Genomic DNA, 57,671 nt, shown 5'->3' on the forward strand with positions numbered 1-57,671 from the left:
CTGGTTTGAGTCAAGAGGAATTACAAAGCCTAAACAATCTCTGTCAACAAATGGGTTGGGGATTTACCTACAGTAACGTGCAGTGTCACATTAAACCCCAAGGTCAAGATAAAGCTGTTGGATTGTTGCAGGTGTTGCGCGAATACTTCCCCGATTACTCACCGGAACAAATTGTCACTGTAGGCGATAGTCCCAATGATGAAAGTTTATTCGATCGCCATTATTTTCCGATTTCTGTAGGAGTGGCAAATGTGCGGGAATATCTCGATAAATTGCAATATCAACCTGCTTATATTACCACTGCTGCCGAAGGTGAAGGATTTTGCGAGTTATCTAGTTATATTTTGCAAAGCTTGAACACCCGAAATTAGGGATAATCACACTTGCTCTACAATAATCTTGTAGCATTTACGAACCCATAGACGATGGACGCAGTGAACCACTACAACTGCGCTTAGTGATTGAAGGAAAGCTAATTGGGTTTTATCGAGAAGATACGGGGGAAAAATTACTGATTCCCAATGAACTGGCAAAGGCTTTAGGACAGGAAGTTTTAGCAAGACAGCAAGCAGAAGAACTGCTAGAACAGGAACGTGAACGCGCAGAACAGGAACGTGAACGCGCAGAACAGGCAGAATTACAGATAGAACAGTTAAAGGCAAAGTTGCGTTCGCCCTTGGCGTTGGCGCAGCCATCGCTCAACATAGATCCTGATACTATTCAGTAATATCCAAGGTGTAATCAGGTTGAATAGGTGTAATGCGATCGCTGGCAATTTTTGTTATCAAAACTTTACTTTAAGATTAAGTTCTGCAACTTTGATACAAAACTCATGCTCTTGATGACCGACTTTTGATCTAACCTGCTATCTCATTATTAATTACGAATTAATAACTACGAATTATTCGGTCAAATTTATTACTTTAGACATATTACAATAGACAAATGTCTACCCAATACTTTTCGGTTAAACCCAATAATCTCTTTTTTGGTCTGGGGAAAGGTTAAAGAGCAATGGGGAAAGGGAAATTCAAACCCTTTCCCTTTCCCCTTTCCCCCAAAACCCGAAAAGTATTGAATGTCTACCGCATTTCAATACTTGTAAGTCTCAATAGCACTGATTTGATTGAGAAGGCTATTTTATACAGTCATTCACAAGCAAAACTGATGCAACGGATAAATCAAACGCTAGTCTTATAAGCCACCCAGAGACGCGAAGAGACTAACAGATACTTCAAATAAAACAGGCTAGCGTTTTATTTCCAAATTCTACTAGAAAGTTCAAAACCAATGTAGAGTCAAGAATTTACCTTTAAATATTGAGGTATAAAATCATGCAAGAAATTGAGAGATTCTTTGGTAACTTGTTCAGTGGCATAATTAACCGCTTTAAATATTCTGTAATGGATGCTACTGAGCGCAAAATTAAACAAACCGTCGATCAACAGGTTGAACAACATCGAGAAAGATCCAAGCCCAAGGATGAAGAAGACCGCCAATAGAGAAATCTTTTGGTCGGGAATTGAAATTAGTGAATGGTTAATAAGGATGTATAAATAATAACCGATAATAATCAGTCGGTTAAATATTTAGGTGTACCTAACTTTGACTAAAAACCCGTAACTTTGAGTTTTTGTATTGAGTATTTGTTCTTGCAGATAAGCGTAGCGATCGCTATTGAAAGCTGTCAAAATAGCTAGCTTTTCATCACTAAAGCATAGCGCTTCCTCGTTATTGAGTAGGTAGCGCTATTTTCTCATCCCAGCAGGAAATTTATGCTGCTTTAATTTTAATCTTAGGAAAAACAACAAGTGTTGAGCGTAGGCAGAGTCGAATGCAGGTATGGCTATACTTCATTCTTTACTCAGTAAATTGGATTCCTAGTTGTAAAATTTACACAAAAAAAATACTTATTTACTGTGTAATTTCATTTACATGATATAGCAAATTAAATACTGTCGAAGAACTCACTTTATACTGACTACACTGGTATTCATTAATAACAATCCTCTAGCAAGTTTAAGAGTTAGGAAAGATGACTTATGTATTATCAAATTTGGAACTTTTTTCTTCAAGAAGAGAAATATATTTATTGGAAAGAGAGAATAAAACTTCACACAAATTTTAACAAAGTTACATGGCAAAAGATTATTGATTTTTTGTCATTAGTAGAGCAAACTTTTCCATTGAAACGTCAATTAGCCGAAACTGATAGCCTGGAGCCATTTCTCAAGTTAGCAACAGAAAATGGTTACAGTCTGACGGCAGAAGAACTTGCGTGGTTTTTAATCACCAGGAAACAGATTTGGGATCTTTTTGATTTAGCACAAAAAATACCCTCTCTTAAAGAACAATTACTACTAGCTAAAAGTCCACAGGATTTTATCAACATAGCTGCGGACAATGGTTATTACTTTTCTGTAGAAGAGTTAGCTTGGCTGTTAACTGAAATCAAATCATCTTCTGAATTGGTATCGATTAACAATAGCGTTGGCGAGATTTTGACGGTATCAAGCTACGGCAGAATTGAAACAGGATATTGGATTTGGCTGGCAGAACTCTGGGGAATTGTGCCACCCTTCTGTCATCGAGATAAACCGAGTACTTTCTTATCTCAAAATGTCAACAATCCTTTTTTACCCGATCGCTGTTTCTTGCCAAAGAGCTATTTTAATCAACGCCTGATGTTAGTTCATAACTGATAATTAATAATTGTGAATTACGAATTATTACAGTGAAGCATCCTAGATTGAAGATATATCTTCTATTTAGGATGCTTCACAATAAAAAATTGTTGCAGATACAACAATTATCAACAAGATGTGATATTTAGACTAAAGTTATTAGCCAGCAGAAACTCTCAAACTACTGGGTTTGTGAAGATCGCCTTGCAAAACCACACCGCGATGATTCGCATGGAGATGACGCAAAATCTTGTAGATGGCCTCAACTTGCTCTGATACACCTGCCTTTTCGGCGAGTTCTTCCAGAGAAAGAGGAGTTTTTTCTTTTTGTAGCACTGCTACTACTCGTGTTTGCAAGTCAAGAATACTTGCGGCAGCTTTTTTACCAGCTTCTACCCCTGGTTGATGGTAAGCGTTGACGTTCACCAAACTAGCGTATAAACCAACAGCACGTTCATACAAAGCAATTAATGCCCCTACAGTTCGGGGATTAACTTGGGGAATAGAGACTGTAATGGAATCGCGCTGATTTTCATAAAGCGCTTGTCGGGTTCCTTGAAGAAAACCGGAAAGATAATCGCCTGATGTAACTCCGGGATCTATTTCTGCCGACGGTCCTTGACGATCTTCTAAAACTTCGATGAAGGTAGCAAAGAAATTCGGCACACCTTCGCGCAACTGTTGGACGTAAGCATGTTGATCTGTTGAGCCTTTATTACCATAAACGGCGATGCCTTGATAGACAGTTTTGCCATCTAAGTCTTTTTCCTTACCCAAGGATTCCATCACCAGCTGTTGCAAATAGCGACTGAATAAAAATAAGCTGTCCTTGTAAGGTAGAACAACCATATCTTTTTCACCTCGTCCATTGCCAGCAAAGTACCAAGACAAAGCAAGCAAGGCTGCTGGGTTATTTTTTAGATTTGGGACGCGGGTAGCGTCATCCATTTCTTTTGCGCCTTGTAGCATGGCACGAACATCAATGCCTTGTAATACTGCTGGTACTAGACCCACAGCAGACATTTCCGAAGTGCGTCCGCCTACCCAGTCATACATAGGAAATCTGGCCAGCCAGCCTTCATCTTTGGCTATTTTATCGAGATTGCTATCAGGACTGGTAATAGCCACCGCATATTGGGCAAAGTCCAAATTATCTGCGGCGTAGGCTTTTTTAACTTCAATCATGCCGTTCCGAGGTTCCGGTGTTCCCCCAGATTTGGAGATTACCAATACCAAAGTACTAGCAAGATTGTTTCGGAGATGATTGATAACGCGATCGATACCTGCCGGATCGCTGTTATCAATGAAGTGAAGTTTCAGAGGTGGAAAATCAGGGGCGAGGGCTTCACCAACGAATTGGGGACCGAGGGCGGAACCACCAATGCCAATGGAGATAATATCCGTGAAGCGGCTTGCTTTTGGAGGATGAATAGCACCTGTTTGGACTTTTTCTGCAAAGGCTTCGATTTGTTCTAGAGTTTGGACAATTTCTTGTGTAAGTTCTGGAGTTGGCGCTAAATCAGGATTTCGCAGCCAGTAATGTCCAACCATGCGGTTTTCGTCAGGATTGGCGATCGCTCCCTTTTCGAGTTGAGCCATATCCGCAAACGCCTTGTCAAACTTCGGCTGCAACGAATCCACGAAGGCATCATCGAACCGCATCCGACTCACATCTAAGTACAGTCCCAATCCCTCGTGGAAATATAACCAGTTTTGGTATCGTTGCCAAAGTGCCCTAGCATCCATAGGGAAATCTCAAATAAAGTGTTTTTCAAAAACCAGTTTAATGTAAGGTTATAGCGATCCCTGCCTAGCCTTATACAGTTTACAGTTTTAGGTGTTCGGTTAACTCTTCAGCTTAAACATCTGGCATAGGGATGACACGCAAAAATTTCACAATTTGACCTCTAATTTCTATACCAATCAGATAATCATCTAGGGTAAAGCGGTGAAAAATCCCCTCACCATCAAGCTGTCGTAGTTCTTTTAGTCCACTCAATTGCCAGTTTTGGGCAAACTCGATAAAGACAAAATCATACACCCGCTCGTAAGCAGCAGGTTCTAAGTTTTTTAGGTCTAGCAAAAAAGACCTTGCATAGCGCACTTCCAGACTCACTAGAGTTACCTTCAAAAATAGTGCTGAGTACTGTTAGCGGTGGTGGGGCATTTAGCCCGTGCTGAGTGAAGAGGCAGTACTAAGGACTCAAGACTCGGCACTACTGAAAGGAGATCAAAAGCGCTGCTGAATCAGAAAAACATTAATAGTCGTACTGCTTCATCATGAGTTAAGATGTCCCACGGCTGTTGCGATCGCTTGACTTTTTGTATAGCATTTAGCATATAAAAATCAAAATGTAAAGCTTCGAGAACGTCCCAAATACTTTGCAAATCGTCATCGGCTAACTGCTCGATTAAGTGATGCATTCTAAGTCGCAGCAAATTCATACGTATTCCCTACCAACAAACACCAACAATAAATAGTATTCCCAAAAAATTAACTACGCTTAACGACAAAGCAGCACTATGTTCAAGCTACGCTAAAATTTATTCGCCCAGAAAGGCGGATGAAGGAGATAAGGGGACAAGGGAGACAAGGGAGACAAGGAGATAAACAAAACTCCTAACTCCTAACTCTTAACTCCTAACTCCTAACTCTTAACTCCTAACCTTAACTCAGATCTTGCACCTGGAAATATGAATGTCAAAACCAGAACTACGTGCAAGATGAGTAAGGCGTTCAATATTAAATAAAAGAAGATACACAACTATATGAGGGGATTTTATCTGGCTGTGTTCAGGTAATGGCTGTCCTTGTGCCTCTAAGAATAATGCCAACATCGCTTCCAAGTTATCTTTCTGGTACTGCGTCGGCATCAATTCTTTGAGGGTGTAAACTAGTTTTTGGGCGTGGGCAAGCATTTTTCTTGCTTTATAACATTTCGATATTTCACGCCTTTTCTCTCATGTTTTGATAGAAAGATGCAATCATATCCATATTTGAGGTCAAACAATCTCTGTATTTCGGCATCTTGCATTCTCTGCATTAATCCTTACTTTTAAGTCATTTTTGAAACAAAAGTTATTTAGCTTGTTCTATTCTGCTGTTGTTACATTTAAACGCTGGCTTACCTGTTCTGTACGGACAACTACGGTTGGTGCAAGATTTGAGTAAACTCTTACTATTTGAATTGACAAAAGCTGAAATTAGAATAGCCTTTAATCTTACCACAAAATATTTATGCAAGAGTTCTAATATGCCTATGCCAAATCTTCTTGATTCGCTTATCATCCTTTGATGGGATTGAACTGAGATCCTTGTATTTTCGGAAATTAAAGCTAGAAATACTTGCCTGACTTAGATTTGATAATTTGCTACTTCCTTGTATGCAACACCATTTTAGGTAACGCAAAATCAAGCTTTCTGAGTCCCTATTTCCGTTTTTGTACAAATCCCGGCTCAATCCCTATATGTACTATAAGCTCATTATTTCTTCTGCGTTCCTTAGTTGAGCTATTCAACTGAGGGTATGTCAATTGTTACAAATATTTACTATTCTGCCTTGGTGACAGCTTCCGTAATAGTACCCTTATAAATTATGATATTTGAGACATAATTAGATGCTCTCAAATACCAATACTCTAGTATTTGTTATTTATTTTTTAGTCATTCTAAAACCTGCAAAACTAGCCTCAACAAACTTTATGAAGATAAAATTTTCTCTACCTACTGCATTAACATTGATCGTTGCAAGTGCATTGTTGACACCATGTATTGCAGCAGCTAAAACTCCTATGACTGTTAAAATGACCTACTATACTCCTGAGTCAAATACATCAAAGACAGGTCGTCCGCTTGGAAGTATGTATAGTTCGAATCCAATAAACATAGACACTAGTCTACTTAATCAATTGGATGCTAATCAAAGGACTTTTTTCTTAATACATGGATGGAACTCTAGCCCGACTAGCTCTGATGGAAATCTCCAGAATACGGGTAATGACTTACAGGCATTATATCCAAGAGCAAACATAATCTATGTAGATTGGAGTACGATTGCCGACTATTATGACTATACAGAAGTCGCAAGCATGGTCACATGGGTAGCGGATAAATTGTCATCTTCAATTAATCAACAAGGAATTGATACAACCAAAACTACCTTTGTAGGACATAGCCTGGGCGCACACATATCAGGCTTTACTAGCGCACAATTACAAACACAATATACAAAAAAAGTCAAAGAAGTTGTTGGACTAGATCCAGCGGCACCGTTTTCGCAAAATTTTGATGCAACAGGAACCGGTCAGCACAATAGTCTTTCCTCCGGATTATCCAAAGGGCAAGCCCAAAGGGTCGTAGCAATACATTCGAGTAATTCTGCCTGTTCGGGGCAAGGAAATTATAACCTGATTGGCGATATGGATATATACCTCCGTGGAGGTAGTGGCGATCAGGTGTACGGAGGAAATTGTTTTATGCCTGAGGATCATGGCTTAGCAATATGGACATATCAGTATATGGCGGAACGTCAACTTACGAAGTCAACGTCAATATCTTCACGTACTCTTCAAAACGATGACTATAGGTATGCAAAAGGCTTTGCTTTTGACTTTTGGACGGGAGCAACTTACCCAACTGGAAGCTACACTGATACCATGCAATTTTTTAATCTCGATGATTCAAATTTTACGGGAACATATACTCTCGATGTTAGTGCACAGTTTCATAAAAAGTCCTATCCTATTGGAGGTTTTTATTTCCCTAATAAATCAGGGTGGTATTACTCTAATGGACAGAATCATTATTGTCAAAGTGCTAATAATCCAGATCAAGAACCGGGTTCTTTTAATGGAAATGTATTAGGCGGTTATTATTCAATGACCTACGATGGTCTTTGTGGCCCTAACTACAAAGACTTGAGTAATGCAGGATTGAATCAAGCTGGTGTTTATAAATTTAATAATAACGGTTTGGTTTTCTATTACAATAATGCAAAACATTATTGTATGTATGATTCTTGGAAGAATTTTTCGGATTTAAATGGGGGTAATACAAGTTTCAAAACCGTGTATGGTGATATATCTGAATTTGCAATAACTAATGATACGGTTTGTGGTGGTTGAGAATAGAGCAGCATCATATCCTTGAATTGCAATCCTCAAGGGGTGGCAATCACTCCTTGAGTTTTTAGATAATCTATAGGGTTTAAATCAAACCATTGACGAGATTTTATAAATTGAACATTACAATAGACTTGTCCGAAAATGCCAAAGCCAGACTGTTCAAAGCTTTGAGGCAAAACTTTGAGATTTTGCTAAAAACGCAGTTACAAGGGTTTGCTTGCGGGGGGACAAAATCCTCTGAAATAGAGATAGGGCAATGAGTGTAGCAATTTATGGTAAAAGAAAAAGAGCTCAAATCTTGCACCTGTAAATAGAGATGTCAAAACCAGAACTACGTACAAGATGAGCAAGTCGTTCAATATTGAGTAAAAGAAGATACACAACTATATGAGGAAAAATAGACTCAAGGGCAGCTTGTGCCGCTTGTCCCCAATCAGGTGGTGAGCCTGGCGAAATATGCAGATAAGTCCAATGGGCGATGAGGTAAGCAGTGAGTGAAAGGATAAGCCAGCAATACATACCCAGTAGAGTTCCTTGGCCAAAACGGTGCAAACCAAAACGATGCTTTGCAGTTTTAAACCAGCCCTCAATCTGCCATCGACGCTTACCCCACCCTTCGGGTTCGGCAGTCGCTCATGGGGGAAACCCCCAAGACCGCGCTGCCTCACCACCTGAGAGTAGAAGCTTTAATCGGGCGAGTAGACAAGACAAAGCGTTTTTCAAGTTTGCCATTATGGCGTTTTAAGTAATACCAAGAAACGGTAACAGGAACTTTAAACCAAACAGATAAACCTGTTGTCCTTGTTTATGTAATCGTCTTAAAGGTCTACCATCGGCTAACTTACGGCTAATAGCGACACCTGTAACAGCATGATATTTCAGACGACGTACAGCCTCAAGAAATTCGATACTACCAAAGGCTGTATCAGCTAAAATAATAGTCTCAAAACGTTCAGTTAAGATTTTTGGTAAACGTTGAACAAGTTTCAGTCCAAGCTGTCCTGGGGAAGGCGTTCCCTTACCTCTCCAAACCCGGAAATTCCAAGGAATGCGGCATCTTCCAATTACCAAATAAACTACGACCAGATGCAGACCACGTTTACCATTATAAGTTCTGATTAAATCACTAAACTCTTGAAATTTACCCCGTTTCTCTAAAGTTGTTAAGTCAAGAATTACTTGTAAAAATGGTTTTCTTCCCTGACCAGATGATGCTAATACCTTGAGAACTGTTTGTAATGCGGTGGAGCGAACAACACGAATCATTTCCCTGGTTGACCAAGGATTGATATTCAAAAATCGGCTAATTGCACTTGGAGATTTTGTTTGACTATATTCAGGTAGTGGTTGTCCTTGTGCTTCCAAAAATAATGCCAGCATTGCTTCTAAGTTATCTTTTTGGTATTGCGTCGGCATCAATTCTTTGAGGGTGTAAACTAGTTCTTGGGCGTGGGCAAGCATTTTCTTAGTGCTTTTTATCGATCTACATTTCACGCCTTTTCTCTCATGTTTTAAGCTTCAAAAGCAAACTTGATGATTTCATGTTGGTCATCTCTTTGCTCATGACGCTCAAAGCATCATCCCAGCATTTTGTCATTCCTGTGGCTGAATACGTAGAAATTATATTTTCTTATGTCTATTTAACTACTACTTTAGTTTCCTTAAGCTTCTCGTGCTACTGTAATATTTTTCGCTGTTTATCCACTTTTTGCGTGTTTACCCAGCAAGGTGCAAGAAGTGAGTTAACTCCTAACTCAGCACTCACCACTCCTAACGCCTAATGCCCAATAACTATTAAACATGGTTGAATATCTCATTTTCTTAGCAATTTCCACAGCAACCTTTGCCCTATTCGCTCTCGGTCTGAATTTACAGTGGGGCTTTACTGGATTAATTAACTTTGGTCATATTGCTTTCATGACGCTGGGAGCATACACAACTGTGTTGTTAAGCTTAAAGAGTGTCCCCCTACTAATATCGGTGTTAGCTGGGGCAATTGTTGCCGCCTTACTGGGTTTAATAATTGGTTTTGCGACTCTGCGCTTACGGGAAGATTATTTAGCAATTGTCACCATCGGTACTGGAGAACTAATTCGTTTAGTGGTGAATAATCAAGAATTACCTGTGGGTGATACCTGGATTTCTGGGGCGTTTGGTGTGCAAAGTTATCCCATCCCGCTATCCACAGAACCAAATTTGTTTTTCAGATTAGTGATGATTGGGTTGTTAACGTTATTAGCTGCTGTAACTTTTTTTACATTATGGCGATGGATTCGCATTACCCAAATATCTCGGACTACTGATTTAGACAAAAAGATAACTAGCAAAGAAGAATTTGCTTCGCGCTTGGGTGTGGGAATTGTATTAGGAATTTTGGCGGCAGCAATTTATATTTCTGGGGTAATTGGACTGTATGATTACAACCCAAAAGCGGGTTTAATGCTGGTGTTGCTGTTGATTTTAGCGTTTGTATTTTGGCGGTTAGAAATTTTGGTGCGATCGCCTTGGGGTAGAATTCTCAAAGCCATCCGCGAAGATGAGGAAATTCCCAAAGCACTGGGAAAAAATGTCTTTTGGTATAAATTACAGTCTCTCATCCTTGGCGGGGCGATCGCTGGCATTGCTGGGGCTTTCTTTGCTTGGCAACTGGGCGCTATTTATCCAGATAATTTTCAACCCCAGTTGACTTTTGATACTTGGATCATGGTGATTGTCGGTGGTTCTGGTAATAATGTCGGCACAATCTTAGGGGCAGTAATTTTCTTCGCTTACGATGCACTAACGCGAGAAGTTTTGCCGAGAATCGTTCCCCTTGATGAAGCACGTTTGGGTGCATTTCGCATCATGGTAATCGGATTAATTTTAATGGTACTGATGATTTGGCGTCCTCAAGGTATTCTAGGGAAAAAGGAGGAACTTACCCTTGGTAAATAACCAATCATCGCCACTTCCCCTTTTGGTAGCCACTGGACTTTCTAAAAGCTTTGGTGGTATCAAAGCAGTTAATGAAGCAAAAATCGAAGTTGCCAAAGGTAGCATCACGGGTTTGATTGGCCCTAATGGTGCTGGTAAAACCACTTTATTTAATTTACTCTCGAACTTTATTCGCCCAGATAAAGGACGAGTAATTTTTGATGGCGAACCAATTCACAATTTGCAACCATATCAAATCGCCCAGCAGGGAGTAATCCGCACTTTTCAGGTTGCACGGACTCTTTCGCGGTTGTCGGTGTTAGAAAATATGTTGCTGGCGGCGCAAAAACAAACTGGTGAAAACTTTTGGCAAGTGCAGTTACAACCGCACGTTGTCGCTAAGGAAGAAAAGCAACTGCAAGAGCGAGCAATGTTCCTGTTACAATCAGTGGGCTTGGAAAAAAAAGCACACGATTATGCTGGTTGTTTGTCTGGCGGACAACGCAAGCTATTAGAAATGGGACGGGCGCTGATGACTAATCCCAAGTTGATTTTATTGGATGAACCAGCAGCTGGAGTGAATCCGAGATTAATTGATGATATTTGCGATCGCATTGTCACTTGGAATCGCCAAGATGGTATGACTTTTCTAATTATTGAACACAATATGGATGTGATTATGTCCTTATGCGATCGCGTTTGGGTGCTTGCTGAAGGACAGAATTTGGCTGACGGTACACCTACAGAAATTCAAACTAATCCCAAAGTTTTAGAGGCGTATTTGGGCAAATAACTTACTCCTGATTTGGATTAGAAGCTAAAATCCTTCACTTATGCTTGTAGAGACGCGCCATTTGAAGCGTCTCTACACCGTACAGAATTCTTTATATCTAGTTAATTTTTGTAATTCAAATGAGAAGTAACTTTTTTAGACGGCGCTAGCTCAGGGGGAAAATATATTGCATACTCTTCAGGTGTATAATAAAATTTTTGTGTTTCTAACTGCATAAATATACGACCTATGATTGTGCGGTCGCTTATTCATCTTTAATATCTATGTTGTGCGCCAATAAACCCCATCCTCTCGCTGCATTAACTTGCACGCAATGAATTCCCGTCGCAGGGTGGCGCAGTCAGGATGGTAGCGTTTGAGAATTTCATTTACAAGGCGTTCAGGGTAATTAACTCCTACCTCAAACTGACTTGCTAGCCACTTGAGAATCACTAACCGCTTTTTGCGACTAGCAGGAATTTCTTTGAGGGATTCACCCTCGAAATAGTTTTTCAACACTTTGCTTTCCCAAGCCTTGGTATCAACATCTTCAATCAAGGATGCTATTTTCTCAGGTGTGAAAATTTCCTTACTGATGCTTTGCAAAGCTTCGCTATCCAATTGATATAGATGGCTATTGCCTTCGGGACGCATTGTTACTAAATTTAGCTCTTTAAGTTTTGCTAAATGATGGGATACCGTCGGTTCCTTGAGTTGCAGTAGTACAGCCAATTCCTCGACGCTGCACTCCTGATTCGCTAGGATACCTACAATCTTCAATCGGCTATCATCCGCTAATGCCTTGAAAAAGCGCAGTAAGATGTTAAATTGCTCTGGTTGCATAACTAACTTCTAATTAGATAGATATCTAATTAGAAGTATATCTAATTTAAAAGCTCAGATCCCCGACTTCTTTAAGAAGTCAGGGATCTTACTTGTTATTTAATTTAACTAAACTGTTCCTCGGCATCGAGGTTAAACAGCATTTGCAGAGTTTGCATACAACGTCGTCTAGCTTCCACATCTTGTTGCGATCGCAATTGCACCATCGGGTCATGTAAAATTTTATTAACAATTCCTCGTGTTAAAGCTTCGATTATCTCTTGATGTTTTTCAGCGAATTCCGAACCCAATCTCGACAAAGCTTTTTCTAGTTCTTGTTCGCGGATAGTTTCGACTTTATTTCGCAAACAGCTAATAGTGGTAACAGTTTCAAGAGAGCGCCACCAAATATCAAAGGCTTCCACTTCTTCTTCTAAAAGTCGCTCGGCTTCTTGTGCAATCTTGCGACGGCTTTCGTAATTTTGAGCCACTACAGCCTTCAAATCATCTACATTAAATGCCTGTACATTTGCCAGTTCATTTACATCTGTATGAACGTTGCGCGGTACAGAAATATCAAATAACATCAAAGAGCGCTGAACTTCTAAAACCATTTCCAACTTAGCGCGATTGAGTATCGGCTCTGTTGCCGAAGTACTTGTAAACACTAAATCGCTATCGGCAATTACTCTCATCATTTCCGATAGCGGATGAATTTGAATCGGTTGTCCAGGGAACTGCTTTGCTAATTCTTGAGCGCGATCGCGAGAGCGATTTACAATACTAATTTCTACAGCACCTTTAGAAAGTAGATGTTGTACCAGTAACCGCGACATTTTACCAGCACCCAGAATTACCACTCGGCAAGCAGCTAAATTCGCTACTTTTATTTGTGCCAATTCCACAGCAGCCGAACTAATCGAGACAGCACCAGTACCAATACTAGTTTCAGTCCGAACCCGCTTCCCAGCTGTCAAAGCTTGTTTAAATAATCGATTCAAAATGGTTTTTATACCGTTATATTGCTGTCCTAGCTTGTGAGTAGTTTTCACCTGAGCCAGAATTTGACCTTCTCCGAGTACTAGACTATCTAAACCACCAGCAACTCGCATAACATGCATAACTGCATCATCATGCAGCAACATAAACAGATGTTGCCGCAGAGAAACCACAGGCAATTTGCTGTATTCTGCAAGAAACTGAGTGATTTCCCGGATACCTTGGTCTGCTTCACTGGTAACAATGTAGATTTCCAGGCGGTTACAAGTGCTAAGAATTGCAACTTCGTCAATATGAGGATAGCTGGCTAGTTGAGCGATCGCACTTTCAATTTGTGGTTCTGGAATGCTCAGTTTTTCCCGGACTTCGACTGGGGCTGTTTTATGACTTAACCCCACCACTGCTATATTCATTTGCTAAATCGTAGTTACTAGTTGGTAGTTGAAAATAAGGCATTGAGTCAGAATAGGGAATGGGGAATTCTTGTTTATTGGTTGGTAGCTTTTCCTAGCAACAAACAATAAATAATCACTAACTACTAACTACTAACTACTATAAGGATGAAGCATTTGGGTGACTATTTTTCATTCTTATCGAAAGATTTCTTGCCAAATGCTTCCCCCTATTTTTATCATTCCCCATTCCCTAAAAATTAGTTCAGTTGGAGAGTCTTGGGTTCGCCAAACATATGAATTGTATCAACAAATCGAGCAGTTTTCGACTGATTGGAAATTACCAAGCTTTGAGTTCTAGCTCCACCGTTGAAGAAACGTACACCTTGCATCAGATTACCACTGGTAATGCCGCTAGCTGCGAACAGTACAGTGTTGCCAGATGCCAGTTCATGAGCATCATAGACCTTATCGGGGTCATTGATATTCATAGACGTTAAACGCTCGATATTGGCTTCTCTGCTTTCTCCAATCAGACCTGTTTTGACGACTGCGGGATCGTAAATCAGTTGACCTTGGAAATGTCCACCTAAAGCACGCATTGCAGCTGCCGAGATGACACCTTCAGGAGCCGCACCGATACCCATTAGCGCGTGGATATTGGTTCCAGCAAAACCACAGCTTATAGCTGCACCCACATCACCATCTGAAATTAGGGCGACTCTCGCTCCGGCCTCACGGATTTCTTTAATTAAATCGTTGTGGCGTTCGCGTTTCATGACTACGATCACGAGTTCTTCAATAGAGCGCTCTAGACACTCAGCGAGAATCTTGAGGTTTTCCGTTGCTGACTTGTTGATGTCTACCTTGCCTTTAGCTGCGGGAGGTGCTGCTAACTTCTTCATGTAAAAGTCAGGAGCAGCAAATAATCCACCCTTTTCAGAAATTGCCAACACAGCCATTGAACCAGGTTGTCCATAAGCTACCAAGTTCGTACCTTCACAGGGGTCAACGGCGATGTCAATTTCGATTAATTCATCAGGGTTACAGAGAGCTTCGGCATTTGGTTGGGTACATATACCAACTTCTTCCCCGATGTATAACATAGGCGCGTCGTCGCGTTCGCCTTCCCCAATCACAATGCGACCCCGCATATAGATTTTATTCATCCGCTCCCGCATAGCTTCCACAGCTACCTGGTCAGCGATGTTTTTTTCGCCTTTACCCATCCACTTTGCAGATGCGATCGCTGCTTGCTCTACTACCTCAATAATCTCTAACCCAAGTGTATTTTCCACAGAGTCTGCCCTCTCAACTGCTTGAATTTGCGTTACTTTATCTGGCTATTTCAGTCTTTAAGTCTACCAAAGGGCGGTTACCAAATTTCCATTACAAATGTTAATCAAGTTTCAACTAAAAAATTATTGACACTATTCGCAATAATCAATAGAGATCTTATAGCGTTTCCTAAGTATTCCTAAGTAACTGAGGTACACCCGAATCTGTTTAACAAGGTTAGGGACATCCAAAAATTACATTACTCAATTTTTGCATCCAATAGGAGCAGGGCGACAAGGGGGACAAGGTAGACAAGGTAGCAATACCTCTCCCTTGTCTGCCCCCTCTCCCTTGTCTCTCCAAAGCGATTGATTATTTTTCTATTTGGAAGTCCCTTAGTAGCTTTGAAAACGTACCTCACCAGAATAGGAACCGCTATAGCCTCATTTTAGCCTAGTGCTTATGAGGATAAATACTTAAAATACTTGCAAAAATGTTAGTCTGTGTTTATCTGTGATTTTAAATATTGAAAAATTTAACGGTGTAATTTGAGCTAGTTCATATCAACCTAGAAAAACATCGAGAGGTTAATTGTATTTGCGGTAATCAACCTCAGCAATGATCTAGGCTATAGACAGACATAATTAAAACCTTGCTTAAGATTAAATATGCTGGACTTTCTTAATTCCCTGTTAAATCGACATCCAGAGCGAGTTAAAGCTAATGTTGAGATTTACACATGGCAAACTTGTCCTTACTGCATTCGTGCCAAGATCCTGCTGTGGTGGAAAGGTGTAAACTTTACTGAATATAAAATTGACGGCAACGAAGCAAGCAGAGCTAAAATGGCAAAACGTGCTAACGGACGCCGTACCGTACCACAAATTTTTATCAACAATCAACATATTGGTGGTTGCGACGATCTTTATCAACTAGATGCACAAAGCCAACTCGATCCGCTCTTAGCCCGAGATGCGATTAAGTCCCTCAGAGGAGCTTTATAAATTCTGCCGTTGTATCCAGATTCTCTCAATCCATCCTCAAAAACGGGGACTAACCTTCTCCACTCCTCCTTTTTAAGCAGGATTTAGGAATATCTAAAGTTTTGGATATCTTAGGCAATAATTTTAAAACATCTAGGAATTACGCAAGAACTCTGTAAAATTTTAATTCCTTTCCGTTCTTTACCGTTAGTTTTTCATTTTTTTGCGTCAGTCCTTTCTTGTCGAATAGGCTTTTCGCCCATACAAAAGCCTATCCATAAAATATATTAAATTATAAAGTTTTTATTAAGAATTTATACCTTCTCAGTCAGATCATGCCAGATGAATACTTAGACTATATTACACATAAAAAATGGATGAGTTATGCCCTAAAATTAGCACAAGCAGCAGGTGATGCAGGTGAAGTTCCTGTAGGTGCTGTTATCATCAATTCAACTGGTAATTTGCTTGCAGAAGGAGAAAACAGAAAAGAGCGCGACAAAGATCCCACAGCTCATGCGGAAATTCTGGCTCTGAAAACAGCTGCCAGAACTTTACAAAATTGGCATCTTAATGAATGTACCCTATACGTAACTCTCGAACCTTGCCCGATGTGTGCGGGTGCGATAGTTCAAGCACGTCTAGGATTACTTGTATATGGAGTGGACGATACAAAAACTGGCGCAATTCGCACAGTTATTAACATACCCAGTAGCCCGGCTTCTAATCACCGTTTACAGGTAATCGGAGGCATTCTAGAATCAGCTTGTCGTCAACAGTTACAGGCTTGGTTTACTACTAGGCGGTATCAGAGAAATTAACAGACAGAGGTAAAACTGTCCATCTACTACGACACAAATTACGCAAGAGAATCTACGGTGTAACTAATCAGGCTTTTCGTTAAATTTTATCCGTCAATCAGCTATTTCCGTCATGATGGAATTTTACTCTTTATTCGATACTTGCCAAGACACACCACCAAATCCTCAACGTATCACCTCAAGGGTTTCTCCTTGGTTAAGCCCTCTGGCATATTTATTAGGTCGTCACTGCCTATTACCATTATTCTTTGGGCAAATTAGAATAACCGGACAAAAAAATATCCCTACAACTGGACCTGTTATCTTCGCCCCTACCCATAGATCCCGCTGGGATGCATTGCTTATACCCTATGCCGTTGCTGATTGTATTACCGCAAAAGACTTGCGGTTCATGGTAACTATTGATGAATGTCAAGGATTCCAAGGCTGGTTTGTCCGACGCTTAGGAGGCTTTCCTGTAGATACTCGACAGCCATCAATTCGGACTCTGCGACATGGAGTGGAGCTACTGAAACAGCGAAAAGCCGTGGTGATTTTTCCAGAAGGTAATATTTACCGTCATTGTCAAGCCCCTTTGAAGTCGGGAATTGCACGTTTGGCTTTGAACGCTGAATCTAATGATACCGATCTGGAAGTGAAAATAATACCCATAGGCATTAATTACAGCCAGCCTTATCCTAATTGGGGTACAGATGTGAGCATTAACATTGGCTGTCCAATCAGAGTCAAAGATTACATACGTGGCTGCATAAAACAAGATGCCAAAAGCCTCACAGCTGATTTAGCAAAAGCACTGCAACAATTAAGCCATCAAGAAACAGAAATTACTAATCACACATTTGCAGAAATTACTAATTCTTGATTTAGTCAAGAGTCTTAAGAGAGATTATTGACAATTGACTATTGCAAATTATTTTATTTGTCGGATGTGCTTAATGGATGCTGCCCTATAAACTAAATCCTCAGATGCCGCTGCATAATTGGAAAATTTATATTTTCCAAGTTTGGCATTAATCACTAACTGCTATATCCATCCTGAATAAGTCACAAAAAATTAGTGGTATTTTGCAACCGTTTGAGGATGTACACATCATATATAGATTAGCTTCTATTGCGGGGATATTCTGCCAAATTGGCATTTTTTGAGTAAATAACTATTTATGACCTATAAAATACTCAATTGCTCAGTGATAAATATTATCCAGGGGGAATGGGAACTCTATGAAAGTGATTTTCGGTCTAAATCTGAGAAACTTAGTTATGTGGTTTTGCTTTGCCGGAGACCCAAACAGAGTTAAGATACCCGAAGTATCCATAACTTTTCTATTTCTATATAGTTGTTGCACTAATTGACCCCATGAACACTGCTGCCGCTGTTACCTTGATGCATCGTGCTTTTCTACCAGTCTTAGCAGTCCTCAGCTTGCTATCACCTGTGAATGCTCAGGTATCACAGTTACCAGGCAATACTAGCCAACCACAACCCATTGATCCCAACGATCCCAATAATCTCCGTCCCGTAACCCAGAATAGCAGCCTTTTGAGCATTGAAGGGGGCGATCGCTTAGTGAAAGAGGCAGACCAAGCCGTTTCATCTCAAAACTACCCCTTAGCCGTAAAGAAACTCCAAGAAGCACGTCAGGTTTTTAATCAACTATCTAATTTTTATCAAGATTTAAACTCTAGTTTTTCCGGAATTGACAATAGAGTTTCTGATTCTCAGCGTCAAAAGGCTCTATTGACAGCTCAAAAGCGAGATGAAGCGACCTTTCAACTAGCATTAGTACATCGCGCCCAAAATCAGCCAGAATTAGCAGTGCCATTGTTAATTCAAATAATTAAGAGTCAAAACCCAACCCGTGATTTAGGCAAAAAAGCTTATAAACAGTTGTTTGAATTGGGTTTTGTTGATTCTCCCTATCCCAAAGAAGGTGGTGGCTCATCTTCCTCATCTCAAAAATAACTACATGAAATAGGGTATGGGGCATTAGAAGTGCTGAGTTAGGAGTTAAGAGTTAGGAGTTAGAAGTTTTGTTTATCTCCTTGTCCCCTTGTCTCCCCCATCCCCTCATCCCCATTCAGCTTTAGCAAAACCTGAAGTTGTCATAGGCATTTGCTCTATATCTGTTAATAATAGAGAAGTAGGTTTTCTCAGGAATTGCGATGATTAGTCCGCAGCAGGTTGAGGCAATAATCAAGGCGGAACTGCCAGACGCCCAAGTTCAGGTGCAAGACTTGACTGGTGGCAATGACCACTATCAGGTGACTGTAGTTTCATCGCACTTTGCAGGTAAGGGACTAGTGCAACAGCACAAGTTAATTTATGGTGCGTTGCGACAAGCTATATCAACTGAAGCGATTCATGCTTTGTCTCTAAAAACATATACTCCTGAAACTTGGCAAGGAACATCAGCTTCGTAAAAATAAAGTTAGGAATAGAGACGCGATTAATCGCGTCTGTACAGGAGTTGTGAGTTATAAATTTTTACTCCTAACTCTTCATCGTTGAATGCAACATAGGAAACATAAATACCATGACACCAGAACTCGAAACGAAAATTGATAACTTAGTACAAGAGAACAAAATTTTGGTTTTCATTAAGGGAACCAAGTTAATGCCCCAATGTGGTTTCTCCAACAATGTTGTGCAGATTCTGAATACTTTGGGAGTTCCTTTTGAGGCGGTTAACGTTTTAGCAGACGATGAAATCCGTCAGGGAATCAAAGAATACTCTGACTGGCAGACATTTCCCCAAGTGTATATTGATGGTGAATTTGTTGGCGGTTCTGACATCTTGATTGAACTGTACCAGAAAGGTGAATTGCAGCAAAAGGTAGAAGTTGCACTAGCTTCCTAATGTCCGGTTCACAGCACATAACTTTGGTTATGCTGCTGAATTTGCCTTTGGCTATCAAAGCAATGTGTACTTTGATTTCACTTGAAAGGGGAGACAAATACTCTATCCCCCCTTTCAAATTTTTTTATAAACTACGCTTAGTGTTAGTGGTATTTAGCCTCGAAAGATACCCGCACGTCGCAATAAGCTTCGGTTAAGGCAGGATACGCGATAAATCGCCGTCTCTGCAAAGGACTGATTATTGTAAAGACGGCGATTTATCGCTTCTTTGCGATCTAGAATTTTTATCAAAAAGCCTTATTTAGGCTGGATTGTCAGATTTTTTCGTTATTCAAAAATCCCCTCAGTCGCATTGCCAAAACCAATACAGGGCTGAGGGGATAGGCTTTATCAATACAATATCTCCAAAATCTCACACCACGACAACCTGTTGACCAATACAGATAAAATGCTATAATTATCTGCGTTGATTGACAGTTACTATTAATGACCAGGCAAATGGTATTAGTAGTAATCGACTTGTGGTTGTGGTTGCGGCACTGCAAAATTTGATGCATCGTACAAGTAGCGGCTGGCTTCCTCTTCTAAACGATGAATCAGGAAAGGTTCAATGGCGTTACTATGTCGCAGTGCGGCTAGATATCCATCCAAATACATCCGCATATCATCCATACGATAACCGCGATTCCATAACTCAACGAAGGCGTCAGTGAGTCTTTGGTAATAGCGGATGGTTTGTGTGTCTTGGAGCATAACTGCTGTATTAACTCTTTGGAATGAGAATTGTAAATGATTCACGCTCAAATGGAAAGTGTAATTTCCCTTTGGGATCAATTAAAAGTAAACATATATTCTCCGGATATCACTCTCCTGATAGCTACAAACTACTTCAATCCTATTCCAGAAAACACCTATTATACTTCTCTCCTAAGCTATCTTTCTGATTTTCCCTGGTAATAGCCCGATTGTATATGGTGCTATATTTATGGGTGTAGGGGGTAATTTTTTCATCAAGAATCACTTTTCTGTGAGGCGGAAAAGGTGTTTTGTTAAGGATTAGCTGCTTGGTTATGGTTTTTGGATATTATCACCACCTAAAAACAAAATATTAAGCTAAAAGAACTTTTGAAAACCACAGATAGACTTTTTATAAGTTTAACAAAAATTTAAGAATATTTCTAATCTCCTTTTGGAAAGGGACAAATTAAAGATATTGCGACTCTTTTTATAAGGAAATGTAAAGCTAATACTAATTGAAGTAACAAAGGCTACAAAACCTTAGACATGGGCTTGTTACTTTGAAAGTCATCAACGCTAAGGGATCTTGCCACCGTGGGTTCGGTTTGTATAGAAATCATTGAGGGGAATCCCCATCTGAGGTCGTTGCTCGGTTGGCACTTGCAACAACTGGAATACCGAGTGCATCAAGCTGCCAGTATTTATCAAGCAAGGGAAGTATTTTTAAGCCATCAACCAACACTGGTAGTCTTAGATGCAGATCTACCTGACGGTGATGGCATTGAGTTTTGTCGTTGGTTACATCGTCAGCAGCAGCCTCTAATCTTAATGTTATCTGCCCGCAATAGTGAAGCTGATGTTGTGGCAGGTCTAAAAGCCGGTGCAGATGATTATCTAAGCAAACCTTTTGGAATGCAAGAGTTTTTAGCACGGGTAGAGGCGCTGATTCGTCGTAAGCGAACACCAACTGCACCAGCTTATTTGGATTACGGTACTTTACAAATCGATTTAGTTCAGCGGCGCGTCCGCTTCCAGGGAGAATTCATTGACTTAACACCGCAGGAATTCAGTTTGCTGTACGTTTTGGCACAAGCTGGAGGAGTACCTCTAAGTAGATCAGAATTACTACGTCGTGCTTGGCCTGACGCTATTGATAATCCTCGTACCATTGATACTCATGTTTTGTCGCTGCGGAAAAAGGTTGAACTCGATCCCCGACAACCTAACTTAATTCAAACTATCCGCAATGTAGGATACCGTTTTAACATGGAAATTTTGAATACCAATATTTCGCAGTCACAAACAACAAAGTTAGCTAGAGAGAGATTTAATAATCAACGTTCAACACTTAGCAGTCAAGTTTAAATGGGTATGGGGGAAAACAGTTCCGAGTGATGTTAGCGATAGCGGGGCGTTTAGCCCGTGCTGAGTTAAGAGTTAAAAGTGAGGAGTTTTGTTTATCCCCTTGTCCTGTTGTCTCCTGGTTTATCAATCTAAAATCTAAAATCCAAAATCGTCTTTAGCTTGTGCTTGAATTAAGCTTTCTCCTAATTCAACCCAGTCTATCTCTGAGGCTGTTTTGTTTACGAATAAATGACCTTGCTGTAGATGTAATAATCGAGTACAAAACATCTGGGCTAGTTCGATTTGGTGATTTACCATCAAAATTGTAGTTTGATGAGTTTCACTCAACTCGATTAAGACTTGCATTAGATGCAAAGCTGTACCAGGATCTAGGGCAGAAATTGGTTCGTCTAATAATAAAATTTTAGGCTGGATGAGTAAGGCACGAGCGATCGCTATTAGTTGTCGTTGTCCTGCAGAAAGTTGCACCTCTGTTCGCCCTAACCATTCACTGGGAATATGCAGTTGTTCTGTCCAGTGACTCACTCTTTGCTGAATTTTCTGTTTGGACAAACCACGTAAAACCAAAGGATAAGCTAAAGCTTGCCCAACTGTCATCCCTAACAGCTTTGATTCTTGCAATACAAGTGTCACCATCTGGCGCAACTGGATGACAGGAATTTGCTGATAATCTTGGTTTTCTAGATAGATTTTGCCACTGCTGGGTTCAATTAGGCGATTAAGGAGGCGTAATAACGAGGTTTTACCACCCCCAACCGATCCGACAATATTAATGCGATCGCCCTGGAATACCTCCAAGGAAATATCTTGTAATATGGGGTATCCTTGCTGATTGCCTGGAAGTTGGGTTTTCAGGGTTGTAAATAGATTAACTTGCTCTAGCCTGAGTGTGGCTTTTGCTGTATTCAATGTCTTCGATTTAAACCTTGGTGGACAAGTACATATAACTCCGATTCAACCATATTTAATCCTTCGGGTGACACTCCTTCCATACGAGAGACGCAATTTTGTAAAAAAGATGTAGAAATGACCTACTAATTTTATTGGCTGCGTCAGGGCTAATATCCATTAAGCACCCGACAAAACTAGAAAACTAAATCTTGAGTTGTAAATAAGTATAAATGCGCTAAAGTCTAGAATTTTCATGAAATTTTCAATAAGTTGCATTGGTTCCTACACATAATCTGCTGATGTTTCGCTAAGCTATAAGCTCTATGATTAAGTTTTATTGAAACTCTTATGCATTGGTTGTTATCTGGACCGTTGAGTACCGAGAAATTGACGGTTAAGATTGGGGGATTACCTGCACCTTTACAAGGTAAAAAGTTGGTGCAGTTGTCAGATTTTCATTACGATGGTTTGCGGTTGTCGGAAGATATGCTAGAAAAAGCGATCGCCACTAGCAACAAAGCTGAACCAGATTTAGTTTTATTGACAGGTGACTATGTAACTGACGATCCCAAACCGATTCATGAACTGATACTTCGACTCAAGCATCTGGAAAGTCGCTCTGGGATCTATGCTATTCTTGGCAATCACGATATACATTACAAACACGCAAAAGAAGAAGTTACAGATGCCCTGACTAGCATTGGAATTCACGTCCTTTGGAACGCAATTGCCTATCCACTAGGAAAAGAATTGCCAATCGTCGGATTGGCGGATAGTTGGTCGCGGGAATTCAATCCTGTAGTAGTTATGAACCAGCTAAACCCATCCACACCCTGCATTGTTTTATCTCACAACCCAGATACTGCGGAGGTCTTACAAGCATGGCGAGTCGATTTACAATTATCTGGTCATACTCACGGTGGTCAAATCGTGATTCCTGGATTTGGACCTGCGGCGCTAATTTACAGCAAGATTGCCAAAAAAATACCCATGAGTGTGCGGCGTCGAGTACCATTTTTGGAAACAAATGTTTCTGTTGTCCATCATTGGGAATGGGCACAGGGTTTCCATCGTTTGGGAAAAAATCAGCTATACGTCAATCGTGGCTTGGGAACTTATCTCCCAGGACGTTTGTTTTGCCACCCAGAAGTTACTGTAATCACCCTACAAGGTGAATGAGTAATTCCAAATTCAAGATCGAATAACCTAGTCCCAGCAAGTATCCTAAGTGACGAGTACCTGCCAATTAAAACAAGACCCGCTTAGTTTAGTTTCATAAACTTAACCAATTAGTTAATTATATTTGCAGTAGATGACATAAATTATTGCAATTTATCAAGTTAGATTTTGATTTTTGATAAGCTGTAAGCGCTGGTATGAGGAGTATCCATTGCCTTATGCATTGGTTGTTTACAGGACATTTAAGAGTAGATAAAGTAACGGTTAAGATTGCGGAACTTCCGAGATCTTTACAAGGTACTAAGCTGGTACAGTTGTCAGATTTTCACTATGATGGTTTGCGGCTGTCAGAAGATATGTTAGAAAAAGCGATTGCATTTACTAACGAAGCTGAACCAGATTTAATTCTATTAACTGGTGACTATGTAACTGACGATCCCACGCCGATTCATCAATTGGTTCTGCGATTAAAACATTTGGAAAGTCGCTGTGGTGTCTACGCCGTACTGGGTAATCACGATATCTATTACAGCCATTCCCAAGCAGAAGTTACAAAGGCCTTGAATAGCATTGGCGTACATGTGCTTTGGAATGAAATCGCTTATCCACTAGGAAAGGAATTACCACTGGTAGGATTAGCTGATTATTGGTCAAGGGAATTTTACCCTGCACCAGTAATGAATCAACTAGATTCTGTTACACCTCGCATCGTTTTATCTCATAACCCAGATACAGCTAAGATATTGCAAAAATGGCGCGTAGATTTACAACTATCTGGTCATACCCACGGTGGTCACATTGTAATTCCCGGCATTGGGCCGGTAGTATTTTATTATAAAAAGCTACTCAAAAAAATTCCCAAAAAACTGCGGCGTTGGGTAACACTATTACTAGGAGACTGCTCGAAAGTGGTGCGATATTGGGAGTGGGCGCAAGGATTTCATCAAGTGGAAGAAAATCAATTATATGTCAATCGTGGTTTAGGAACTTATAAACCAGGACGGCTATTTTGTCCCCCAGAAGTAACTGTAATTACCTTAATAAATCATTAGTCAGTGGTCTAAATATATGACAAATGACAAATTGATACTCAAAACAGAAACCGCCTGAAGCTACAATGGATAGATGTCAGCAGCTTGGGGCGGTTCCTTGAAGATTGGATAATTCAGAGGTAACTAATTCAACTAAGGTGGACAGTATTCGCGATCGGTTTACTGAGAATTGCACATCCTTGTATATTTCAACTAGGCAGGCATTTTCTGGCTGTGCGTTTTAAAACCTCCAAAATAAACTCGATGAACTCAAGGCTAAAAGACATTTAATGGATGCCACAACCTAAGAGCGATCGCGATAAGATTAGAGCAGGAGGCACAGGCTCTAACTTGAAAGTTTTTGTTTAACTTTTAACCTGTTTGTACCTTGCTCTTAATCTAGCATTGTGTTTGTTCAGGTTAGGTACATGTTTACTAAACTTGAATACCATTAATTTATTGCAACAATTCTGAAATATTCCTTAAAAATTGTGCCACTTGATAATGTCAGCATTATCAAGTGGGCTGAAGCTCAGAAGCTGTTATTGAGCAGAACCGCCTGTACTACTATCATCTGGGGTAGAAGAACCGCTATTAGATGTATTGTTTGATTGGTCTGCTCCTTGAGGTGGAGTAGTTTTAGAGGTATCGTTTTTTGTACCTGGAGCAGCAGTATTCTGCGAACTTGGAGTAATGCTGGTTGGACTTTGTGTCGCTTTCGGCGCTGGCTGGGTTACAGAAGGTGCTTTTTCTGCGGCTGGCTGCTGGGGTGGAACAGTAATATTAATATTTGGTTGAGCAGGTGCAGATGGTGGTGTAACCTGTTGTTGCGGAACAGGAACAGGAACAGGAATTTCCCTAGTTTTTTCGATGATCGTCGTTTGGGGTTGAGGAGAAGCACTAGGGGTTGGATTGCTATTAGTCGGTACAGGAACCACGACCGGCACAGTACTATCAACCGCTGCATTATTGTCCTTGGTGAAGTACCAGACCCCACCTATAACCAAGCCAACCAGAGAAGTAATGATAATACCCAGCAGCAAACCACGACTAGCATTATTATTGTCACGCTCAGCTAAGTCTGATTCCTGGTATCTACGCTCAACATTTCGACCTTGTACGTAACCGTTAGTGTAAGAATTGGGATTAGCAGTGCTGTTGTTAACTGTTTCAGTGCTTCGTGTTAGGTGAGTGTGAGTATTACCATTAGTATCAGTGTAAGATTCTTGCTTAACTTCACTATTTTTGCTTTCGCGTTCATTAGGTATAGACATAGTTGTTTATTTCACTCCTCAGATAGATTATTTAAAAACTAAAGCTTTGTAAAAACAAGAGGTTTTGATGAGTTTGAAAATGTATGTTGCTGATAAAATTTGAGTCTTATTCGTTACTCAATTGTTTGTTGGTACTTATCAGAATAACCTCTGTAATTAAACAAGTGGCTCTATCTTCAGGGAGTTAATACTTAATCTAAAGAAAGAGTATGCCAAAGGTAGATGTTATTATCCTGTCAAATGATGCCTTAAGAAAAAATCTATAGCAATCCTATTTGATTTGTAAAAATTGCAAACTACTAAACCCTGGCTTATCAAATAAGCCGGGGGTTTTTATTTATCACGAATGATTCAGGTTACTATAGCAATTTACTGAAATCATCTAAATTTTTAATTTCTCGTTACACATTGCAACGCCAAATTTTGATTGTCATGTCTCGACTACCACTAACTAGAGTTTTGCCATCTGGACTGAAGGTGACAGAGTTAACCCAATCTGAATGGTTATTTAAAGTGTAAAGATTTTGTCCTGTGTTTACATTCCATAGCTTCACAGTATGATCTGCACTACCACTAACCAAAGTTTCGCTATCTGAGCTAAAGGCTAAACATCTTACCCATTTTGTATGACTAGTGAGAGTATGTAGTAATTTCCCTGTGTCGAGATGCCAAATCTTGATAGTATTATCACTACTTCCACTAGCCAAAGTTTGCCCATCTGGACTCATTGCAGTTGTAAAAACCCAGTTTAGATGCCTAAGAATGTGTACACATTTCCACGGTGAAGTTTGAGACTGTGATTCAGATGGTGGTGGCGGTGGTGATGTAGGTTTTGGTGGTGGCGGTGGTGATGTAGATGTTGGTGGTGTGGATGTAGGCTTGGGTGGTGCTTTTTTCTGTTTCAATTCCAGTTCTCTGGCATTTTTCAAATCTGACCAAGCTCTATTTTCATATCCCAGTTTTGAGCAAGCAAGCCCTCGATATCTGTAAGCTTCAAAGTAGTTGGGGTTGAGACGAATCGCTTGGATAAAGTCTTCAATTGCTTCACTATATTTTCCTTTTTGAGCTTTCTCCATAGCAAGTTTGTAGAAACTTTCAGCATTGGATGGAGTTAAATCAATTTTGGTAGAAGTAGAAGCAGATTGATTTATTTCATTTGGCTGATAAGACTTTAACTTTGCATAAGCTTGATTGATTTCTTTGATTTTGTCTTCTGCTTCTAGCTTTTGGTGCGGTTCGAGAAAGCAATCTGGATGCCAAATTTTGGCCATTTGGCGGTAAGCTTGCTTAACTTCATCCACAGATGCACCTGGTTTCAACCCAAGAATATCGTAAATATAATTTATATCAAAGCGATCGCTCATACCCAGAAATCAGCAGCAATTTTCGATACACTTAGTATTCCCAGAAGTAAGTATTATCTAACTCCGAAGATTCCTGAATCTTTCTTTGTTGCTTATCTGATTTCTAGCGCCGATTTAGCCGCAATAAACTTTTTATCCCCTGACACAATCTTTTTAGCCAGGGTTTAGGCTTTGATACACGTCTAGGTGATGACGATTTACGCGCACCACTAGGATTTGTTAATTCTTGTTCTATTTGTGCAGCTTTATTTAAATCTGAAGTGGCTCTATATTCGTATCCCAGTTGTGAGCAAACTAGCCCACGATACTTATATGCGTCAATATAGTGAGGATTGAGATGAATTGCGTGGGTAAAATCGGCGATCGCATCTTCATATCTTCCTTCAGTAGAATTTTTTACTCCTAAAGTATAAAAAGCTTCTGCATCCCAACGTTTAACAGATACTTTTGTGGGCTTTTTTGGCAAAGATGAAGAGGGATTTTCAGTTGTGGGAGGCTCGGATGGACTTTCAGATTTAAGTTTGTTGTAAGCTACGTTGATTTGTTTGATTTTTTCCTCAGCTTCCTGTTTTTGCTTTTGATTCAAAAAGCGATCGGGATGCCAAATTTTTACCAGTTTACGGTAAGCTCGCTTTACCTGGGCTGGTGATGCACCAGGTTCCAATTCCAAAATTTCATAAGCGTCATTGATATTGAGATCGTCACGCATACTGAAAAAATCAGCAACTATGTAAAACTATGTTAACTATTCCTCTAAATCTCCTTCAATCAACTCAAACGCCCCATTCTGGTTACCATTGGGACGGAAGTAGCCGCCGCTTTTTTGAAGGCTGGTATTACCGCGTTACTTTACCGGAAATTGGGCAAACATTCGCCTTTATGTACTCTATCGAAGATCCCATCGGTGATAAACCTTACAGTGGTGGTGCAGCCCAAATCCTTGGCCCGGATGATGAGTATTTATGTCGCACTTTTCCCGATGTGAATAAATTCTGGGGTAGTCGAGATGTGCTGGGTTTGGGTCATTGGGGTAAAACTGATTTACAAGTTTCTCCCCTATACCTTCTCCCACAAGAGTTTGAACATCATGTTCAAGAAGGCTATCAAGCTACAGCGACATTAAATCAGGGAATTATTCGCGATCGCTCCACCAATAATTATTGCCGTTGGCAGTATGAAATTCAACCTGTATACGGTTGGGGTAATCAAAATAGTATTCAGCAGTCAACCGCAGGTTGGCTGTCATTTTTACAGATTTTTGAACCTGGATGGCAAATTTTGATGGCTCACGGTTTAGCTAGCGGTAAAATTGACTGGAATGGCAAAATTTACGAATTCACTAACGCCCCAGCCTACGGTGAGAAAAATTGGGGTGGTGCTTTTCCTCAAAAATGGTTTTGGCTAAATTGTAATTGCTTCGAGGGCGAACCCGACTTAGCCCTAACTGCTGGCGGTGGGCGGCGGGGTGTATTGTGGTGGATGGAATCTGTAGCCATGATTGGTTTGCACTATCAAGGCAAGTTTTATGAATTTGTTCCTTGGAATTCCCAAGTAGATTGGGAAATTCACCCTTGGGGTAGATGGCAGATGAAAGCTAGTAATTCAAATTATGAAATTGAATTGACAGGAATTACCGATCTACCTGGTAAACTCCTACGTGCGCCTACAGATGAAGGTTTAAAATATTGTTGCCGAGATACAATGCAAGGAAAACTAAATTTAGAGTTACGAGAATTAAATGGGAGGAAATCTCAAATCATCCTCAAAGCCGAAAGTTTTCTTTGTGGTTTAGAAGTCGGCGGTCAACCTTGGGATGATTGTTGGCAGTCTCGCTAAAGCTGCTATAATTTTAAACAGATATTTTTTTGGGGTTGTAGCTCAGATGGATAGAGCGAGCGCCTCCTGAATAATCGGGCACCATAAGGGAAACCTTGTGAGTGAATGTGGTTGAATTCGGTGAACCCTAAAGAGTGAAAATTTCCCTTTTTAAAGTGACACTTCAAGGGAATACCGAGCCAAGCTTGATTAATCTCAAGAAGGTGTAGAGACTAGGTAGCCACCACCTAAAGGCTAAAAGCCTATGGTGAAGGTATAGTCCGGAGAGTGGGGAAACTCACACAAATCTGAAGCGCTAGGTCGTGCGTTCAAGTCGCACCAGTCCCGTTAATAAATAATTCGCAATTCCCAATTCAGATGTAGGCTGTGTTACGTCGTAGGGTAACGCACCTTAGATTTTTGTCTGCCTTTGGTTCATTGGAAGTTGTCAATGGCAAACGCACCATTAGTAAAACTCAAGCAGAAACGTTTGTGGACTATTTTCACGTAGATGCTAGTCTATTTACCTAGCTGTGGAAAACTTGTGGAAAAGCACCTGAGTTTTTCCACAAGGTAATTATACTTAATTAAGTTTTATCAAAAAATCTCAAGTTTTCCACAGATTTTTCCACAAACAGGAAGATTTTTTCCACAAGCTAAGTTAAATTTAATCAATTTTTATACGTTACTTAATATTATCGACTAATTATTTAGCTTTCAAAGTTTAATGATTCGGTTGCTGCTTGTGGAAAACTTCAATCCACCTTCAAGATGATTTTTGGGGGCGGCTTTTCATATTGATGCGATCGCTCAGTTGTCGTAGTGTTTGTGATAAAGTGCGATCGCTCTCTTGGAGTTGGGTAATTTTGTCACAACTGTAAATCACCGTTGTATGGTCTTTACCACCAAACTCCTCGCCAATTCTCGGCAAACTCAGAGATGTATGTTGACGCATTAGATACATTCCTATTTGACGCGCCCAGCTAATTTCCCGGCGGCGTGAGTTGCTTTTAAGCTCATCAATTGAAACATCAAAATTATCAGCAATAACTGTCAAAATTACTTCTGGGGTAGCTGCTAATTTTTCGTTGGGTGGTTCTAAAACTGGTCTGATATTTTCTACTGTCATTGGTAAACCCCAAATAGAAATATAAGCCAACGCCCGAATTAACGCTCCTTCTAATTCTCGAATATTAGAAGTATAGTTAGAAGCAATATATTCAATTACATCGCGGGGCAAACGAATATTTTCATACTCAGATTTTTTCTGGAGAATCGCCATTCTCGTCTCTAAATCAGGTGTTTGCACATCTGCGATTAACCCCATAGAAAACCGAGAACAAAGACGTTCTTGTAAACTAGGAATTTGGTTAGGGGGACGGTCGGAAGCAATGACAACTTGTTTACCTGCTTCGTGTAAAGTATTGAAAGTATGAAAAAATTCTTCTTGGGTGTATTCCTTGCCTTCAAGAAACTGAATATCATCCACTAATAAAACATCAGCGGCTCGATAATGCTCTCGAAAAACTTGCATACTATCCTTACGAATCGCCATAATTAAATCATTAGTAAACTGCTCCGTAGAAACATAAAATATTTTACAAAACGGAGAAATTTCCCAGCGATAGTGACCAATAGCTTGCATGAGATGAGTTTTACCTAAGCCGACACCACCACATAAAAATAAAGGATTAAACTCCCTACCAGGATATTCTGCAACTGCCAAAGAAGCAGCATGAGCCATGCGATTGTTAGCACCAACTACAAAACGTGAAAAGACATATTTAGAGTTTAATTCCGTACTTTTTTGGATATTATGAGAAACGGGTTCAGAAATACTGGTAGGATTTGGTGATTCCCAAGAAACCTCTCGTTCACTAAAATGAGAAACTTCATCACCTTGAGCAACGGTAATATAAATTTCTACAGGATAACCCAAAATATCTTGTACTACATGAGCAATGGTGTTTACATAATACTTCTGTAACCAATTACGAGCAAATGGATTAGGAGTACGTATCACCAAGCAATTATTTTCTAATCGCTCCGCACTAGCAGTTTTGATCCAAGTTTCAAAGGTAGGCCGCGATAGCTCAAGCTGTAGGCGCTCTAGTACTTGACTCCACAGACTTTCTATGGAAATTTCCATTATCCACCACCTTTGCTGCTAATCGTCACAATAGAAGAGAAAGCACCAATTTAGCATCCAGACACGCTAGACCTAAAACAAGCTTTTAAGTTGTAATCATTTTGGGACATACCCGGTAGGCAAGATCCTAACACCCACTGACCAAACTGAGTGCTGAGTGCTGTTAGCGATAGCGGTACTCTTAACTCAGCATTTTCATTGACACGGAGAAGGAACGACACATGAAGACAATAAACCATGACTTAGCGCCCAAAAATATTAATTGCAGGGGTTTACCCTACAGGTTATGGATGCTCTCAATAGTGGTGTTCCTGGGGAGCTGCTCTCTTTTACCTGCCAAAACTTTTGAGAATGAACAAAGCGATGCTCAAGCCCAAAAGTCAGTAGATTCCAATTCCGTAATTGTCCCCCCGCCAATTCTCTCATCGTCTGGAGATCCTAATTTTGTGGTGAAAGTGGTGCAAAATGTGGGACCTGCGGTAGTTCGCATTGATTCTTCCAGAACAATCACTTCTCGCGTACCAGACGAATTTAACGATCCATTATTCCGGCGATTTTTTCCAGATGCGGCGCCACAGGCGAGACAACGGGTAGAGCGGGGTAGCGGCTCTGGATTTATCATTAATTCCTCAGGTCAAATTTTGACCAATTCCCATGTAGTAGACGGTGCCGATCGAGTGACTGTTACACTCAAAGATGGTCGGACTTTTGACGGTAAAGTGTTAGGTGAAGATGCGGTAACGGATGTAGCTGTAATCAAAATTGACGCCAATAACCTACCAACCCTATCTGTAGGTAACTCTGATATCTTGCAACCAGGAGAAGCAGTAATTGCCATCGGTAACCCCTTAGGTTTGAATAATACCGTTACTTCGGGAATTATCAGTGCTACAGGTCGTTCTGGTAGCGATATTGGTGCTAGTGATAAGCGGGTTGATTACATCCAAACCGATGCTGCTATTAACCCTGGTAATTCTGGCGGACCACTACTAAATATTCGTGGTCAGGTAATTGCCATGAACACAGCCATTATCCGAGGCGCTCAAGGTTTAGGATTTGCGATTCCGATTAACACTGCACAAAAAATTGCCCAAGAATTAATTGCGAAAGGCAAGGTGGATCATCCTTATTTGGGCGTTCAGATGGTGACACTAACACCAGAAAACAAAGAAAAAATAAAAAATATTGCAGGCGATCGCCTAAATCTTACAGCAGATGAAGGCGTTTTGCTCGTTGAGATTGTGCCGCGATCGCCCGCATCCGTGGCTGGACTCCGAGCAGGTGATGTGATCAAAAGCATTAATAACCAGCCTGTGACTAAAATTGAACAAGTCCAAAAGCTAGTAGAAAATAGCAAAATCGGTACTAACCTACCAATACAAGTAGAGCGCAATGGGCAAATTTTACAAGTAGGAGTAAGACCTGCTCCTTTACCTGTAAGACGTGAAGGATGAAGTATGTCATTTGAAAAACAACTGGCATACTCTATTTCTATATTCCCCCATTCCCAATGACCAATACCCAAAAGGAGTTTTCTCATGTCTGAATTAATCCTTCAATTAGGCAATCCAACATTGCGCCAAAAAGCTGTTTGGGTTGACAACATTCAAGATGAAGGTATCCAAAAATTAATCGAGGACTTAATAGCTACTGTTGCCAAAGCTGATGGCGTCGGAATTGCTGCACCTCAAGTTGCACAGTCCTATCGTTTATTTATTGTGGCTTCCCGTCCTAATGCCAGGTATCCTAACGCTCCAGAAATGGAACCAACTGCTATGATTAATCCTAGAATCATTTCTCACTCAACTGAAGTTGTCAAAGATTGGGAAGGTTGTTTAAGTGTTCCAGGAATTAGAGGGTTAGTTCCTCGGTATAAAACTATCGAAGTGGAATATAGCGATCGCCAAGGCAATTTACAAAAGCAAGAATTAACCGATTTCGTTGCTCGTATATTTCAACACGAACATGACCACCTCAACGGCATCGTATTTGTAGATCGCTTAGAAAATACTCTAGATATGTTTACTGAACAAGAATATCAACAACAAGTATTTAATAAGACATAACCCAAAATAGTTATTGAAAATGATAATTAATTAAATTAAAGGTCGCGCTGGTTTCCCAACTTGATAAACTGGTGTGAAACTGTCCCTACTCTTAGGCAACTTTCATTCGCCAGTCGCACAGAATTTTATTCTGAATTCTGTGCGACTGGCGTCAATGTTAAAGAGTTTTTAAAGATTGAAAATCATTTAATTTATTTTTACAGTAACCATGCTATAGATAACTATTGTATAAGTCAATACTATTGGTGACTAGAATGATTAAAACATCAGCCAGTAAGCTAGGTCTAAATTTCTATCTATGTAATTCATCGACTTAAAAGTATCTTTACTGTCTCCCTTGGATAATACGGCGCGTATATACTATGAGTCAGATTGTGAATATTAAGCGATGCACACCATTTTTGTATACACAATTTATAAAAAATACTTACAGCGCTTTTTATTTAAATGAGGTACATCACTCTAGTAGAATAAAGTCTAAATAAACTACCCATCCCAAAATCAACAAAACGCTTAGGCTGTATTAAGTTTGAATTTTGTTAGCGAGTCTGCGTTTGCTGTTAGCGTCTCATAGAGAGTATCATTTTGAATTCTGCCTTATCAAAATCTACTTCATTCAACTGAAAAACACTGTAAGAAAGAGAAATTAATAGGTTTAATATACTTACTAAATCATCAATTTAGTAGTGTCTCTTTCATATGAGAACGTCAAGCAATACTAATTATGCAGCGGTTTAAAACCATACGAAGAAAGAATGAAATTTTCATAAATTTGATTGACAAAAAACTATGATTCAATCTCAAGAAGAGAATTCAAAGTTTCTCCAAAAATGGCCTTATTATCTATCAATTTTAATTTTATTATTTATTTTTTACATTTATAGCTGTTCAATTTATTCAGATAAACTATTTTTGGGAGAGGGTGATAAAGGAGGCAGATTTTTAATAGCAATGGAGTTTGCTCACGATCCAAGCAAAGCTTTAGATCTAAAATATTGGGTATCAGCATGGCCACCAGTTCCGTTTATAATTCAGTCATTTATTCTGCGCTTAGTTCTTTTTTCAGTAACATCGGATATTAGCATAGGTATTAAAGCTGTTGAATTGACGGGCGTTGCTTTTGTCTTATTAGGGTTCTTTTTTATTGGTCGTTCTGTAGCTCTGCAAACTAATGAGATGACTGGGCTATTAGCTTTTTTAATGTGTTTTCACACACCTTTAATATTGGATTTAGCGCATACTACTATGGCTGAATCATACGGTTTATTCTTTATTATGGGTGGTTTTTATAATGTATTTAGTTATGTTAAATATAACCAAAAATTAAACTATATAATTGCAGTTTTATTCTTCATATTAGGATATTTTTGTCGAACAGAAAGTCTAGTTTTTTCACTGATTGCTGGCATCTTTTTGTTAGCGAATAAAAAGTGGAAATCAGCTATATTACTTATGGTAATAACAGTATCAGTAGCAGTTGCTCAAACATTAGGAGCTAGCTTTTTGATCGAAGGAATACATTTTTATCAAAGAGACTTATGGGGAGGCAAAGGATTAGACAGATTAAGATATGCTAAAATGCTATTTTTTTACTTTTTAAGTGCTAGTAAAGAACTTATCCTTTTTGCTTTGCTATGGATTATTCCTGTAATCTATTTAAATTTTAAACGGCATACATCTATAAAGTCTAATCAGGTTGTAAAAACGAAACTAAACCTTAAGATTCATATTATTAAATTTTACAATAATCTAAAAGTATGGTTAGTGGATTATCCTATTACTATTTGGATTATTTTATTTGTCAGTGCATTAGCACTACCTATTCTTTTAGCTCTACAAGGTGCAATTGACCCTTTAGCACGATATCTATGCTTAGCAAATATTTTTATCAGTACAGTGATTGCTCTAATCATTGCTCAAACGGCTGATACTCTTTCAGTGAGTAATAAAAGGTTAGGAAAGCAGTTAGTTATTGCAAATCTTGTCGTGGTAGTAATCTTCTCCATAACGTTTAGTTTTTCCTATGCAAGTGGTAGTGTAAAAAGCCAAAATATCCGATTATCAATCAAGGAAGTTATAAACGTTATTTCTCAAAATAAGCTTCCAAAGACTCGAATAGTATTTGATTTCTTAGACTGGCAAGAGCTTGGAATGGCGGCGTACTTATTAGATCCTGAATTGGAGAAAATTCCTACACAGTTTTCTCTTATATGGACTGCTTTCCCGCGAGCAATTGATTCAGAAATTACATCTTTATTGCCAAAAAAATTCCAGATTCCTGCTCCTCAGTCAACAGTTGAAGGAAGAACTGCTGTTTTTCATTCTTATATATATGCTAAACATCCTAGCTATTTTGTAATAGCAAGCGATAACTTATACAAAGAAATAGAGAATTTACTTAGAGTCAAGAGTGCAATAGGATATGGGAAAAACTATATCCGAAAATACTTAACCCCAAAAGATACAACAAAATCAAGATTTGAATTTCAGTCTCCTTATATTCTCCCGGAAAATAAAATTATCTTGACTAAAGTTTATGAAAATGAGTCGTACATTATTCTAAAATCTTAATTGACTATCAAGATTTCTCAAAAGTTAAACTTCACTGTGATGTATCGAGCGAAAGAGCTAAAATTCCTTCCGCATAATTCAGCTAAAAGGCATCAGCAAAAGCGCAGCGTAAAACTTAAACAGAGAAGGAGACAATCTCATGGTATCCAATGCGTCTTTCCAAGAAAAAATAGAGACATTGTATAAACGTCATCAAACTTTATTTTTTCATGTATTCTTTGCTATTGTATGGCCGATCGCTATTTGGTTGATGTATGTGGTATTTCCCAATCAGCTAGCAACTCGAATCCAACTTTCAAGAATTATCTTCATTGGCATTTTTGTTCAGTTATTAGTTTTGGGAGTTCAAAAACGCCGTTACGCAATCAAAACAGTTCGGGAATTTTTCACAGGAACGACATATCCGATTAACCTAGCTATACTTCGGATATTTGTGTTTGGGACTATATTGCTGCAAGTCAATCAAAGTTTTTCTAGAATTGTCTGGTTGAGTCAATTACCTAAAGAACTTCTAATTTTCCCTTCAGGGTTAAAGTTTCTATTTAGTGATTTTATTCCCATCAATGGGACATTAGCTCAGATAACTAGTTGGCTATTAATTATTTGTTCATTTACCGCCATGATTGGGCTTTTTACACGTACCTCAGCATGGCTAACAGTAATTCTTACTTTCTACGTTATGGGTATTCCCCAGTTTTACGGCAAGGTCAACCACGATCATCACTTATTATGGTTTGCTGCGATTTTAGCCGTTAGTAGATGTGCTGATGTCTTGTCATTAGATGCTATCTTCCTTTCCTGGAAACGAGCCGATCGCGGTGAAATAGAACCTCCTGGTCTTTCGAGAGTCTATGCATTACCGTTACGTTACGTTTGGCTTTTATTTGGTGTCATTTACTTTTTCCCAGGACTTCATAAAGTATGGCAACCCGGTTTTGATTGGGCATTCACAGACAATCTGAAGTATCAAATATATTCAATATGGCTGGAACGAAATGAAATAGATGGTTGGATGCCCCTCTTAAGAATAGATCAATATCCGGTCTTATATCATTTGGCAGCTATTAGTTCGATCTGTTTTGAATTAAGCTTTATTTTTTTAGTGTTTTTACCTGTGACTCGATACATAGCAGCTTTTGGAGGGCTGCTTTTGCATAACAGCATCGGTCTAGTAATGTATATTAAATTCGTCTCTCTCCAACTTTGCTACGTTGCATTTTTTGATTGGAATACTATTTTTCATTGGATTGGACGCCGACTTTTTCGGAACGATATGTATGTTGTATATGACGGAAACTGCAAACTCTGCCGTCGTACTATTGCAACTTTAAGAGTCTTTGATATTTTTGAACGATTAATATTTGTCAATGCACTCAACGATCAAGCCCTTACCAGTCACAATCTCCTTTGGCTAGACTCCCAAGCACTGTTAGCTGATATGCACGCAGTTCTTAAAAGAAATTCATGGAAGGGTTTCTATGCCTATCGTGTATTAGCAGCCCGCATACCAATTTTTTGGCCGATTTTACCTTTGCTGTATATCTGGCCTATACCAGAGATTGGCAAAGCTATTTATCGACGTGTTGCTGATTCTCGTACCTGTACTCTGCCTCAATCTGAGATTCCTGACACTACAAAACCAAATTACCAATTACCAACTTATTTACAGGCACTCAGTGTTGTTGCCAGTTTATTACTTATTGGGAATATACTATTTGGTTTCGTTGAGAAAAGGTCGGGTTGGCCATTTTCCTGCTATCCCACGTTTTCGGAGATTTTAGGACCCCAAGTAGAAAGTCTCGAAGTTGTTCCTGTAGATACAACGGGCTTACCTCTTACTTCTGATTTAAAAGAATTCAAGACAAAAATGGGATCTGAACGGTTTAGAGGGTTAGCTGGGAATATTTTCCACCACAGCAAAAACAGAACAGAGAAAGAGCAAAGATTGAGCGGTCTCTGGAAAGCAATCAGTCGTAATGACTCCAGCGCTCAGCAAATTAAATCGGTTGAGTTTTATGACACTACACTATGGACTGATCCCGAAAAACGATCGCAGAATCCGGCGGCTCGGTCACTAATCTATGAACTGAAATTGTAATAGTCTCCAATTTTTGTTTTAACTTTATGAAAAAGTTGGTCAATAACCCAGAAGACTTTGTGCGCGAAAGTCTAGAAGGTATGGCAGTGGCTCATTCTGATTTAATTAAAGTCAATTACGATCCTGCCTTTGTCTATCGAACTGATGCACCTATACAAGGTAAAGTAGCAATTATTTCTGGTGGTGGCAGCGGTCACGAACCAATGCACGCTGGCTTTGTGGGTAGAGGAATGCTTGATGCAGCTTGTCCTGGAGAAATTTTTACCTCACCTACCCCTGACCAAATGCTACAAGCCGCCAAACAAGTAGATGGAGGGGTTGGTATTCTTTATATCGTTAAGAATTATAGCGGCGATGTGATGAACTTTGAAATGGCAACGGAATTAGCTCGTGCTGAAGGCATCCGATCGCTAAATATTTTGATTGATGACGATGTAGCAGTCAAGGACAGCCTGTATACCCAAGGACGGCGCGGTGTAGGAACAACAGTACTGGCGGAAAAAATTTGTGGTGCAGCAGCCGAACAAGGGTATGATTTATCACCAATAGCGAATTTGTGTCGTCGGGTAAATTTATATGGGCGGAGTATGGGAATTGCTCTAACATCTTGTACAACACCCGCCAAAGGAACACCAACATTTGAATTGGGCGATCGCGAAATCGAATTAGGTATTGGCATTCATGGTGAACCAGGAATAGAACGCACAAATCTAAAATCAGTAGATGAAATTACTGAAATTTTGACGCGATCGCTCATTGAAGATACAGAATACAGCCGCACATTGCGCGAGTGGGATGAAGACAAAGGAGAATGGGTGGATGTGGAACTAATAAATCCACCACTTGTAAAAGGCGATCGCGTCTTAGCTTTTGTCAATGGAATGGGTGGAACTCCAGTTTCAGAATTGTATCTTGTTTATCGCAAACTCGCCCAAATCTGCCAACAACAAGGATTGCAAATTGTGCGAAACTTAATAGGCTCTTACATCACATCCCTAGAAATGCAAGGTTGTTCCATTACCCTGCTGAAATTAGATGATGAAATGATCCGGCTATGGGATGCACCAGTAAAAACCTCTAGTTGGCGCTGGGGAATTTAAGTAATTACTAATTCGTAATTCGTAATTTTAGGGTTCAAGTCCTCCTCGTCTATACGTAAGCATTATTTGGTGTATTTGTCTAAATAACACTTTGAAACTGTGTTTAATTACGAATTATAAATTATAAATGACGAATTATTTTAATATGGTGAGCAAGGCGCAGATATTACGATGGTTACAGGTATTTGCATCGGAAATAGAGCAGAATAAAGCATATTTGACAGAATTAGATGCAGCAATCGGAGATGCTGACCACGGGATGAATATGGATCGCGGTTTTAAAAAGGTAAGTACTCAGTTACCAACTCTTTCAGACAAAGACATTGGCGAAATTCTCAAAACCGTGAGCATGACCTTGATTTCTTCCATTGGCGGCGCCAGTGGTCCACTTTACGGGACTTGGTTTTTACGAGCCAGTACAGCAGTAGCTCTGAAGCAAGAATTAACAGAACAAGATGTGTTATCACTACTACAAGTAGGCTTAGATGGCTTAGTGCAACGGGGTAAAGCCCAACTAGGGGATAAGACAATGGTAGATGTGCTATCCCCCGCTGTGGTGGCATTTAGGCTGGCTGTAGAAGCAAATAAGGGCATCGTGGCAGCTATGCAAGAAGCTGTAGCAGCTGCCGAAAGAGGGTTGCAGGAAACTATATCAATGCAGGCAAAAAAAGGACGTGCTAGCTATTTGGGAGAGAGGAGTATTGGACATCAAGATCCCGGAGGGACTTCTGCTTATTTGATGTTGAAAAGTTTGTTAGAGGTGTTGGAAAGTTATTAAAACAGTTATTACTTATCAAAGTTGGAGTTGAGAAGTTAAATCAAATTATCAGTTATAAAAAAGGAAATAGGTAGAGGCGATTTCCCGCAATCTAACGTTCTTGTTCAACGGTGGTAGATATCTTTCTTTGGCATCCTCACCGAGATATCTTTCCCCTCCGCTGTAAAGAGGTTGTTATGCTGCGATTGCATCAGCCATCCCCAAAGAATTCCAAGATCTTATCCATAAAGTTTTGTTCCCATAACTCTTGTACTCTTTTGGACAACCAATCATCTACGCCATCAATTTGGTTACCATCGAACGTTCTAATGCCAAGCTCAAGCTGTGTTTTATTAGACTGATGCTCAAACGACTAGCTGTCGCCTAAAAAGATCTCAAATGGGTTCTATAAGCGTCCTTTATGACGGGGCTTGTACCCATGTTCCGCACCGAAAAGCGCGTTGCGGGAAAGGGCTTCTTCCCCCAGTAAGAACTGCTCCCTTCCCCCTGCCTGTTCCGGTCAAGCGGAATCTTTTTGTATGGAATCGGTTGATACCCCGCCCGCAAGTGGCGCGGTCTTTCACGCTCTTTGCCGAGGCACTCAGCACTCTTCATCAAAGAGAACCAACTTGTTTAGCGATCGATCCAACGGCTCACTGCTGGCAATTGTGCAGAGAACCATAGCGCACCTAAGATATTTAGGCTGCCACAGACGATCAAGGCATTAGTCGCACCAAAATTCTGTGCCAAAGTTCCAGCTAACAGATTCCCAAAGGGCATCATACCCACCATTGCTAGGGCATAAAAACTCATCACCCGTCCACGCTTATCTTCGGCAACTAGGGTTTGGATAATCATATTACTACTGGTAATCAGGAGGATAGAAAAGCAGCCTGTAAACACCAGTATGATTATGGATAATCCAACTTGACGCGATAGTGAGAAAGAGATCAGACTTATCCCGATTAAGACTTGAGCCACTACAATCAAACGCTCTAAGCCCGCAATCCCTCGCCTAATACTGAGATACAAACAAGCAAACAACGAGCCAATGGGCGCTGAGGTGCTGAGGTGAGCCATTGTAGTTGCATCCCCATTTAAAATCTTAGCCGCGAAGATGGGCATGAGCGCGACATGAGACATGCCGACTAAACCTTGTAACGCCAGTATTAATAAAATTGCTCTAATGGGCTGGAATTGGGAGACATATTCAAAGCCCTCCCGCAATTTTTGCAAAGTATCGCTCAGGCTCGTAAGAGTTTGCATAGATCGGACTTTTAACCGCATCGCTAGCAGGGTAAAGATGGCAGGGATATAGCTGAGAGTATCGTAGAGAAAACAATATTTCACCCCTAGCGTCGCAATCAAAATCCCGCCCATAGCCGGCCCCAATACCGAAGAGGAACTTAACATCACTGAATTCAAAGCGATCGCATTACTCCAATCAGCGCGATCATCTACGGTTTCGGTGACGATTGTATGGCGCACAGGCATATCTAATCCCTTGAGCAAACCATTGAGAACACTTAGTACCAATAGGATGGGAAACGTAATCCAATTCGTAAAGGTAAGAATCGTTAAAGTCAGGGAAACGCTAATTCCCAATATCTGCACCAGCATTAACAAGTCACGGCGACTCCAGCGATCTGACAATACGCCCGAAAAGGGAATCACTAGTAACGTCGGTAAAAATTGTACAAAGCCCGCAACTCCCAACAACCAAGCCGATTTAGTCAAATCGTATACCAGCCAAGGAATAGTTAACTGCTGGGTCATAAATGTCCCAGACATTGAGAGTAACTGTCCTCCAAAAAACAGGCGAAAATTACGCCAGCGAAAGGCGGGTAAATATTGGTAAATGATATTACTTACGCGATCGCCTAGTTGTCTGTTCCAAATTTTCATCAGGGCAGTTCTATTATGTTCTACTAAATCTTAGATTAACTAATATTTAGTTTGACTAATAATTATAGGATAATTGGGTAGTTTAGCGCCGCAGGCATCGCGTCTGGTTTTGTAGCAAGCTTGCTGATTCGAAGGTTAAGCCTTATTTCTAAGGGCATCTGGTGTGATCGCTGCATACTGCTGGGCAGTTAAGGTTGCTCCTTTAACATCGACTTGTTTTGGCACAACTTTCAGTTCATACAGAAGATCCGCAACCTTTTGTTGAGCGCTAATTACTTCCTCAGTAATTGGTTTCATGTCATATTTTCTTCTCGTCAGCGTCAACTCCATAGTATCGACATCAGTCTTCACCTTCGGTGCGAGGATTTCGGCAGCAGCTCGCCTGTTTTTGTTTGCCCACTGCCCAACTTCGTAGTACTCTGACAAAATTGCTTTCAAGAGTTCAGCATTATTAAGTGCAAAATCTCGTGAGGCTAGGTAATAACCTCCTGGTGTCTTAATTCCTTGCGCGTCTCGTAAGATCCGAATAGTGCCTTCCCGTTGCAGCTTGATCAGACTAGGATCGCTTTCTACAAAGGCATCAACCGTCTTGTTCAAAAACGCTGCTCTTCCATCTGCAATGGTTAAATTCACTGATTCAATATCACTGATTTTTAGCCCTATCTCTTCAAACGCTTTCACCACAAAAAAGGTCTGAGCCGTCCCTCTAGAATAAGCAACTTTTTTACCTTTAAGACCTGCCAATGTTTGGATTGGAGAATCCTTTAGCACAACAATTGCTGAACCTTCTCCAGTACCTGGCGGGGTATTAACTACATAAATCAGATTAGTACCAGCTGCCTGAGCAAAAATGGGTGGCGTTTCACCAGCAGGACCAAGGTCAATGCTACCCACATTTAAGGCTTCCAAGAGCGGAGGACCAGAGACAAATTGAGACCAAGTAACACTTATTCCTTGAGGAGCTAAACGCTTTTCAATTACGCCTTTTTCATGAGTTAGATCCCCTGAAACTTGGTAGCCAAGCCGAACAACCTTAGTACTGCTACTGCTCTTAATATTAGTGTTACTGGCACTGCTATTGCCGATACTGGTCTTGTTTGTACCACAACTAGCTAAAGTCGTAAAAGAAACTAATCCATAGAAAGCGTAGAGTAAATCACGTCTGGATATCGAATATTTGCCAATTTGCACTTTTCTCATAACTGGTCACTTGATATTAATGTTGATACCTTTAGGCAAAAGTTTAGGCAGTGTTATACTATCTAACTTTTCTCTTTAAAAACTTTTTAAACATCTTTTTAGAGAGAAAAGGGAGATACTTTTAAAGCCTCCTTAAAAAGAATGACTTAGACTTTCATTTTCTCCTTGAAAAACTGCGATATGTATACATCTCCATGCTCGGCAAAAGATATCATTACCACTTTATTCCCCCTTAAAAAGGCAGGGCCGATTCATTCCCTAAAGAGCTTTAAAAATCAAGGGTTCTAGCGATTAAAAATTAGTTATTTTGTTACTGGCGTGCTGATGAAACCAACTATTTTACTGATATTTCAGTGCTGAAATGTTCATCTCTTCGTCACGCTTACTGACAATTTTCTCGCTAACCATCTTGACAAATCCTGTTTGAAATGGAATGAATCAGCCCTGCTTAAAAAGGGGGAATTCAAGAGACAGCCTCTCGTAGAGAAGAAAGCTAACAGAATTCAGGTTTACGAAAGCACTGGTTGTGGTTCCTTAAACTCAGCATTCTGCTTGAAGACAGTTGGTACTTCCGCGTTGAACACCTCACCTTGAACCACTTGGGAGCGGAAACCATCAACTCCAACTGGAACATCACCAGTAATGGTGGTGCGATATAACAGACGCTCGACATCTAAATGATCTAAATCTTGAGGAGCTAAATGTACAGTGGCGCGGTTATCCCAGAATGCGATATCACCATTGTTCCAACGGAAACGGGTGGTGTAGGCAGGCTTGGTGATTTGATTGAAGAACAACTCAAGTAACAGTTTGCTCTCTTGTGGTGACACGTCAATAATGTGCGAGGTAAAGCCAGGGTTAACGAACAACGCACGTTCACCAGTCTCAGGATGAACCCTGACTACTGGGTGGATTGAGACTAGTGGATTAACAGCAATGCGCTCGTCGAATTTGCCGTTACGGGGCTGATACCCGCCCCCATTAAAGCGATGTTCAGCTTTCAACGTGTCTGCTAGCGCCCGTAGGGGTGCTGACAGTCCCTCATAAGCCGCAACTAGATTACTCCACTGAGTGTCACCACCGAAGCTGGGAACATTAACCGCGCGTAAAATTGACCCTGCTGGTGGGTTAATAGCTGCCGTTACGTCTGTGTGCCAAGGACCACCAGTGCGAAAACCGTACTGCTTCTCATAAAGCTTACGATCTACGGGTTTGATCTGTGGGAATCCCGGGACTGGTTCAGGCTCTCCGAGTGGATGCGCGAAAGTTACTTCACCGAAACGAGATGTGAACTCAACCTGAGCAGCATGATCGATGTTCTGACCACGAAAGAACACAACTTTCCATTTCAATAACGCTTTACGGATTTCTTGGACTTGCTCGTCAGAAAGAGGACGGGAAAGGTCTACGCTACCGATTTCAGCACCGATGAAACCAGCAACTTGTTTAACTTCTATATGTTTGTAGCCCATGTAGATTCTCCAGAGTTTGATCTGTAGGGTGGTGTTCACACTCGCCTGTTTCCTTTGGAATTTTGCCAATATTCTGATAGCAACATTCCTGTGCTGGGAGTAGAACTGAGAGTATCATACATTATCTCGATAGATTTACCGTAGTATACAATTCTATTTAATAATCTCCTGTATTTTTGCAGCTAGGGATTTTTCGTACAAACCCTCGAAAAGGGGGATTAAGGAATTTAATCAAGAATGGTGCTTTACCTTTTAATCAGCGCAAACCTTCATAAAGCTATGGTTTGGAAGAGTATCATTAGTCCTTAAGAGGATCTAAGAATTGCTTTTTGAGACATAAAAAGAGACTAGGGCTTACGCATTGACAGAATAACAAAATAGTGGATTCATAAATCAGGGTCGTCTACTTTACAGGTATCGGACAATTAGAGAAATTACGAAACCATTGCTACGCAACGCTAACGCGAACGACAGGACAATGCAATTTTGCTACTCCGCCTCTTTTTTACTACGGCGTTCAAGCGTAGCCCGTCAGAGACATCACCTAAAAATTCCAACTTAATCTAATTCACAACAGATATACTCTGAATCCGCCATTTACCTTGTTGTCGCATCAAATCATAGCGGACTCGCAATTTTTCGTCAGAAGACCTTTTAAACTGCCCATTTTCATACAATTGTGTGGCTTCTTTTACCGTAGCTTCCACTGCGGCGCGATCGACAAATAAATCAACCTTCTCTACAGATTCAATTTTTACACTATGATCGTACTTTCGGTAGCGGTTATCTAACCTATCTTGTTGAGCAATCAGCCGCCATTGAGATAAGGCTGAACCAGTTAAAATCTGCTCTAAATTATTAATATCATGATTCGGTCCTAAAGCTGCGGCTTTGGTAGATAACCAAGTCTCAATTATTTCCTGTGCCTTTCCATTTGTTAGAGATCCTTCTGATAAAGGTAGCGGACTGTTTGGATCGGGAATAAATATTGGTGGTTGATTTATCTGTACAAACAATTGTAAATCACGCCCAGATGGTGTAGGGAAAAATAGATTTTTGAACCATCCAAAAGCTGTGGTGGCTAACACCCAAAAGACTAATATAGTCACTAGAGAAATAAACACCTTCCATACTAGGCGTGTTTTCCCTTCTATAGTGTTAGCAAAAGTTCGCCGCCGCCGAGGAGAACGAGAACGAGGACGATTATTTGGTATACGTTCTCTGTTAACAGATTGAGTAGGTTTTCTTCTTCTACGCTTTTGATTATGTCCAGGATTCTTCCCTGAACCATTCAAATGCTGATTACTGCCTGTGGTCGTGCGTTCAGCAGTAGGAAACTGTGCAGTCGGTACTTCTGGTTTAACATTTGCAGATGAATTCCGTCTCGGTGGCGAGATATTTGAATATTCCAGTCTTTCTTGTATTGGTATTTCTGCAAAACCTGGGTCAGGTATTTTGCTGTGATTAAATTGCCCTGAAGTCCCAGTTAAATTATTGTGAAAACGAGAATTATTTGTTTGTGGCTGAGGAAAAAATTGGGGGTTAATTACACCTGATTCATTGCTTGTTTGGGCATCAGTTGGCAATGCTTCTAAATAAGCTTGCACCTGTTGGTTAGCAAAGTATTCTTTTAGGGAAGCTTGCTGGTTTGCCAAATCTCGAAAATGTGGAAATACTTCATGTTGCAACCACTGTTCTGCATATAGACAAAGCCCCGGTAACAAATCTGGAGAGTCTTGAGATTTTTCCCGAATAAAAGCTAAAGCTTCGTACTCCTGACTAAGTTCTAAAACACGAGTTGCTTCTTCAGTTTGCCCCAACAATAACGCACATAGGGATTGTTCTAAATGTACATCTTGGCGATTACCCAGACGGACTAGCATTTGCCTTGCTTGACGAATTAAAGCAGGTTGTCGTTGAGCAAATCCCCTTGCTATCAAAGCATAAACAGCCAAGTAAATGGCAACAGCAGAAGGACGTTTACTTTCTGCTTCAAATAATTTGTGTTGTTCTGCGACTGTTAAATGGTTACGTAATTGCTGGATAAATCGCAGAAAATCATCTATGTTTAAGCCAGATTCATCATTGTTCGTGCCATCAATCCCGCCACGATCTTCTAAAAGGTTTTGCAATAATTCCAAGCCTTGGCGTCGTTGGGCAGTCTTTTCTTGAGGTAACGCCAGTAACTCTAAAATTCGATAAGGTCGTAATTTGTAAAGATCCGCCTGAATTTCGGCTTGTACACTGGCAAATAAACCTTCGCGTACTAGCAGTTCTTCGCCAGTTTCTAGGGATATGGCAGCATTTTCATGGTGACCTTGCTGCCATTGTTCGCGTCCTAATTCTAAACAAGCAAGGGCAACAGTGAGAACCACATCTGGATGTTCGGCACTTTCGAGAATTTCTTCCTCTGCAAGAATATTGCCCTTTGTGGTATTTGGGAGATTGGTTTTATTCACCAGGTACGGACGACCTAGTTTCAGTACAAGTTCGTATTCCCCTAATTCTTGCAAAATCAACAAAGCACCAACTAATTCCTGTTGGGAAATTTCGATGCCCAAATTTTGGGCGTCAATACCCCTTTTCTGGCTTTGTCTGGGATTTTGATTTTCTACTGCTACTTGGCTAGCAGCAAGGTTGTCAGGGTCATAGGCGTGGGAAAGATAAAGGTGATCGTAGGTACTGCGTTGTTTTGGATCTGATAAAACCACGTAAGCTTCTTCTATAAGTTGTTTGCGAGAAGAAATTGCTGCTTGAGAATACTCACGTCGTGGCAATTGTACAATGCGATCGCTGTATGCTTGCCGCAATTGTTCATCACTTGCCGCTAACGGTAGTCCTAAAATTCGGTAGTAATCTAGCGGAATTCGCACAGCCTACTTCCCCTGCACCGTAATCAACATAATTCACCTAGAGCGTTCCAGGCCTGTAAAACCGTGCCATAATAATGCCGTGTAGAATTTACTCTACAAGTGTATATTGCAACAACTTGTTTTGTACCTTTCCGAAATTTTGAGTCACATTCTAGTATTAATTTTTTGCTTTCGCCTAGAAAGCCTCAATTTTTTGTCTTAATTCTTAGTATTTTTGTTTAACACGACTATTATCAGCCTTCGATACCACAAACCACAACTACCGATTTTAGTAACGGCATAAATGTTGTGGTTCCAGGAATCTATTGATTTTTTCGGGACTTCCCCACTATACAGTCAATAAAATACCGTTATTGGGGATTGACACTGATAACAGGAGAACAAAATGATATCATAACCAACCTTTAATTACAATTACCGATTTAGGTATAAAGCTTTTGCCTTCTTTTTTTTAAATTGTTAATGGACATGCAGAAAGGTGTCAATCTTGATTGCTAGTCTATAAAGGGAAATAGGGCATAGAACATGGGAAAGAGAATTAAGTTGCTATTTCCCATTCCCTAAAGCCCTTTTTGGTGCATAAATAAAGTTTGATTGTTGACTCTGGCAAACGCTAACCTGTTAAAGGCTCAGACGTTTCACACCAACTTATTTAAGACCGTAACTTTAAGTTGAACAACAGGGATACTCAAAAATAATGGTTCAAGAGCGTACTTTACCCACATTTAATGCTGCTACTACGCGCATTACTAAAGAAGAAGGGTTACGGTTATATGAAGATATGGTATTGGGGCGTTTGTTTGAAGACAAATGCGCCGAAATGTATTATAGGGGCAAAATGTTTGGTTTTGTCCATTTGTACAACGGTCAAGAAGCTGTTTGCAGTGGCGTTGTGCAGTCAATGCGACCAGGTGAAGATTTTGTTTGCAGTACCTACCGCGACCACGTTCATGCCCTGAGTGCGGGTGTGCCAGCAAAAGAGGTCATGGCAGAATTATTTGGTAAAGCCACAGGTTGCAGTAAAGGGCGTGGTGGTTCCATGCATATGTTTTCTGCTGAACATCGCTTGCTGGGCGGCTATGCCTTTGTGGCTGAGGGAATTCCTGTAGCAGCTGGAGCGGCTTTTCAAAGCAAATACCGCCGCGAAGTACTTAAAGATGAAAGTGCTGACCAAGTGACAGCTTGCTTTTTTGGCGACGGTGCAGCCAACAACGGTCAGTTTTTCGAGACGCTGAATATGGCAGCTCTCTGGAAACTGCCAATTCTGTTTGTGGTAGAAAATAATAAGTGGGCTATTGGTATGTCTCACGAACGAGCCACTTCTCAGCCAGAGATTTACAAAAAAGCCAGCGTATTTAACATGGTGGGCGTGGAAGTAGATGGCATGGATGTGCTAGCAGTAAGAGCCGTAGCCCAAGAAGCTGTAGCTCGCGCCCGTGCAGGTGAAGGCCCAACATTAATTGAGGCGCTTACCTACCGTTTCCGGGGTCACTCCTTGGCAGACCCAGATGAAATGAGAAGCAAAGCTGAGAAAGAATTTTGGTTTGCCCGTGACCCAATTAAGAAGTTAGCAGCTTATTTGCTAGAGCAAAACCTGGCGGATGAAGCAGAACTCAAAGGAATTGATCGTAAAATTCAGGATGTAATCGATGAGGCGGTTAAATTCGCCGAAAGTAGCCCTGAGCCAGACCCTAGTGAGTTATATCGCTTCGTGTTTGCAGAAGACGAGTAAGTTGGGGACTGGGGGAGATGAGAAGAGAATTTCACCCCATCTCCCCACCGTCCCACCACCCCACGTCTCCCATACCCAATACTTCGACTACGCTCGGTACAAGTACCCACTTGCCCTGAGGGTAGCCGAAGGGATGCCCAATTCCCAATTAGGACTAAATTTGTGTTTAGCATTGCAGTTCAACAGCAACAATACAAGACCTACATTCTTTCAGATGAAACCGCTGGTTCTCAGTTGGAAGTTGTACCAGAACGCGGTGGTATCATCACCCGTTGGCGCATTCAAGGGCAAGAAATTTTCTACCTCGATACTGAACGCTTTACTCATCCTGATTTGAGCGTTAGGGGCGGGAATCCGATTTTGTTTCCCATCTGCGGTAACTTACCAGATAATATCTACACCCACAACGGTCAGCAGTATACTCTCAAACAACATGGCTTTGCCCGTGAATTGCCTTGGGAAGCTACTGAGTCAAAGACTAAAGATAAAGCTAGTCTGACTGTTGTCCTCAATAGCAATGAGCAAACAAAGGCAGTTTATCCATTTGATTTTCAACTGGCTTTCACCTACGAACTTCAAGGCAATACCTTAAATGTTCTGCAAGAGTACAAAAACCTGTCAGCAACACCAATGCCCTTTTCGGCTGGTTTCCATCCCTATTTTCTCTGTGGCGATAAAACTCAGCTAGAGGTTAATATTCCCTCTGGGCGGTATCAAGACAATATAACCAAGGAAATTCACTCCTTTAACGGCAATTTTGACTTTAACCAAGACGAAATTGATTTTGCCTTTGGACAGCTAACTAGTCAATCTGCCACTGCGATTGATAACAGCCGCAAGTTAAAAGTCACCTTGGATTATGATGACTTCTCTACTTGGCTGGTGTTTTGGACAGTCAAAGGGAAAGAATTTTACTGTCTAGAGCCTTGGAGTGCCACCCGCAACTCTCTAAATACTCGTGAAAACCTGACTGTGTTAGCACCAGGAGCTAGTTGCTCGGCATCTATCCAGTTAACCGCAAATTTTTTCTAAACCCCTTTACAAATCTATAAATGTATATGCTATGATGGCAAAGTTGCCAAAAGCAGCGAAAGGGTCGCTAACTCAACGGTAGAGTACTCGGCTTTTAACCGATTAGTTCCGGGTTCGAATCCCGGGCGACCCATATAGCTACTATAAGTCCTTCTTTGACGTTTACTGAGAGATATGCAGGTCAATCCAACTTTGATCGAATATTAATTTGTAAATACGGCTATGGACTTGAAGCGAACCTTGTTGCTTAATGATTATTCCTGATAATATCAATTCTTTTTCTTGTGGACTATCAACCGATCTGATTTCTCCTTGTTGTAAAATTTGTTGATAAAGCTCCAGCAGATGGTTAACTTGTAGATCGGTATTAAGAATGCGATCGCGAATAGTTCTTAAATGCTCCGGCTCATCCTGGGATTCCCAGTTATTAAGCACATTTGTCTGTACCAAATTTTCAATCCATTCGGCTTCACTGTTTGCCGGAATAGGAGATGCAGAGTTACGGATGAGCTGACAAAGCTTTTGAGTGAGGAAAGGCTGGCCATTAGTCCAGTGTAATATTTCCCTGATTACTTTGCGAATGGCGATCGCGTCGCTAACTTTCTCTTTTAATCCTTCACCTAAAGGATAGACTTCATCTTCTTTAAAACCCTCTAGTTGAATTGACTGACCAATATTAAAGGGCGTTCTCTTATAGTCTGAAATTAAATCTGAGGGAGTTGCTACGCCAAAAAACGCAAAAGTTAAACGTCGATATTCTAGGTTAATACTACGCTGGTTATAACAGAAGCGTATCAAAGCAAAAAAGTCATTAACAGAGAAGTTTAAACCCAAGACACTATCAATTTCATCGACAAAAATATAAATTTTTTCACTGTGGACTTGTTTTAGTAAAATATTTTCAATAAATTGACTTAACTTCTGAGTCGGTGATAAATCTTTGTACTCATTCCACCAAACGGGAAGATTTACTTTGTCTAACAAATCAAAATTCTGCCATAACTCGACTGCTAAGCCTAAATACCATTGAGCAGGGGTAATATTGTCACTACCAATGCGAGTTAAATCAATTGCTGTACAACTAAATCCTTCTTGCTGAAGATGGTGCATCATGCGTACCATAAGACTTGATTTACCCATCTGCCGTGCATTTAGTATGTAACAAAACTCACTATGCCTCAGTGCTTTATAAAGGTGACGGTCTGCGGAACGCACTACATATGTGGGAGCATCCATTGGCAAACTCCCCCCAATTTGATAGTCATAGGTTGAGAGTTGTTCTGAACTCTTAAGTAAATCGTTCTCAAATCTGAGTTTTTCTTGAGTAATTTTTAGTTCTTCTAGTATTTTTAAAAGCTCTTTATTCCGCTCTTCAACTTTTTGTTCTAAAGTACGGTTGTAATCTTCTAATTGTTCGTATAAACGGGAATTTTCAATGGAGATGGCGGCTTGTGCAGAAAGGATTTTTAAGATTTCAATACGCTCTGGAGTAAATGCATGTGTGATTAAATTATTTTCTAAATATAGAATACCGCTTAATTTACCTTGATGAAGTAGAGGAGTGCAAAGAATTGATTTAGGTTGCACAACAGTAATGTAAGGATCGCTAATAAATTGCCCTTCATGTTCTGCTTCATTTAAAACCACATTTTCCTGACTGTGGCCAACATAGTTAACAATAGAAGTCGAGAGTAGAGGTAAATTATGAACAGTATCTACAGAATCTATTGTGATGGATTGTAGGACAGTAATATTATCATCATCCATTGCCCCTTCAGCTTCAATGACCCACTTTCCTTCCTTCTCAAGAATCAAAAAACCTCTTTGAGCGCCTGCATTCTCAATGCTGATTTTCATCAGTTTTTTTAGCAACTTATCCAGAGTGATTTCACCAGCTATAGTTTGTGACGCTTTGACAACAGTTATCAAATCAAGTTTTTTGCTATCATTGTTGCTTGTAGAAATAGTACTACTGATATTCTTATTGCCTGTTTGGTTATTTACATTCACCAATAATTCGGGATATTCGGCTTCGAGATTTTTAACTTTAGCTGTCGCTCCCCACTGGACGTAACAATAATGAGCATTTTTTAAGTAAAAAAGACCAATTTCTTCTCTACCAATTGAAAGATAGAATTCGGCTGCGCGTTCGTAAGCTATAGCTTCTTCATGAATAAATTGGTATTTTTTAGCGCCTTGTATAGCTTGTTCATAAAGTTCTTCAGCTTGCCAATTTTGTCGTAGCGATCGAGCCTTTTCAGCTTCCACTAAAGCATACTTGTGTTGAAAATTGGCTGGACAGTGGTTCACCCATATTTTCATACTATCCTGATTTTTATCTACTTGATAAATTAATTCTTTTTGCTGCTTTAAGTCACAATTATTATAATGAGCAAGATAAGAAAGAGACGAATAAAAATTATGTTGGGGAGCTGTTAAATATGAACTAGAAGCTTTGACAAATTTTTCCGCATTAATTCCATTAACGAAAGCATGATTATAATCTTTAAAAACATAAAAATAAACGGTTCTAGCAAAAGATACAAAAAATATTAACCATTCGCTATTGTTTTGCATCCAAATTTTTATATATTTTTCCTCTTCTTCTTGAGAATTGCCAATAAATAATTTATTTGGATTATTTATTTTTAATAAATTAATTGCTAGTCTATGAAATATTTCTATGGAGTAAATACCAAATTGTTGTTTTAAGGTTTTGATCGACTTAGAATATTTTTGGTAATTTCGATCAACCTCTTCTAAATTATGTCCACATAAAAATTTTATCAAACAATAATTTATAGCTGCATAAGAAGCAAACTCATTTTCTCCTGTATCTATACCTATTTTAAAACCACGTATTAATTTTTTATGTGCAATTATACTCGTAAGAGGCTCTTTCCAGTGCCATATTTGTCCATAATACATCTGTATAACAAAAGCTTCTAATTTTGGACTATTAAGTTTTTTTAGTATATTTAGAGCAAGTTTGCCAAACTGATATCCATCATTAATATCTTTTTTTAGACTACACAAAAGCATTCCATAAGTGCTGTATATATAAGCTGCATGAGGTGGATTACCATATTTAATGCAGAAATTAAGTTGGATTAATATTACTTCAATAAATAAGGGAAAATTTGTTGTATGTGTAGCTGAAATAATTTGCTGTAATATTAGTGTAGCTGCTATTTTAGAATCTTCAGTCATCAGAGGTAATTTAGATAGATCCTCAATATTTTTTCCCTGTAAAAATGTTTTAATCAAGTCCTTTTGCTGTTCAATTTTATTTTCTAGATTATCAGAATTTTGAGAAATATTTATTCCTAACTCTAGTAAAGCTTTGAGTGCAATATCTATTGCTTTATCAGTTTTAAATATGGTTGAATAGTATAATATTTTTATCTGATTAACCTTAGCTTTATCGACAATTTCTTGGGCTTGTTCTATAACGATTTTAGATAGTTCTTCAAATCGATCAAATTTAGTGTTTAAGTAAAGCATCTCTAAAGTCTCTATATGTAATTCCCATGTCAATTTATACTGATAAGACCAGCTATTGGATGCTAATAATCTTAATCCGGTTTCTAAATATTTAAGAGCAGGTTCATAAGCTGTTGATGACTTAGACTTTTTAGCTGCTTGAAGATTCAATTTAGCTAACTCATCTCTCTCTAATTGTTCAGTAATTAATTCTGCACCTTCGTTGAGTTGATTGACAATATTAAACATATTTTCTTCTAACTCATATTCTTGATAATTATTCAACAGGAGACGACCTATTTGCAGATGAACTGCTTTTTTATCTTCTTCTTGAATTAGAATATAAGCGGCTTGTTGAACTCGGTCATGTAAAAATTTATAAGGAATAGATTTGGGATATTTGGGGATGAAAGCAGAGGAGATTTCCGAAGTATCACTTGATATTTCCTCCTGACTCCACAGCATGGGGAGTTTATAGTCATCATTTAAGGGAATAATCAATCCTTCCTTGAGTGCTGGCTGTAATTCTTGGGATGTAACTGTTTGAGATTTTCTATTGACAAGTGACAGAATTTCTAAATTAAATTGGTTTCCTATACAGGCAGCTAATTTTAAAATATTCTGGGTTGCTTCATCAAGTTTCTCAATTTTTCTGGTCATTAACTCAACTACATTATCAGTTATTCCTACTCTTTGGATTTGCTGAATATCCCATTGCCAAAACATCCTTTTAGTTTCTCCCTTAGTAAGGGTAAATTCAGGAGCATTAAAAACTAATAGTTTTTCTTTGTATAATGTTTGAAGTAATTGAGTTATAAAAAAAGAATTACCACCAGTTTTTTGATTTACTAACTTTGATAGAAGTTTGACATTTGTTATTGAGGAATTTAGAGTATCAGCAATCAATTGGTTAATATGCTTAATTCTCAAAGGTTGAAGCATTATTTGATTCACTTTAGCTTCTGCCTTTTTAATTTGCTCTAAGGTATGCATTAAGTGGTGGGTAGGACTGACTTCATTATCTCGGTATGTCCCTATTATCAATAAATATTGACTGTCAGCATTGGTGGTTAATAGCTCAATTAAATTCAAAGATGCTAAATCTGCCCACTGTAAATCATCCAGGAAGATAACTAAGGGATGTTGTTTTTGGGTAAAAATGCTAATAAATCTTTCAAAGAATAAGTTAAACCGATTTTGAGCTTCAGTTGCTCCTAGTTGTTCAATAGGTGGCTGTTTACCAATAATCTTTTCTAAGTCATGAATTACGTCAATAATAATTTGGCCACTATTTCCTAAAGCTTCTAAAATTTTATCTTTCCAAGTTTGTAAGGTTATTTCAGATTCACTCAGGAGTTGACGAATTAATTCACTAAAAGCTTGTGTGATTGCTGCGTAGGGGATATCTCGCTGCAACTGGTCAAATTTGCCATGAATGAAATATCCTCGTCGATGGGTAATAGGTTTGTGAATTTCATTGACTAAGGCAGATTTGCCAATGCCTGAATAACCAGAAACCAGTATTATCTCAGTAGTACCTTCGCTGACTCGCTCAAAGGTGGTTAATAGTTGAGAGATTTCCTGTTCTCGACCGTAGAGTTTTTGGGAAATCTGAAATTTTTCGGAAATATCCTGACACCCTAAAGAAAAGTGTTTAATTTTTCCTAAAGTTTGTAACAGATAAAGACAGTTTTCTAAATCAGCTTTTAATCCCCTAGTACTTTGATATCGTTCCTCTTGAATTTTGGCTAATAATTTCATCACAATATTAGAAACCATCAAAGGAATTGAGGAAATTCGCTGGTGAGGTGCATCAGGTTGTTGTGCAATGTGGCAATGGACTAACTCCATTGGGTCAGTTGTTTCAAAAGGTAACTGATTGGTTAACAGTTGATAGAACGTGATGCCCAAAGAATAAAAATCACTGCGATAATCTATTCCCCGGTTCATTCGACCAGTTTGCTCTGGGGCGATATAAGCCAAAGTTCCTTCTAATTGATTTGGATTGCGAATCGTCTGATTTTCTCGAGATAAACGAGTGGAAATACCGAAGTCAATAATCTTAACTTGCCTAGTTTCTGGGTTGTAAACAATATTTGAGGGATTAATATCTTTGTGAATAATATTGGCATTGTGAACAGCAGCTAAACTCTCAGTTATTTTCAGAGCAATAGTCAGAAACTCTTCTAATAAAAACTGCCGCTCTGATATTAAAATTTTTAAGGAGCTACCACCAAAGTCTTCCAAAAACATCACTAAACTATTCTGATATCGCTCTAAGCTATATGCTTTAATAATTCCATCAGCATTCATTGAACGGGTAATTTCATATTCCTGCTTATAACGGTTGAGTTCTGAAGGATTAGGATAGTTTTCTTTGAGAATCTTCAAAATAATGGGTTGATTATCAGGCTTGAGGATACCTTGATAGACTAACGAATTATCACTTTCGTAAATTTGTTGAAGAATCTGATACTTTTTTATTGTGTTCATGATTTTAAATATTGTAATAACGTAGTTTGAATATTCTCAGACTTAGTTTTTTGGTAAATTTCAGTTACTATCGTTGTTGTAGCCCGAAGGGTAACTCAAAACCAAGAATCACCGGTTTTTTTGGGTTTCGCAAAGCCTCAACCCAACCTACAGATATTTTTATTTGTTGAGAGTAATAAAAGACCATTATATTATGAACATTCACAGACTAAAACCCCTACGTATCTTACTAGATAAAGGGGTTTATTCTATGGATTTTACAGAAAAAGGATATGAAGATACTACCTATTTCCTAAGTGCAACTTAGCGGTATATAGGGATAGGGAGGCGAAAAATATTGCACACCTACTAAATAGCTTTGGTCATCCTCGTCTTTACTATAAAATGGAAATTCTCCACTCTCATCTTTAGCCTGAGACCATTTTGTAATATGTTCAGGAGATAGATTAATCTCAGAAGGTATGGGAGGATAGGGAATAATAGCTTGATAAGCAATAGAAGACTTTCCTGGGTCTACTTTTAGCTCTTTTATATCACCTTTAAACTTATCCCAAGTTACCTCTAATCCATATTTACTAACTATTTCACCTGTACTCAAAATGGGTTGAGAAATTTGATGGTAGTATGTTTGTCCATCTTTCTTGATTTCATAATATGCCTGCCCTGCCATTAAGAGACTCAAAGTAATTCCCTGCCAACCTTTACTACTAGGCAAAATCAAAAATCTTGCTTTTCCACTAGATTTTTCACTATTTAGTGGATAATAGATATCAAGGTTCTTTGGTACAAGATGGTCAGGGGAAGATTGTTGATCAAAAAAGAAAATTTCTCTGGCTATGAGACCATCTAAAATATCAGAGTGAATCTCATTCCATTTACCATGAGCAAAGTCATACCACACGTCACTTGCTTTCGCCTCTAAGTAGCAATGCCACGTTTTGGCAATTAGTTGGGATATTTTGCGGCTATGCAGTAGAGTTCGGATTGGATCGTAAAAATTATTAATCTCAATGGAGTTATTTTCTGAAGAATTATCTGGGAATAAAGCTTTCACAAAACCTTTTGGAAAAACTACTCCAGCAGAAGGTAGGTAGGAGGCTATATTTTTATGATTAATATCCTCCTGATCTGGGATACAACCTATTATATTTTGTTGTATTTTTTCATCAAGAAGATATTTTTTAAATTCTCCTCTTTTTTGAGCTACTATTGTTGTTTCTATGTATTTTCCTTCACTTCTCTTTCCAGGAGGAGCAACTAAGAGAATCTGATAATATGTATCATCATCATACCACTGCCCTGGTTGTAGCGGATCTGTACCTGTCAAGCTTGTTACCATAATGATATGTCCTCTTATTTAGTGTTAGCAAATTTTGGAACTTTTACGTCAAGCTGTAAAAATTGTTAGGATTATCCCAAACAATCTTTTGTACTATT

General features: G+C 39.6%; 48 protein-coding genes, 1 tRNA gene and 1 pseudogene (2 of these 50 running past the window's edge). 28 read left to right on the plus strand and 22 right to left on the minus strand.

The window, feature by feature from the left end:
• The 4 genes and pseudogenes from ACFG4S_RS19295 to ACFG4S_RS19310 all read left to right on the plus strand — a co-directional run.
• A protein-coding gene (locus ACFG4S_RS19295) for an HAD-IIB family hydrolase (RefSeq protein WP_392530646.1) crosses the window boundary here: on the plus strand, positions 1–371 show its final stretch. 427 nt of this gene lie to the left of the window's left edge; 371 of the gene's 798 nt are visible here — the last part of the coding sequence; the start codon falls outside the window, past its left edge; it ends in the stop codon at positions 369–371.
• 38 nt (positions 372–409) lie between these two features.
• Positions 410–727 (plus strand): annotated as a pseudogene (locus ACFG4S_RS19300) (Uma2 family endonuclease); the annotation flags it as partial.
• 607 nt (positions 728–1,334) lie between these two features.
• The gene (locus tag ACFG4S_RS19305) at positions 1,335–1,502 is read left to right on the plus strand and encodes a hypothetical protein (RefSeq protein WP_392530647.1); all 168 of its coding nucleotides are present in this window, start codon (positions 1,335–1,337) and stop codon (positions 1,500–1,502) included.
• 540 nt (positions 1,503–2,042) lie between these two features.
• The gene (locus ACFG4S_RS19310) at positions 2,043–2,702 is read left to right on the plus strand and encodes a Nif11-like leader peptide family natural product precursor (RefSeq protein WP_392530648.1); all 660 of its coding nucleotides are present in this window, start codon (positions 2,043–2,045) and stop codon (positions 2,700–2,702) included.
• A gap of 141 nt (positions 2,703–2,843) precedes the next feature.
• On the opposite strand, the gene ACFG4S_RS19315 is transcribed toward ACFG4S_RS19310, so the two are convergent.
• The 4 genes from ACFG4S_RS19315 to ACFG4S_RS19330 form a co-directional block, all read right to left on the minus strand.
• Positions 2,844–4,430 (minus strand): glucose-6-phosphate isomerase, encoded by a 1,587-nt coding sequence (locus ACFG4S_RS19315; protein ID WP_392530649.1) that lies wholly within the window; start codon positions 4,428–4,430, stop codon positions 2,844–2,846.
• Positions 4,431–4,542: 112 nt separating this feature from the next.
• Positions 4,543–4,800 carry a cytotoxic translational repressor of toxin-antitoxin stability system gene (locus tag ACFG4S_RS19320; protein WP_392530650.1) on the minus strand — a complete coding sequence of 86 codons (258 nt, stop codon included), beginning with the start codon at positions 4,798–4,800 and terminating at the stop codon, positions 4,543–4,545.
• Positions 4,801–4,931: 131 nt separating this feature from the next.
• Positions 4,932–5,129: a hypothetical protein gene (locus ACFG4S_RS19325; RefSeq protein WP_392530651.1), complete on the minus strand. Its 198-nt coding sequence runs from the start codon at positions 5,127–5,129 to the stop codon at positions 4,932–4,934.
• Between the two features lie 228 nt (positions 5,130–5,357).
• Positions 5,358–5,603, minus strand: coding sequence for a hypothetical protein (locus ACFG4S_RS19330; RefSeq protein ID WP_392530652.1), 246 nt, complete (start codon positions 5,601–5,603; stop codon positions 5,358–5,360).
• Between the two features lie 699 nt (positions 5,604–6,302).
• Between ACFG4S_RS19330 and ACFG4S_RS19335 the strand changes: the two genes are divergently transcribed.
• Positions 6,303–7,808, plus strand: a complete 1,506-nt coding sequence (locus tag ACFG4S_RS19335) for a hypothetical protein (protein ID WP_392530653.1) — start codon at positions 6,303–6,305, stop codon at positions 7,806–7,808.
• A gap of 291 nt (positions 7,809–8,099) precedes the next feature.
• Here ACFG4S_RS19335 and ACFG4S_RS19340 read toward each other — a convergent pair whose 3' ends face one another.
• Together ACFG4S_RS19340 and ACFG4S_RS19345 are read right to left on the minus strand one after the other, a co-directional pair.
• Positions 8,100–8,327, minus strand: a complete 228-nt coding sequence (locus tag ACFG4S_RS19340; RefSeq protein WP_392530654.1) for a hypothetical protein — start codon at positions 8,325–8,327, stop codon at positions 8,100–8,102.
• Positions 8,328–8,549: 222 nt separating this feature from the next.
• On the minus strand, positions 8,550–9,269 hold the full coding sequence (locus ACFG4S_RS19345; RefSeq protein ID WP_392530655.1) for a hypothetical protein: 720 nt from the start codon (positions 9,267–9,269) through the stop codon (positions 8,550–8,552).
• Between the two features lie 80 nt (positions 9,270–9,349).
• Between ACFG4S_RS19345 and ACFG4S_RS19350 the strand changes: the two genes are divergently transcribed.
• Genes ACFG4S_RS19350 through ACFG4S_RS19360 form a run of 3 tightly spaced genes read left to right on the plus strand, consistent with a single transcriptional unit; the run spans position 9,350 to position 11,514 of the window.
• A complete protein-coding gene (locus tag ACFG4S_RS19350) occupies positions 9,350–9,589 on the plus strand; it encodes a hypothetical protein (RefSeq protein ID WP_392530656.1) in 240 nt (79 codons plus the stop codon).
• 19 nt (positions 9,590–9,608) lie between these two features.
• Positions 9,609–10,742, plus strand: coding sequence for a branched-chain amino acid ABC transporter permease (locus tag ACFG4S_RS19355; protein WP_392530657.1), 1,134 nt, complete (start codon positions 9,609–9,611; stop codon positions 10,740–10,742).
• Entirely contained in the window at positions 10,732–11,514 is a 783-nt protein-coding gene (locus ACFG4S_RS19360; protein ID WP_392530658.1) for an ABC transporter ATP-binding protein, read from the plus strand. Before ACFG4S_RS19355 ends, ACFG4S_RS19360 begins: the two co-directional genes overlap by 11 nt.
• A gap of 261 nt (positions 11,515–11,775) precedes the next feature.
• On the opposite strand, the gene ACFG4S_RS19365 is transcribed toward ACFG4S_RS19360, so the two are convergent.
• From ACFG4S_RS19365 to glpX, 3 genes are all read right to left on the minus strand, one after another.
• Positions 11,776–12,336 carry a metalloregulator ArsR/SmtB family transcription factor gene (locus tag ACFG4S_RS19365; RefSeq protein ID WP_392530659.1) on the minus strand — a complete coding sequence of 187 codons (561 nt, stop codon included), beginning with the start codon at positions 12,334–12,336 and terminating at the stop codon, positions 11,776–11,778.
• Between the two features lie 104 nt (positions 12,337–12,440).
• The gene (locus ACFG4S_RS19370; RefSeq protein ID WP_392530660.1) at positions 12,441–13,727 is read right to left on the minus strand and encodes a glutamyl-tRNA reductase; all 1,287 of its coding nucleotides are present in this window, start codon (positions 13,725–13,727) and stop codon (positions 12,441–12,443) included.
• Between the two features lie 239 nt (positions 13,728–13,966).
• Complete coding sequence (glpX, locus tag ACFG4S_RS19375) at positions 13,967–15,004, minus strand: class II fructose-bisphosphatase (RefSeq protein WP_392530661.1); 1,038 nt, start codon at positions 15,002–15,004, stop codon at positions 13,967–13,969.
• A gap of 648 nt (positions 15,005–15,652) precedes the next feature.
• On the opposite strand from glpX, the gene grxC reads away from it, so the two are divergent.
• The 6 genes from grxC (at position 15,653) to grxD (ending at position 19,646) form a co-directional block, all read left to right on the plus strand.
• Positions 15,653–15,988, plus strand: a complete 336-nt coding sequence (grxC, locus tag ACFG4S_RS19380; RefSeq protein ID WP_392530662.1) for a glutaredoxin 3 — start codon at positions 15,653–15,655, stop codon at positions 15,986–15,988.
• Positions 15,989–16,302: 314 nt separating this feature from the next.
• Positions 16,303–16,788 (plus strand): tRNA adenosine(34) deaminase TadA, encoded by a 486-nt coding sequence (gene tadA, locus ACFG4S_RS19385; RefSeq protein ID WP_392530663.1) that lies wholly within the window; start codon positions 16,303–16,305, stop codon positions 16,786–16,788.
• A gap of 112 nt (positions 16,789–16,900) precedes the next feature.
• On the plus strand, positions 16,901–17,650 hold the full coding sequence (locus ACFG4S_RS19390; protein WP_392530664.1) for a lysophospholipid acyltransferase family protein: 750 nt from the start codon (positions 16,901–16,903) through the stop codon (positions 17,648–17,650).
• A 495-nt stretch (positions 17,651–18,145) separates the two neighbouring features.
• Positions 18,146–18,751: a hypothetical protein gene (locus ACFG4S_RS19395; RefSeq protein WP_392530665.1), complete on the plus strand. Its 606-nt coding sequence runs from the start codon at positions 18,146–18,148 to the stop codon at positions 18,749–18,751.
• Between the two features lie 200 nt (positions 18,752–18,951).
• Positions 18,952–19,209 carry a BolA family protein gene (locus ACFG4S_RS19400; protein ID WP_392530666.1) on the plus strand — a complete coding sequence of 86 codons (258 nt, stop codon included), beginning with the start codon at positions 18,952–18,954 and terminating at the stop codon, positions 19,207–19,209.
• Positions 19,210–19,322: 113 nt separating this feature from the next.
• Positions 19,323–19,646, plus strand: a complete 324-nt coding sequence (grxD, locus tag ACFG4S_RS19405; RefSeq protein WP_392530667.1) for a Grx4 family monothiol glutaredoxin — start codon at positions 19,323–19,325, stop codon at positions 19,644–19,646.
• A gap of 504 nt (positions 19,647–20,150) precedes the next feature.
• On the opposite strand, the gene ACFG4S_RS19410 is transcribed toward grxD, so the two are convergent.
• Positions 20,151–20,399 carry a DUF6761 family protein gene (locus tag ACFG4S_RS19410; RefSeq protein WP_392530668.1) on the minus strand — a complete coding sequence of 83 codons (249 nt, stop codon included), beginning with the start codon at positions 20,397–20,399 and terminating at the stop codon, positions 20,151–20,153.
• Between the two features lie 579 nt (positions 20,400–20,978).
• Between ACFG4S_RS19410 and ACFG4S_RS19415 the strand changes: the two genes are divergently transcribed.
• Positions 20,979–21,749, plus strand: coding sequence for a response regulator transcription factor (locus ACFG4S_RS19415; RefSeq protein WP_392530669.1), 771 nt, complete (start codon positions 20,979–20,981; stop codon positions 21,747–21,749).
• 135 nt (positions 21,750–21,884) lie between these two features.
• Here ACFG4S_RS19415 and ACFG4S_RS19420 read toward each other — a convergent pair whose 3' ends face one another.
• Positions 21,885–22,658: an ABC transporter ATP-binding protein gene (locus ACFG4S_RS19420; protein WP_392530670.1), complete on the minus strand. Its 774-nt coding sequence runs from the start codon at positions 22,656–22,658 to the stop codon at positions 21,885–21,887.
• Between the two features lie 330 nt (positions 22,659–22,988).
• Here ACFG4S_RS19420 and ACFG4S_RS19425 point away from each other — a divergent pair, with 330 nt between their 5' ends.
• Together ACFG4S_RS19425 and ACFG4S_RS19430 are read left to right on the plus strand one after the other, a co-directional pair.
• Complete coding sequence (locus ACFG4S_RS19425) at positions 22,989–23,819, plus strand: metallophosphoesterase (RefSeq protein ID WP_392530671.1); 831 nt, start codon at positions 22,989–22,991, stop codon at positions 23,817–23,819.
• A 218-nt stretch (positions 23,820–24,037) separates the two neighbouring features.
• On the plus strand, positions 24,038–24,871 hold the full coding sequence (locus ACFG4S_RS19430) for a metallophosphoesterase (protein WP_392530672.1): 834 nt from the start codon (positions 24,038–24,040) through the stop codon (positions 24,869–24,871).
• Positions 24,872–25,392: 521 nt separating this feature from the next.
• On the opposite strand, the gene ACFG4S_RS19435 is transcribed toward ACFG4S_RS19430, so the two are convergent.
• The 3 genes from ACFG4S_RS19435 to ACFG4S_RS19445 all read right to left on the minus strand — a co-directional run bounded on the left by ACFG4S_RS19435 (position 25,393) and on the right by ACFG4S_RS19445 (position 28,197).
• Positions 25,393–26,124, minus strand: a complete 732-nt coding sequence (locus ACFG4S_RS19435) for a hypothetical protein (RefSeq protein WP_392530673.1) — start codon at positions 26,122–26,124, stop codon at positions 25,393–25,395.
• A 401-nt stretch (positions 26,125–26,525) separates the two neighbouring features.
• Entirely contained in the window at positions 26,526–27,488 is a 963-nt protein-coding gene (locus ACFG4S_RS19440) for a DnaJ domain-containing protein (protein ID WP_392530674.1), read from the minus strand.
• 103 nt (positions 27,489–27,591) lie between these two features.
• On the minus strand, positions 27,592–28,197 hold the full coding sequence (locus ACFG4S_RS19445; protein ID WP_392530675.1) for a DnaJ domain-containing protein: 606 nt from the start codon (positions 28,195–28,197) through the stop codon (positions 27,592–27,594).
• Between the two features lie 29 nt (positions 28,198–28,226).
• On the opposite strand from ACFG4S_RS19445, the gene ACFG4S_RS19450 reads away from it, so the two are divergent.
• Together ACFG4S_RS19450 and ACFG4S_RS19455 are read left to right on the plus strand one after the other, a co-directional pair.
• Positions 28,227–29,324 (plus strand): tocopherol cyclase family protein, encoded by a 1,098-nt coding sequence (locus ACFG4S_RS19450; RefSeq protein ID WP_392530676.1) that lies wholly within the window; start codon positions 28,227–28,229, stop codon positions 29,322–29,324.
• A 366-nt stretch (positions 29,325–29,690) separates the two neighbouring features.
• Positions 29,691–29,834, plus strand: a complete 144-nt coding sequence (locus ACFG4S_RS19455; protein WP_392530677.1) for a hypothetical protein — start codon at positions 29,691–29,693, stop codon at positions 29,832–29,834.
• Positions 29,835–30,069: 235 nt separating this feature from the next.
• Here the strand turns inward: ACFG4S_RS19455 and dnaA are convergent, their stop codons facing one another.
• Positions 30,070–31,452 (minus strand): chromosomal replication initiator protein DnaA, encoded by a 1,383-nt coding sequence (gene dnaA / locus ACFG4S_RS19460; protein ID WP_392530678.1) that lies wholly within the window; start codon positions 31,450–31,452, stop codon positions 30,070–30,072.
• A gap of 221 nt (positions 31,453–31,673) precedes the next feature.
• Between dnaA and ACFG4S_RS19465 the strand changes: the two genes are divergently transcribed.
• From ACFG4S_RS19465 to dhaL, 6 genes are all read left to right on the plus strand, one after another.
• Positions 31,674–32,906 (plus strand): HhoA/HhoB/HtrA family serine endopeptidase, encoded by a 1,233-nt coding sequence (locus tag ACFG4S_RS19465; protein ID WP_392530679.1) that lies wholly within the window; start codon positions 31,674–31,676, stop codon positions 32,904–32,906.
• Positions 32,907–32,990: 84 nt separating this feature from the next.
• On the plus strand, positions 32,991–33,518 hold the full coding sequence (def, locus tag ACFG4S_RS19470) for a peptide deformylase (RefSeq protein ID WP_392530680.1): 528 nt from the start codon (positions 32,991–32,993) through the stop codon (positions 33,516–33,518).
• Between the two features lie 789 nt (positions 33,519–34,307).
• A complete protein-coding gene (locus tag ACFG4S_RS19475) occupies positions 34,308–36,089 on the plus strand; it encodes a hypothetical protein (RefSeq protein WP_392530681.1) in 1,782 nt (593 codons plus the stop codon).
• Positions 36,090–36,228: 139 nt separating this feature from the next.
• On the plus strand, positions 36,229–38,187 hold the full coding sequence (locus ACFG4S_RS19480) for a DCC1-like thiol-disulfide oxidoreductase family protein (RefSeq protein ID WP_392530682.1): 1,959 nt from the start codon (positions 36,229–36,231) through the stop codon (positions 38,185–38,187).
• Between the two features lie 26 nt (positions 38,188–38,213).
• A complete protein-coding gene (dhaK, locus tag ACFG4S_RS19485) occupies positions 38,214–39,287 on the plus strand; it encodes a dihydroxyacetone kinase subunit DhaK (protein WP_392530683.1) in 1,074 nt (357 codons plus the stop codon).
• Positions 39,288–39,432: 145 nt separating this feature from the next.
• The gene (dhaL, locus tag ACFG4S_RS19490; protein ID WP_392536025.1) at positions 39,433–40,065 is read left to right on the plus strand and encodes a dihydroxyacetone kinase subunit DhaL; all 633 of its coding nucleotides are present in this window, start codon (positions 39,433–39,435) and stop codon (positions 40,063–40,065) included.
• A gap of 612 nt (positions 40,066–40,677) precedes the next feature.
• Here dhaL and ACFG4S_RS19495 read toward each other — a convergent pair.
• The 4 genes from ACFG4S_RS19495 to ACFG4S_RS19510 form a co-directional block, all read right to left on the minus strand.
• Positions 40,678–41,949 (minus strand): MFS transporter, encoded by a 1,272-nt coding sequence (locus ACFG4S_RS19495; protein WP_392530684.1) that lies wholly within the window; start codon positions 41,947–41,949, stop codon positions 40,678–40,680.
• Positions 41,950–42,084: 135 nt separating this feature from the next.
• Positions 42,085–43,149 (minus strand): aliphatic sulfonate ABC transporter substrate-binding protein, encoded by a 1,065-nt coding sequence (locus tag ACFG4S_RS19500; protein WP_392530685.1) that lies wholly within the window; start codon positions 43,147–43,149, stop codon positions 42,085–42,087.
• 509 nt (positions 43,150–43,658) lie between these two features.
• Positions 43,659–44,660 carry a TauD/TfdA dioxygenase family protein gene (locus ACFG4S_RS19505; protein ID WP_392530686.1) on the minus strand — a complete coding sequence of 334 codons (1,002 nt, stop codon included), beginning with the start codon at positions 44,658–44,660 and terminating at the stop codon, positions 43,659–43,661.
• 524 nt (positions 44,661–45,184) lie between these two features.
• A complete protein-coding gene (locus tag ACFG4S_RS19510) occupies positions 45,185–47,494 on the minus strand; it encodes an IMS domain-containing protein (protein WP_392530687.1) in 2,310 nt (769 codons plus the stop codon).
• A 697-nt stretch (positions 47,495–48,191) separates the two neighbouring features.
• Between ACFG4S_RS19510 and pdhA the strand changes: the two genes are divergently transcribed.
• The 3 genes from pdhA (at position 48,192) to ACFG4S_RS19525 (ending at position 50,391) form a co-directional block, all read left to right on the plus strand.
• Positions 48,192–49,226 carry a pyruvate dehydrogenase (acetyl-transferring) E1 component subunit alpha gene (pdhA, locus tag ACFG4S_RS19515; RefSeq protein WP_392530688.1) on the plus strand — a complete coding sequence of 345 codons (1,035 nt, stop codon included), beginning with the start codon at positions 48,192–48,194 and terminating at the stop codon, positions 49,224–49,226.
• Between the two features lie 162 nt (positions 49,227–49,388).
• On the plus strand, positions 49,389–50,258 hold the full coding sequence (locus ACFG4S_RS19520) for an aldose epimerase (RefSeq protein ID WP_392530689.1): 870 nt from the start codon (positions 49,389–49,391) through the stop codon (positions 50,256–50,258).
• Positions 50,259–50,319: 61 nt separating this feature from the next.
• A tRNA-Lys gene (locus ACFG4S_RS19525) sits at positions 50,320–50,391 on the plus strand.
• 29 nt (positions 50,392–50,420) lie between these two features.
• Here the strand turns inward: ACFG4S_RS19525 and ACFG4S_RS19530 are convergent.
• The 3 genes from ACFG4S_RS19530 to ACFG4S_RS19540 form a co-directional block, all read right to left on the minus strand.
• Positions 50,421–56,234 carry an AAA family ATPase gene (locus ACFG4S_RS19530; protein ID WP_392530690.1) on the minus strand — a complete coding sequence of 1,938 codons (5,814 nt, stop codon included), beginning with the start codon at positions 56,232–56,234 and terminating at the stop codon, positions 50,421–50,423.
• Positions 56,235–56,526: 292 nt separating this feature from the next.
• The gene (locus ACFG4S_RS19535) at positions 56,527–57,573 is read right to left on the minus strand and encodes a hypothetical protein (protein ID WP_392530691.1); all 1,047 of its coding nucleotides are present in this window, start codon (positions 57,571–57,573) and stop codon (positions 56,527–56,529) included.
• Between the two features lie 43 nt (positions 57,574–57,616).
• On the minus strand, positions 57,617–57,671 hold the 3' portion of the coding sequence (locus ACFG4S_RS19540) for an amidohydrolase family protein (RefSeq protein WP_392530692.1). Its footprint extends 1,031 nt past the window's final position; only the last 55 of its 1,086 coding nucleotides appear in the window; the start codon falls outside the window, past its right edge; its stop codon occupies positions 57,617–57,619.

This window comes from Nostoc sp. C117 (assembly GCF_043099735.1).
Taxonomy (GTDB): domain Bacteria; phylum Cyanobacteriota; class Cyanobacteriia; order Cyanobacteriales; family Nostocaceae; genus Nostoc.

What these genes read in the sequence shown, in the direction of transcription:
- def (WP_392530680.1), top strand. Translation starts at nt 32,991, where the DNA reads ATGTCTGAATTAATCCTTCAATTAGGCAATCCAACATTGCGCCAAAAA.
- ACFG4S_RS19310 (WP_392530648.1), top strand. Translation starts at nt 2,043, where the DNA reads ATGTATTATCAAATTTGGAACTTTTTTCTTCAAGAAGAGAAATATATT.
- ACFG4S_RS19350 (WP_392530656.1), top strand. Translation starts at nt 9,350, where the DNA reads ATGTTGGTCATCTCTTTGCTCATGACGCTCAAAGCATCATCCCAGCAT.
- ACFG4S_RS19400 (WP_392530666.1), top strand. Translation starts at nt 18,952, where the DNA reads ATGATTAGTCCGCAGCAGGTTGAGGCAATAATCAAGGCGGAACTGCCA.
- ACFG4S_RS19440 (WP_392530674.1), bottom strand. Translation starts at nt 27,488, where the DNA reads ATGAGCGATCGCTTTGATATAAATTATATTTACGATATTCTTGGGTTG.
- ACFG4S_RS19425 (WP_392530671.1), top strand. Translation starts at nt 22,989, where the DNA reads ATGCATTGGTTGTTATCTGGACCGTTGAGTACCGAGAAATTGACGGTT.
- pdhA (WP_392530688.1), top strand. Translation starts at nt 48,192, where the DNA reads ATGGTTCAAGAGCGTACTTTACCCACATTTAATGCTGCTACTACGCGC.
- ACFG4S_RS19395 (WP_392530665.1), top strand. Translation starts at nt 18,146, where the DNA reads ATGAACACTGCTGCCGCTGTTACCTTGATGCATCGTGCTTTTCTACCA.
- grxD (WP_392530667.1), top strand. Translation starts at nt 19,323, where the DNA reads ATGACACCAGAACTCGAAACGAAAATTGATAACTTAGTACAAGAGAAC.
- dnaA (WP_392530678.1), bottom strand. Translation starts at nt 31,452, where the DNA reads ATGGAAATTTCCATAGAAAGTCTGTGGAGTCAAGTACTAGAGCGCCTA.
- tadA (WP_392530663.1), top strand. Translation starts at nt 16,303, where the DNA reads ATGCCAGATGAATACTTAGACTATATTACACATAAAAAATGGATGAGT.
- ACFG4S_RS19475 (WP_392530681.1), top strand. Translation starts at nt 34,308, where the DNA reads ATGATTCAATCTCAAGAAGAGAATTCAAAGTTTCTCCAAAAATGGCCT.
- grxC (WP_392530662.1), top strand. Translation starts at nt 15,653, where the DNA reads ATGCTGGACTTTCTTAATTCCCTGTTAAATCGACATCCAGAGCGAGTT.
- ACFG4S_RS19500 (WP_392530685.1), bottom strand. Translation starts at nt 43,149, where the DNA reads ATGAGAAAAGTGCAAATTGGCAAATATTCGATATCCAGACGTGATTTA.
- ACFG4S_RS19345 (WP_392530655.1), bottom strand. Translation starts at nt 9,269, where the DNA reads ATGCTTGCCCACGCCCAAGAACTAGTTTACACCCTCAAAGAATTGATG.
- ACFG4S_RS19410 (WP_392530668.1), bottom strand. Translation starts at nt 20,399, where the DNA reads ATGCTCCAAGACACACAAACCATCCGCTATTACCAAAGACTCACTGAC.
- ACFG4S_RS19495 (WP_392530684.1), bottom strand. Translation starts at nt 41,949, where the DNA reads ATGAAAATTTGGAACAGACAACTAGGCGATCGCGTAAGTAATATCATT.
- ACFG4S_RS19430 (WP_392530672.1), top strand. Translation starts at nt 24,038, where the DNA reads ATGCATTGGTTGTTTACAGGACATTTAAGAGTAGATAAAGTAACGGTT.
- ACFG4S_RS19535 (WP_392530691.1), bottom strand. Translation starts at nt 57,573, where the DNA reads ATGGTAACAAGCTTGACAGGTACAGATCCGCTACAACCAGGGCAGTGG.
- dhaK (WP_392530683.1), top strand. Translation starts at nt 38,214, where the DNA reads ATGAAAAAGTTGGTCAATAACCCAGAAGACTTTGTGCGCGAAAGTCTA.
- ACFG4S_RS19325 (WP_392530651.1), bottom strand. Translation starts at nt 5,129, where the DNA reads ATGAATTTGCTGCGACTTAGAATGCATCACTTAATCGAGCAGTTAGCC.
- ACFG4S_RS19355 (WP_392530657.1), top strand. Translation starts at nt 9,609, where the DNA reads ATGGTTGAATATCTCATTTTCTTAGCAATTTCCACAGCAACCTTTGCC.
- ACFG4S_RS19450 (WP_392530676.1), top strand. Translation starts at nt 28,227, where the DNA reads ATGTTAACTATTCCTCTAAATCTCCTTCAATCAACTCAAACGCCCCAT.
- ACFG4S_RS19330 (WP_392530652.1), bottom strand. Translation starts at nt 5,603, where the DNA reads ATGCTTGCCCACGCCCAAAAACTAGTTTACACCCTCAAAGAATTGATG.
- ACFG4S_RS19445 (WP_392530675.1), bottom strand. Translation starts at nt 28,197, where the DNA reads ATGCGTGACGATCTCAATATCAATGACGCTTATGAAATTTTGGAATTG.
- ACFG4S_RS19305 (WP_392530647.1), top strand. Translation starts at nt 1,335, where the DNA reads ATGCAAGAAATTGAGAGATTCTTTGGTAACTTGTTCAGTGGCATAATT.
- ACFG4S_RS19390 (WP_392530664.1), top strand. Translation starts at nt 16,901, where the DNA reads ATGATGGAATTTTACTCTTTATTCGATACTTGCCAAGACACACCACCA.
- ACFG4S_RS19365 (WP_392530659.1), bottom strand. Translation starts at nt 12,336, where the DNA reads ATGCAACCAGAGCAATTTAACATCTTACTGCGCTTTTTCAAGGCATTA.
- ACFG4S_RS19315 (WP_392530649.1), bottom strand. Translation starts at nt 4,430, where the DNA reads ATGGATGCTAGGGCACTTTGGCAACGATACCAAAACTGGTTATATTTC.
- dhaL (WP_392536025.1), top strand. Translation starts at nt 39,433, where the DNA reads ATGGTGAGCAAGGCGCAGATATTACGATGGTTACAGGTATTTGCATCG.
- ACFG4S_RS19335 (WP_392530653.1), top strand. Translation starts at nt 6,303, where the DNA reads ATGCTCTCAAATACCAATACTCTAGTATTTGTTATTTATTTTTTAGTC.
- ACFG4S_RS19340 (WP_392530654.1), bottom strand. Translation starts at nt 8,327, where the DNA reads ATGTATTGCTGGCTTATCCTTTCACTCACTGCTTACCTCATCGCCCAT.
- ACFG4S_RS19435 (WP_392530673.1), bottom strand. Translation starts at nt 26,124, where the DNA reads ATGTCTATACCTAATGAACGCGAAAGCAAAAATAGTGAAGTTAAGCAA.
- ACFG4S_RS19530 (WP_392530690.1), bottom strand. Translation starts at nt 56,234, where the DNA reads ATGAACACAATAAAAAAGTATCAGATTCTTCAACAAATTTACGAAAGT.
- ACFG4S_RS19480 (WP_392530682.1), top strand. Translation starts at nt 36,229, where the DNA reads ATGGTATCCAATGCGTCTTTCCAAGAAAAAATAGAGACATTGTATAAA.
- ACFG4S_RS19465 (WP_392530679.1), top strand. Translation starts at nt 31,674, where the DNA reads ATGAAGACAATAAACCATGACTTAGCGCCCAAAAATATTAATTGCAGG.
- ACFG4S_RS19370 (WP_392530660.1), bottom strand. Translation starts at nt 13,727, where the DNA reads ATGAATATAGCAGTGGTGGGGTTAAGTCATAAAACAGCCCCAGTCGAA.